Source organism: Oceanobacillus sp. FSL W8-0428 (genome assembly GCF_038004405.1).
GTDB classification, from domain to species: domain Bacteria; phylum Bacillota; class Bacilli; order Bacillales; family Amphibacillaceae; genus Oceanobacillus; species Oceanobacillus sojae.
On sequence record NZ_JBBORB010000001.1, the window covers coordinates 3287271 to 3344941 of the forward strand.

The 57671-nt window shown below is 36.8% G+C and carries 57 protein-coding genes (2 of these 57 cut by a window edge); 46 read left to right on the forward strand and 11 right to left on the reverse strand.

The genetic code is table 11. The annotated features are described in order from the left end of the window. Window positions 1-24, reverse strand: partial view of a hypothetical protein gene (locus tag MKY30_RS15635; RefSeq protein WP_198048580.1) — the start only. The gene continues 153 nt to the left of window position 1, outside the view; only the first 24 of its 177 coding nucleotides appear in the window; its start codon is at window positions 22-24; its stop codon lies beyond the left edge, outside the window. Between the two features lie 274 nt (window positions 25-298). Beyond that, window positions 299-637 (reverse strand): DUF4363 family protein, encoded by a 339-nt coding sequence (locus MKY30_RS15640; protein ID WP_147208507.1) that lies wholly within the window; start codon window positions 635-637, stop codon window positions 299-301. A gap of 91 nt (window positions 638-728) precedes the next feature. On the opposite strand from MKY30_RS15640, the gene MKY30_RS15645 reads away from it, so the two are divergent. Continuing rightward, complete coding sequence (locus MKY30_RS15645; RefSeq protein ID WP_341084673.1) at window positions 729-1589, forward strand: DUF421 domain-containing protein; 861 nt, start codon at window positions 729-731, stop codon at window positions 1587-1589. Window positions 1590-1967: 378 nt separating this feature from the next. On the opposite strand, the gene MKY30_RS15650 is transcribed toward MKY30_RS15645, so the two are convergent. Next, window positions 1968-2132 (reverse strand): hypothetical protein, encoded by a 165-nt coding sequence (locus tag MKY30_RS15650; protein WP_186813529.1) that lies wholly within the window; start codon window positions 2130-2132, stop codon window positions 1968-1970. 150 nt (window positions 2133-2282) lie between these two features. On the opposite strand from MKY30_RS15650, the gene MKY30_RS15655 reads away from it, so the two are divergent. Continuing rightward, window positions 2283-3281 carry an SDR family oxidoreductase gene (locus MKY30_RS15655; protein ID WP_341084675.1) on the forward strand — a complete coding sequence of 333 codons (999 nt, stop codon included), beginning with the start codon at window positions 2283-2285 and terminating at the stop codon, window positions 3279-3281. Window positions 3282-3666: 385 nt separating this feature from the next. Here the strand turns inward: MKY30_RS15655 and MKY30_RS15660 are convergent, their stop codons facing one another. Continuing rightward, complete coding sequence (locus MKY30_RS15660) at window positions 3667-3819, reverse strand: hypothetical protein (protein WP_186813528.1); 153 nt, start codon at window positions 3817-3819, stop codon at window positions 3667-3669. Between the two features lie 753 nt (window positions 3820-4572). On the opposite strand from MKY30_RS15660, the gene MKY30_RS15665 reads away from it, so the two are divergent. From MKY30_RS15665 to MKY30_RS15695, 7 genes are all read left to right on the forward strand, one after another. Then, window positions 4573-4968, forward strand: coding sequence for a DUF2642 domain-containing protein (locus MKY30_RS15665; protein ID WP_341084678.1), 396 nt, complete (start codon window positions 4573-4575; stop codon window positions 4966-4968). Between the two features lie 13 nt (window positions 4969-4981). Then, window positions 4982-5194 carry a hypothetical protein gene (locus MKY30_RS15670; protein WP_147208496.1) on the forward strand — a complete coding sequence of 71 codons (213 nt, stop codon included), beginning with the start codon at window positions 4982-4984 and terminating at the stop codon, window positions 5192-5194. Window positions 5195-5354: 160 nt separating this feature from the next. Beyond that, a complete protein-coding gene (sat, locus tag MKY30_RS15675) occupies window positions 5355-6506 on the forward strand; it encodes a sulfate adenylyltransferase (RefSeq protein WP_341084679.1) in 1152 nt (383 codons plus the stop codon). 68 nt (window positions 6507-6574) lie between these two features. Then, window positions 6575-8353: an SLC13 family permease gene (locus MKY30_RS15680; protein WP_341084682.1), complete on the forward strand. Its 1779-nt coding sequence runs from the start codon at window positions 6575-6577 to the stop codon at window positions 8351-8353. A 12-nt stretch (window positions 8354-8365) separates the two neighbouring features. After that, window positions 8366-8974: an adenylyl-sulfate kinase gene (gene cysC / locus MKY30_RS15685; RefSeq protein WP_341084684.1), complete on the forward strand. Its 609-nt coding sequence runs from the start codon at window positions 8366-8368 to the stop codon at window positions 8972-8974. Then, window positions 8967-9800: a 3'(2'),5'-bisphosphate nucleotidase CysQ gene (gene cysQ / locus MKY30_RS15690; RefSeq protein ID WP_341084685.1), complete on the forward strand. Its 834-nt coding sequence runs from the start codon at window positions 8967-8969 to the stop codon at window positions 9798-9800. The genes cysC and cysQ overlap by 8 nt, the downstream gene beginning before the upstream one ends. A gap of 449 nt (window positions 9801-10249) precedes the next feature. After that, window positions 10250-11242, forward strand: a complete 993-nt coding sequence (locus MKY30_RS15695; RefSeq protein ID WP_147208482.1) for a polysaccharide biosynthesis protein — start codon at window positions 10250-10252, stop codon at window positions 11240-11242. A 165-nt stretch (window positions 11243-11407) separates the two neighbouring features. On the opposite strand, the gene MKY30_RS15700 is transcribed toward MKY30_RS15695, so the two are convergent. The 3 genes from MKY30_RS15700 to MKY30_RS15710 all read right to left on the reverse strand — a co-directional run bounded on the left by MKY30_RS15700 (window position 11408) and on the right by MKY30_RS15710 (window position 14287). Continuing rightward, window positions 11408-12334 carry a glycosyltransferase family protein gene (locus tag MKY30_RS15700; RefSeq protein ID WP_147208479.1) on the reverse strand — a complete coding sequence of 309 codons (927 nt, stop codon included), beginning with the start codon at window positions 12332-12334 and terminating at the stop codon, window positions 11408-11410. 66 nt (window positions 12335-12400) lie between these two features. Next, window positions 12401-13138: a sulfotransferase domain-containing protein gene (locus MKY30_RS15705; protein ID WP_147208476.1), complete on the reverse strand. Its 738-nt coding sequence runs from the start codon at window positions 13136-13138 to the stop codon at window positions 12401-12403. 6 nt (window positions 13139-13144) lie between these two features. Then, window positions 13145-14287: a polysaccharide biosynthesis C-terminal domain-containing protein gene (locus MKY30_RS15710; protein ID WP_147208473.1), complete on the reverse strand. Its 1143-nt coding sequence runs from the start codon at window positions 14285-14287 to the stop codon at window positions 13145-13147. 163 nt (window positions 14288-14450) lie between these two features. Here MKY30_RS15710 and MKY30_RS15715 point away from each other — a divergent pair, with 163 nt between their 5' ends. Continuing rightward, on the forward strand, window positions 14451-15551 hold the full coding sequence (locus MKY30_RS15715; RefSeq protein WP_341084688.1) for a glycosyltransferase family 61 protein: 1101 nt from the start codon (window positions 14451-14453) through the stop codon (window positions 15549-15551). 81 nt (window positions 15552-15632) lie between these two features. Here MKY30_RS15715 and MKY30_RS15720 read toward each other — a convergent pair whose 3' ends face one another. Then, the gene (locus tag MKY30_RS15720) at window positions 15633-16916 is read right to left on the reverse strand and encodes a glycosyltransferase family 2 protein (RefSeq protein ID WP_341084689.1); all 1284 of its coding nucleotides are present in this window, start codon (window positions 16914-16916) and stop codon (window positions 15633-15635) included. Window positions 16917-17191: 275 nt separating this feature from the next. On the opposite strand from MKY30_RS15720, the gene MKY30_RS15725 reads away from it, so the two are divergent. The 26 genes from MKY30_RS15725 (at window position 17192) to MKY30_RS15850 (ending at window position 42721) form a co-directional block, all read left to right on the forward strand. Then, complete coding sequence (locus MKY30_RS15725; RefSeq protein WP_341084691.1) at window positions 17192-17569, forward strand: hypothetical protein; 378 nt, start codon at window positions 17192-17194, stop codon at window positions 17567-17569. A gap of 305 nt (window positions 17570-17874) precedes the next feature. Then, the gene (locus MKY30_RS15730) at window positions 17875-18945 is read left to right on the forward strand and encodes a C45 family peptidase (RefSeq protein WP_341084692.1); all 1071 of its coding nucleotides are present in this window, start codon (window positions 17875-17877) and stop codon (window positions 18943-18945) included. A 184-nt stretch (window positions 18946-19129) separates the two neighbouring features. Continuing rightward, entirely contained in the window at window positions 19130-20323 is a 1194-nt protein-coding gene (locus MKY30_RS15735; RefSeq protein ID WP_147208457.1) for a M20 metallopeptidase family protein, read from the forward strand. Window positions 20324-20381: 58 nt separating this feature from the next. Then, window positions 20382-21983: an ABC transporter substrate-binding protein gene (locus tag MKY30_RS15740; RefSeq protein ID WP_156985518.1), complete on the forward strand. Its 1602-nt coding sequence runs from the start codon at window positions 20382-20384 to the stop codon at window positions 21981-21983. 164 nt (window positions 21984-22147) lie between these two features. Continuing rightward, window positions 22148-23092, forward strand: a complete 945-nt coding sequence (locus MKY30_RS15745; RefSeq protein WP_341084695.1) for an ABC transporter permease — start codon at window positions 22148-22150, stop codon at window positions 23090-23092. Between the two features lie 62 nt (window positions 23093-23154). After that, window positions 23155-24006 (forward strand): ABC transporter permease, encoded by an 852-nt coding sequence (locus MKY30_RS15750; protein ID WP_147208447.1) that lies wholly within the window; start codon window positions 23155-23157, stop codon window positions 24004-24006. A 17-nt stretch (window positions 24007-24023) separates the two neighbouring features. Beyond that, complete coding sequence (locus MKY30_RS15755; protein WP_156985516.1) at window positions 24024-25043, forward strand: oligopeptide/dipeptide ABC transporter ATP-binding protein; 1020 nt, start codon at window positions 24024-24026, stop codon at window positions 25041-25043. Further along, window positions 25043-26047 (forward strand): ABC transporter ATP-binding protein, encoded by a 1005-nt coding sequence (locus MKY30_RS15760; RefSeq protein ID WP_341084697.1) that lies wholly within the window; start codon window positions 25043-25045, stop codon window positions 26045-26047. The genes MKY30_RS15755 and MKY30_RS15760 overlap by 1 nt, the downstream gene beginning before the upstream one ends. Window positions 26048-26079: 32 nt before the next feature. Further along, on the forward strand, window positions 26080-26514 hold the full coding sequence (locus tag MKY30_RS15765) for a hypothetical protein (RefSeq protein WP_341084700.1): 435 nt from the start codon (window positions 26080-26082) through the stop codon (window positions 26512-26514). Between the two features lie 795 nt (window positions 26515-27309). Further along, window positions 27310-28569 (forward strand): NAD(P)H-dependent oxidoreductase, encoded by a 1260-nt coding sequence (locus MKY30_RS15770; RefSeq protein WP_147208437.1) that lies wholly within the window; start codon window positions 27310-27312, stop codon window positions 28567-28569. A gap of 192 nt (window positions 28570-28761) precedes the next feature. Continuing rightward, a complete protein-coding gene (locus tag MKY30_RS15775) occupies window positions 28762-29118 on the forward strand; it encodes a PTS glucitol/sorbitol transporter subunit IIA (protein ID WP_147208434.1) in 357 nt (118 codons plus the stop codon). Between the two features lie 68 nt (window positions 29119-29186). Beyond that, window positions 29187-29729: a PTS glucitol/sorbitol transporter subunit IIC gene (srlA, locus tag MKY30_RS15780; RefSeq protein WP_341084702.1), complete on the forward strand. Its 543-nt coding sequence runs from the start codon at window positions 29187-29189 to the stop codon at window positions 29727-29729. 27 nt (window positions 29730-29756) lie between these two features. After that, window positions 29757-30773 carry a PTS glucitol/sorbitol transporter subunit IIB gene (srlE, locus tag MKY30_RS15785; protein WP_147208428.1) on the forward strand — a complete coding sequence of 339 codons (1017 nt, stop codon included), beginning with the start codon at window positions 29757-29759 and terminating at the stop codon, window positions 30771-30773. A 25-nt stretch (window positions 30774-30798) separates the two neighbouring features. Next, on the forward strand, window positions 30799-31857 hold the full coding sequence (locus MKY30_RS15790; RefSeq protein ID WP_341084703.1) for a zinc-dependent alcohol dehydrogenase: 1059 nt from the start codon (window positions 30799-30801) through the stop codon (window positions 31855-31857). A gap of 29 nt (window positions 31858-31886) precedes the next feature. Then, window positions 31887-32882: a 2-hydroxyacid dehydrogenase gene (locus MKY30_RS15795; protein ID WP_341084704.1), complete on the forward strand. Its 996-nt coding sequence runs from the start codon at window positions 31887-31889 to the stop codon at window positions 32880-32882. Between the two features lie 104 nt (window positions 32883-32986). Continuing rightward, complete coding sequence (locus MKY30_RS15800) at window positions 32987-33370, forward strand: transcriptional regulator GutM (RefSeq protein ID WP_147208420.1); 384 nt, start codon at window positions 32987-32989, stop codon at window positions 33368-33370. Window positions 33371-33675: 305 nt separating this feature from the next. Further along, complete coding sequence (locus tag MKY30_RS15805) at window positions 33676-34617, forward strand: sugar-binding transcriptional regulator (protein WP_147208418.1); 942 nt, start codon at window positions 33676-33678, stop codon at window positions 34615-34617. 539 nt (window positions 34618-35156) lie between these two features. Then, window positions 35157-37235 (forward strand): BglG family transcription antiterminator, encoded by a 2079-nt coding sequence (locus MKY30_RS15810; protein WP_147208415.1) that lies wholly within the window; start codon window positions 35157-35159, stop codon window positions 37233-37235. 29 nt (window positions 37236-37264) lie between these two features. Continuing rightward, on the forward strand, window positions 37265-37738 hold the full coding sequence (locus MKY30_RS15815) for a PTS sugar transporter subunit IIA (RefSeq protein ID WP_341084706.1): 474 nt from the start codon (window positions 37265-37267) through the stop codon (window positions 37736-37738). Between the two features lie 26 nt (window positions 37739-37764). Further along, the gene (locus MKY30_RS15820; RefSeq protein ID WP_147208409.1) at window positions 37765-39141 is read left to right on the forward strand and encodes a PTS galactitol transporter subunit IIC; all 1377 of its coding nucleotides are present in this window, start codon (window positions 37765-37767) and stop codon (window positions 39139-39141) included. A gap of 19 nt (window positions 39142-39160) precedes the next feature. Further along, entirely contained in the window at window positions 39161-39442 is a 282-nt protein-coding gene (locus MKY30_RS15825; protein ID WP_229720119.1) for a PTS sugar transporter subunit IIB, read from the forward strand. Window positions 39443-39509: 67 nt separating this feature from the next. Continuing rightward, window positions 39510-39956 (forward strand): hypothetical protein, encoded by a 447-nt coding sequence (locus tag MKY30_RS15830; protein WP_341084709.1) that lies wholly within the window; start codon window positions 39510-39512, stop codon window positions 39954-39956. Window positions 39957-39962: 6 nt separating this feature from the next. Further along, window positions 39963-41000, forward strand: a complete 1038-nt coding sequence (locus MKY30_RS15835; RefSeq protein WP_147208401.1) for an alcohol dehydrogenase catalytic domain-containing protein — start codon at window positions 39963-39965, stop codon at window positions 40998-41000. A gap of 4 nt (window positions 41001-41004) precedes the next feature. Continuing rightward, window positions 41005-41655, forward strand: a complete 651-nt coding sequence (locus MKY30_RS15840) for an SDR family NAD(P)-dependent oxidoreductase (protein ID WP_339285805.1) — start codon at window positions 41005-41007, stop codon at window positions 41653-41655. Window positions 41656-41678: 23 nt separating this feature from the next. After that, complete coding sequence (locus tag MKY30_RS15845) at window positions 41679-42428, forward strand: SDR family NAD(P)-dependent oxidoreductase (protein ID WP_147208395.1); 750 nt, start codon at window positions 41679-41681, stop codon at window positions 42426-42428. 17 nt (window positions 42429-42445) lie between these two features. Beyond that, window positions 42446-42721, forward strand: coding sequence for a hypothetical protein (locus tag MKY30_RS15850; protein WP_147208393.1), 276 nt, complete (start codon window positions 42446-42448; stop codon window positions 42719-42721). A gap of 76 nt (window positions 42722-42797) precedes the next feature. Here MKY30_RS15850 and MKY30_RS15855 read toward each other — a convergent pair whose 3' ends face one another. Then, window positions 42798-43748, reverse strand: coding sequence for a sugar-binding transcriptional regulator (locus tag MKY30_RS15855; RefSeq protein ID WP_341084711.1), 951 nt, complete (start codon window positions 43746-43748; stop codon window positions 42798-42800). Window positions 43749-43947: 199 nt separating this feature from the next. Between MKY30_RS15855 and MKY30_RS15860 the strand changes: the two genes are divergently transcribed. The 4 genes from MKY30_RS15860 to lpdA are packed head-to-tail and all read left to right on the forward strand — an operon-like array spanning window position 43948 to window position 48691. Continuing rightward, window positions 43948-44928: a thiamine pyrophosphate-dependent dehydrogenase E1 component subunit alpha gene (locus MKY30_RS15860; RefSeq protein WP_341084713.1), complete on the forward strand. Its 981-nt coding sequence runs from the start codon at window positions 43948-43950 to the stop codon at window positions 44926-44928. Between the two features lie 26 nt (window positions 44929-44954). Beyond that, entirely contained in the window at window positions 44955-45938 is a 984-nt protein-coding gene (locus MKY30_RS15865) for an alpha-ketoacid dehydrogenase subunit beta (RefSeq protein ID WP_341084714.1), read from the forward strand. A 14-nt stretch (window positions 45939-45952) separates the two neighbouring features. After that, window positions 45953-47305 (forward strand): dihydrolipoamide acetyltransferase family protein, encoded by a 1353-nt coding sequence (locus tag MKY30_RS15870; RefSeq protein ID WP_341084715.1) that lies wholly within the window; start codon window positions 45953-45955, stop codon window positions 47303-47305. 12 nt (window positions 47306-47317) lie between these two features. After that, entirely contained in the window at window positions 47318-48691 is a 1374-nt protein-coding gene (lpdA, locus tag MKY30_RS15875) for a dihydrolipoyl dehydrogenase (RefSeq protein ID WP_341084716.1), read from the forward strand. A 97-nt stretch (window positions 48692-48788) separates the two neighbouring features. Here lpdA and MKY30_RS15880 read toward each other — a convergent pair whose 3' ends face one another. Then, window positions 48789-50345, reverse strand: a complete 1557-nt coding sequence (locus tag MKY30_RS15880; protein WP_341084718.1) for a PTS sugar transporter — start codon at window positions 50343-50345, stop codon at window positions 48789-48791. Window positions 50346-50639: 294 nt separating this feature from the next. Here MKY30_RS15880 and MKY30_RS15885 point away from each other — a divergent pair, with 294 nt between their 5' ends. From MKY30_RS15885 to MKY30_RS15910, 6 genes are all read left to right on the forward strand, one after another. After that, on the forward strand, window positions 50640-51470 hold the full coding sequence (locus tag MKY30_RS15885) for a mechanosensitive ion channel family protein (protein WP_445667721.1): 831 nt from the start codon (window positions 50640-50642) through the stop codon (window positions 51468-51470). Between the two features lie 545 nt (window positions 51471-52015). Beyond that, window positions 52016-53305 carry a globin-coupled sensor protein gene (locus MKY30_RS15890; RefSeq protein WP_147208374.1) on the forward strand — a complete coding sequence of 430 codons (1290 nt, stop codon included), beginning with the start codon at window positions 52016-52018 and terminating at the stop codon, window positions 53303-53305. Between the two features lie 84 nt (window positions 53306-53389). Further along, a complete protein-coding gene (locus MKY30_RS15895; protein ID WP_156985493.1) occupies window positions 53390-54220 on the forward strand; it encodes an alpha/beta hydrolase-fold protein in 831 nt (276 codons plus the stop codon). Between the two features lie 211 nt (window positions 54221-54431). Beyond that, window positions 54432-55601, forward strand: a complete 1170-nt coding sequence (locus MKY30_RS15900; protein ID WP_341084721.1) for an ATP-grasp domain-containing protein — start codon at window positions 54432-54434, stop codon at window positions 55599-55601. 24 nt (window positions 55602-55625) lie between these two features. After that, window positions 55626-56366 carry an esterase family protein gene (locus MKY30_RS15905; protein WP_147208370.1) on the forward strand — a complete coding sequence of 247 codons (741 nt, stop codon included), beginning with the start codon at window positions 55626-55628 and terminating at the stop codon, window positions 56364-56366. Between the two features lie 151 nt (window positions 56367-56517). After that, a complete protein-coding gene (locus MKY30_RS15910) occupies window positions 56518-57366 on the forward strand; it encodes a metallophosphoesterase (RefSeq protein ID WP_156985492.1) in 849 nt (282 codons plus the stop codon). A gap of 137 nt (window positions 57367-57503) precedes the next feature. Here MKY30_RS15910 and MKY30_RS15915 read toward each other — a convergent pair whose 3' ends face one another. Further along, on the reverse strand, window positions 57504-57671 hold the 3' portion of the coding sequence (locus MKY30_RS15915) for a GntR family transcriptional regulator (protein WP_147208366.1). Its footprint extends 567 nt past the window's final position; only the last 168 of its 735 coding nucleotides appear in the window; its start codon lies beyond the right edge, outside the window; its stop codon occupies window positions 57504-57506.

The window sequence follows — 57671 nt, forward strand, 5'->3', positions numbered from 1 at the left end:
AAAATTACGTTTATTGTTATCCATTGAAAACCCTCCCAGTATTCTGTATGAGGAAAACATTCATTTTTGGAGCCTTGCTTTAAGCAGTTGCTTCCATCGTAAATGCCATCCTCGAATTATATTTTATCCCTTTATCAAAAAATCACTCACTTTTTGATAAGCCATATTTTGTTATTTGAAAAAGTGATTACTTTAAACTCTAATTTTGCTGAATTCATATGAAAATTATGTTGATGTAAAAGATAAAAAATAAAATTCACCAAATCGTATATATAACCGTTTGCAATCCAATATTAACTTACAATGAATAAATTCCTTCGAAAATAGACTTAACCGTTGCAAGCTCCAGCCTGGTATTTAGCGAATCTTCTTCCTTAGCTGCTGCAATCAGATTACTGATGCTCTCATCCAATCCTTCATATTCATCTTCGTCACCTACCAGCTGGATTTTCCACTTATCCTTCTTGTACATTTTCTTTAATTCTTCAGCCTGAGATGCAACTTTACTCCATTCAGGTTGATCGATAGCCTGTTCAAGCTTATCAATTTGTTGAAAGAAATGATCACCGCCAACTAGATTGGAGCATCCTGAAAGTGTGATAAAAATAAGTGTAAAAATGATTATTATCTTCTTCATTTTAATCCCTTTCTGTTTTATGAATGGTTATACATAGATTGCCCCATAATACGAATATATTACGTATCTTAGAAAGGTTGGGAATTGGATAATGCCTGAGATTGTATTAATTCTAATCCGTTCAATAACTGCATTCTTTTTATTATTTTTAATGGCACGGATTATGGGAAAGAAGCAAATTTCACAGCTCACTTTTTTTGATTATTGTGTCGGAATCACTATCGGTTCCATAGCGGCAACTTTGTCTGTTGATCAAAACGTTAAAATAGTTAATGGATTAGTTTCATTAACCATTTGGGGATTTTTTCCGATTATTTTGGCATATCTAGGTTTGAAATCAATGCTTTTTTCAAAAATTACAGACGGGAAAGCAACTATAGTCATTCGAAATGGAGAAGTATTAGATAAAAATTTGAAAAAGAATTTGCTGACAATTAATGAATTATTAATGCTGTTAAGGGAGAAAGGGACATTTAAAGTTTCTGATGTGGAAATGGCTGTTTTAGAAACAAATGGTGAACTGAGTATTATGTTGAAAACGGATCAACAGCCAGTTACCCCGCAAACATTAGGGATTCCGCTGGAACAGGAGCATGGTCCGGCTGTCTTAATTATGGACGGAAAAATAATGAAAAAAAGCCTGGAGAATCTTGGTTACTCAGAGGAATGGCTCACAGGGGAAATACAAAAACAAGGAGCTGAAGATATAAAGGATGTATTTCTGGCTCAAATTGATTCGCGCGGCAGCATTTATGTGGATTTGTACGAGGATCAATATACAAAAACTATGATAGAAGAAAGGCCATTGTTAGCAGCTTCTCTTAAAAAAATACAAGCAGATTTGGAGGGATATTCCTTTCAGACAGATAACCCGGAGGCTAAGAAATTATATTCAGAGCAAGCAATGAAGGTTCAAAAAATACTGGATGTTATTTTACCGTATTTAAAGTAATAGAAGCAGGATTTTATTCAGATTTTGTTGCCGGGATATTTGCTGATCTGGTTATGTTCTTCTAACCTCACTCCAATCAGCTTACTTTATGACAGCGGATTTTGGATAATTTATCCATGATGAAGAGACAAAGAATAAATGGTGTTACGCATAGTCAGAATTCAGATTTGTAACACCATTTTACTTTTGAATAAACTGTTTTTTCAAGCTGATCAGTTCATTCATTAAGCTCTTTATATAGCATGTTTTCATTGTTACCAAATTGAAACGGACACATAGCTTAATAAAGACAAATAAGCCCCGACGCACTGTTGATTGCAGCCCGGGTTTTTTCAATATATTAGGTCATTAACTCATTGCTTCTGACGGTATGAAAGGTTAATCTATATCCGGATAAAAAGGCTCATATACAGGATCAGAGTAATATGGCGGTCTAATCTTAATTGTTGGTGTATTCCAGCTGTAACTCAAATAATGCATTTCCAGCTCTTCTTCATTATTTTCTAATAAACGTCTAACCTGAGGATAAAATTCAAATTTCAATTTAGTACCTCCTTTCATTAAAACAGGGCTTCATTCAGGGAGAGGCCTATGGTAAATCAATCTTAAACCATTACAACGGCATTTATGATGCTTATGCTTCACATATACAAAAGCCTAATCATAGTCTATGAAAGGGGAGGGAGAATCGTTATGAAGAATCAAAATAATGATCATAATCCATCGTTATCTGAAGAAGTATTGGAACAAATTAGGGTATATCAAAAATGGTTTGAAGAAAATAAAATAGAAGATCCTTATCCATATTACCCGATATACGGCAAAATTACCCAGTATGAAGAGGTACCTCTTACGCAACCGGAGCAAAGACAGCTCGTTCAGCCGGGGCTCGAAAGATTAATGGTGCCAAAACCGATTATTGAGAACCGAAACTATAAAGGAAGTGGAAAATTAAAGGAGAAAGTTGCATTAATAACCGGTGGAGACAGCGGAATGGGAGCTGCTGCGGCAATTGCTTTTGCAAAAGAAGGAGCTAACGTTGCAATTGCTTATTTAAATGAACACGAAGATGCCAATCGGACAAAAAGAAGGATAGAGGAGCTTGGCCAGGAATGCTTACTATTGCCGGGAGATCTCCGTGAAAAAAAACAGTGTGAACAAATTGTTTTGGAAACAATTGATAAATTTAATAAATTGGATATTTTATGTAACCATGTTGGCATTCAATTCCAGCAAAATGACGTAACTGAAATTACAGATGAACAATTTGATCAAACCTTTAAATTGAATATATATTCACATTTCTATACAACGAGGGCAGCATTGCCTCATTTAAAAGCGGGAAGTTCTATTATCGGAACGTCCTCTGTTGTCACTTATGCAGGAGAGCCTTTATTAATGGATTATGCAGCTACAAAAGGAGCCATTGTCGGATGGACGCGCTCTTTAGCAAAGAACATTGCCAAACGCCAGATTCGTGTGAATGCCATTGCTCCCGGCCGAATTTGGACACCGCTTATTCCAGCAAGTTTTTCTTCAGATGAAAATGCTTTGACTGGAGGGAATTTATTTGATCGCATGGCTCAACCTTTTGAAGTTGCGCCGACTTTTGTTTATTTAGCATCAGATGATTCCAGACATGTTACTGGTCAAGTGCTCCATGTGGACGGGGGAGAATCAACTAATTCTTAAAAGTTGTTTACAGTGGAGGGCAAAAATAACTTTCCTTCTTTGAAGCACAGTTTTTCAGTAATTCCTCTTTTTATTGACTCAAATAACAGTATTTTAACATTAATAGACATCAGCAAAAAATTTAGAAAGTGTCAGTAAAATTGTTTTAATCATTAATTATACGGGAGCATTTTGCCAAAATATTTATCACGATGTAACGATCTTGAAGAAGTGAGCAATCGCTGTTTCAAATCTTTTAGATGAGGGAAGGAATCGTTGTATTAACATCACATGGACTATTACCGTCAGCTAATGAAAAAATCAATTCAGGCGAGAGAGTGCAAATAGATGAATTCTCTGATTTGTAAAGCTGTCATATCTAAAATGAAGGCTTCATGGAGGCTGGTTATTGATTTCCTTTTCCGCCCCAATCGTTTCGTTGAGGATTTTCAAATGGTTTGTCTTGCTCCTGCTCATCTTGTACTGCACCACATCCGAATAACAAACCCGCAGAAATAATTAAAGTAATTACACATAAAGTTAACTTTTTTAATTTCATTGCTATCACCTCACTTAAGGAATAGATATTCCACCTTAGTGATTTCCTTTTATTTAAATCTTATGCTTAAAGGAAAGTCTTACAAAAATATTTAAATATCATAAAAACAGTATCTTCCCGCTTAAAAATGTGCGAAGTCACTGTTTTTTATTTTTTTATGACTTTTGTCCAGCCCTTTGTTTTAAGAAAACGATATTTTAATGAATGTGTACAATCTTACTAATTAAAAAAGCATAAATTATTTTATATCTAAATGAAAGGAGTGTTAGTTATAACTTCAAGTTGACGTTTTTCTGATAATGTTTATTCCTCTAAACACGAATCTTATTATTAAGAAGGAAAAAGCTTTCATGACAATGCATCGAGATTTGAAAACATTACAAATGTGATAGTTATTATAGCAACCAGGACTCTAAATATTAGGACAAACACTGGGGTAATAACGTACAAAATGATGTCACTGCAGCACAATATCGAGGTGGGTCGATCTAATTTTCATAAGTTTCCTTGGAATGAATTATTATTAAATTTTCAGAATACGTCGAAATACCACGCGTGGATACGCAAATAACGGATTCCTTGCACAGCAGTACCTTGAAGGCGATTGCGCCAGTTCGGGTATGGGCTCTAAAAGGAATAAATGACAAGAGAATTAGCTGTTGATAAGGTACAGTTAATTTCTTAGTTGTTTTGTGGGTTTTCTAATTAAATAAAGAAGGCCTTAAAAAACATCATGGAAAGGAATGAACAAGCTTGGCTAATTTAACAGATCGTCAAAGAAAGCTATTGAATTTGTTAAACGAAATGTCACAAAACTTAGTTACGTCCAACAACGCCAATAGTGTGAATAATGACAGCACGCTAAGTCATAATTTTTCTCTGAATTTACCTGGATTCAGTTTAGATGGCGGTCAAAATTTAAATTTAAGTTTAGGTAAATGGGGAGGCGGAGGAGCTCCTGGTACACCAACGACCATTAGAGAGGTCCTGTTGAGTTTAGTAAACGAACAAGTGCAGGTCACTACTCCTTTTGACACAATATCCGGAACACTGCTTGCAGTACAGGACGACTATATTGTGATTATTGAAGCTTCTGGCTCACAAGTATTGGTTCGAATTGAAAAAATTGAATTTGTCAGTAATTCGTAAAGGAGGAGTTTAAATGTTTGCAGCAAAGTTTACTGCGGAGCTGGCTAACCGGATTGGTTCAAGAGTTGAAGTAGCAACAGATAATAATTTAATTGAAGGTATCCTCTCAACAGTTACTGCAGATCTGGCCCTGGTTATTGATGTATCAAGCGGTTACGGAGGCAATGTCAAAATATATATTTCAGTAGATGCTATCAACTTTGTCCGCTTTCCTGTAGCAGCGTAAAAAAGAAGGATAAAAGATACCCTGGCTTGATAGCCGGGGTATTCTATTATGAAACGCGTATAAAAATCATTTATGACATGAAATGGAATCATGCATGGTTCCTTCCTATGCAGCTGTCCAATATATCACTTCATGAAAACTGAAATCAGGAGGTTGTTTTATGGTTAATCAACCATATGGCGGAAAATTAATCTGCCGTGAACTAACTGGAAAGAAAAGAGAGGAAGCGATCAGGGATGCTGAAAAGCTTCCATCACTATCTGTGAATTCCTGGGTGCTCTCTGATTTGGAACTGATTGGAATAGGAGGATTTAGTCCGCTGACAGGATTTATGGGCCGGTCTGATTACGAATATGTTATTGAGCGTACACGCCTTGCGGATGGCACAATCTGGAGTATACCGATTACACTGCCGGTAACAGAAGAACAGGCTAAAAACCTTAATATTGGTGAACAAATTGCCCTTAGAGGAACAGACGGTATTATTTATGGGACAATCACCATGGAAGAAAAGTATGCTTACGATAAAAAGAAGGAAGCGGTAAATATCTATGGAACAAATGACGCAGCTCATCCTGGTGTGAAGAAAGTTTATGAGAAAGGAAATATATACCTTGGCGGACCTGTTACACTGCTTCGACGTCCTGATCATAATCCATTTGCAGCATACTATATGGATCCGGCTGAAACGCGGCAAATGTTTGCAGACTTAGACTGGAAAACCATCGTCGGTTTCCAGACCCGCAACCCTGTTCACCGTGCTCATGAACACATTCAAAAGACTGCTCTTGAGGCGGTGGATGGATTGCTGTTGAATCCACTTGTTGGTGAAACAAAGTCTGATGATATTCCTGCCGATGTCCGTATGGAAAGCTATGAAGTAATTTTGAAAAACTACTATGTGACAAATCGTGTTCGCCTCGTCATTTATCCCGCAGCAATGCGTTATGCAGGACCGAAAGAAGCTATACTGCATGCCATTGTACGCAAAAATTATGGCTGTACCCATTTCATCGTAGGGCGTGATCATGCTGGTGTCGGGGATTATTATGGCACGTACGATGCTCAAGAACTGATTGGACAATATGAAGAAGAACTCGGCATTCAAATTTTCAAATTTGAACATGCGTTTTACTGTAAATCCTGTGAAAATATGGCGACCGCAAAAACATGTCCGCATGGGGAGGAAAACCATGTCCATTTAAGCGGCACAAAGGTGCGTGAAATGCTTCGGAACGGTAAGCGTCCTCCAAAAGAATTTTCACGGCCGGAGGTTGCCGATGTACTGATAAAAGGAATGAAGAAAAAATAATAAATGCTGTTCGAAAAGAGTTGTACTTTTGCTTTTTGAACATGTACTAAAAGAGGATCTGATAACCTATGACGTTGGAAATGATATTTGTTTTGATTTTACTTCTGACTATGTTTGCTGTTCTGATTCTCGAAGCTGCCCGGCCAGACGTGGTTATTTTCTCAGTGCTGATTATTTTGATGCTCTCTGGCATATTGACAGTTGATGAAGCATTGAGTGGTTTTTCCAATGAAGGGATGCTGACAGTTGCGTTATTGTTTATCGTTGCAGGAGTTGTACAGAAGAGCGGTTTGATTAATCAAATGATGAACAAATGGCTGAAGAACAGCCGATCGCCCAGAGGTTCTATGATGCGATTCTTTGTGCCTACATCTGCAATTTCAGCTTTTTTGAATAATACACCGATTGTTGTGACTCTTACGCCAATTATTAAAAAATGGTGTGAAGATCGCGGAATTGCTCCTTCCAAATTCTTAATTCCATTATCTTATGCCACCATTTTAGGCGGAATGATCACGTTAATGGGGACATCCACGAACCTCGTTATTCATGGATTACTGCTGGACTTTGGGCTGGAGGGTTTTTCATTATTCACTTTAACTGCAGTTGGTATTCCTGTCACTTTAATCGGGCTCATTTATTTATTTACTATCGGATATAAATTGCTGCCGGATAATAAAGGCTTCAGTCAGAGAGTGGAAGAAGAGCCTAAAGAATATATTGCTGAAATACAGGTGACAGAAGAATTTGGGCAGCTTGGCAAAAGTGTTGAGCAAGCAGGTCTCCGTGATTTGAAAGGACTTTATTTGATTGAGATTATCCGTGGAAACGAGAGGATATCACCGGTCAGATCCACAACTGTTATTCAAAGTGGAGACCGCCTGATTTTTACCGGATTGATTTCAACCATTGCTGACTTGCAAAAGATGAAAGGTCTGAAATTGGAAACAGGAACAACTATTGGCCTTGATGATCTTAAGGATGGATCCATCAATCTGGTGGATGCTGTTGTATCAGATCAATCATCACTTTTATCTAAGTCAATTAAACAGTTGCGGTTTCGTTCACGATATGATGCGGGCGTCATTGCAGTACACCGGAATAACGAACGTATTAAGGGCAAGATTGGGGATATCGTTTTGAAGCCTGGAGATTCATTATTGCTTTTAGCAGGTACCGATTTTATTGGAAAATATGACCGGTCAAATGATTTTTTTGTCGTGTCACCATTGGATATCCCGCCATCGCTGAAGCAGAGTGTGAAGAAAGGCTGGTTTTCTATCATTATGCTGCTCGGCATGATTGGAACAGTTACTCTTGGATGGCTTAGTATGTTTAAAGCGATGGCACTCGCAATATTGGTATTTTTGGCTGTAAAAATTATTACACCTCAAGATGCCAAGAAATATATTCATTTTAACGTTTTATTGTTGATTGCCAGTTCATTTGGAATAGGCACAGCAATGAGAAAAACGGGACTGGCGGAATGGGGCGCAAATATGCTGTTGAATTTTGGTAAGCCGTTAGGATTGCTAGCCATTTTGTTTATGATTTATCTTTTGACAAATTTATTTACGGAGATTCTCAGCAATAGTACAGCAGCTGTTATAGTACTGCCGCTTGGAGTTGAAATAGCACAAACACTTCATGTCGATCCAATGGGAATAGCTGTCCTTATTGCAATAGCCGCTTCAGCAAGCTTTATTACACCAATTGGTTACCAGACAAACTTAATTGTATATGGACCTGGCGGCTACAGGTTTATAGATTATGTAAAAGTAGGTCTTCCGCTGAGTCTAATAGTAATGGTGACGGCTGTTTTGATTATCTATCATATATGGTTTTAGGAGGGGAAATTTATGGATGAGCCAGAAAATATTAAATGGCATCACTCGAAAGTAGCGAAAGAGCAGAGGAGGGATTTGAATAATCATAAGAGCGCTGTGGTGTGGTTTACCGGACTGTCTGGTTCGGGCAAATCTACTATTTCAGTTGAGCTGGAAAAAGAACTGCATCAGTTGGGAATCCGAACTTACCATTTGGATGGAGACAACGTCCGGCACGGCTTGAATAAAGATCTTGGCTTTGGTCCGGATGACCGTAAAGAAAATATCCGCCGTATCGGAGAAGTATCCAAGCTGATGGTAGAAGCCGGGCTGCTTACATTGGCAGCCTTCATCTCACCGTACTGTGCCGATCGTGATGAGATACGTAAAATGATGGAAAACGGTGAATTTATTGAGGTATTTGTAGATGCAAGTATAGAGACATGTAAATCACGTGATCCAAAAGGGCTCTATAAAAAAGTACGTGCTGGTGAGATTACAGGGTTTACTGGAATTGATGCACCATATGAAGCACCGGTGAACCCGGAAATTACAGTGAATACTGATCAAAAGAGCGTTGAGGAATCGGTCCAGACAATCATGTCCTATTTGAAAACGAAAGGGTACCTTATTAATGATTAATGTGAGTTTAAAAACGATGCTGGATATATCACTGGAAGCGGGTCGGGAGATTCTGGATATTTATGATAACGATTATTCAATTGAGACAAAATCAGACGGTTCATTACTGACTGAAGCTGATCGATGTTCACATCAAATCATTGTCGAACGGCTTCAAGGTGTGTATGAAGAGGTTCCGATTTTAAGTGAAGAAGGAAGTGAAATTCCGTATACCCAACGCCAACATTGGTCTAGGCTTTTCCTGGTGGATCCACTCGACGGCACAAAAGAATTCATCAGGAAAAACGGAGAATTTACAGTGAATATCGCATTGGTTGAAGAGGGCTATCCTGTAGTTGGTGTCATTTATGCACCAGCGCTTGATGTGTTTTATTTTGGACAGTCCGGTCTGGGAGCATTTAAATTAGATGCAGCATCATATGCAGATCCAGCTGATGATAAAGCACTGATTGAACAAAGTGTGCAGCTGCCGATTGCTGATGCGGGCAACAGTGTAAATGTAATTGCGAGCCGATCTCATATGTCAGAAGAAACGAAAGTTTTTATTGAAGAACTTCGCAATCACCATGCGGTCGATGTAATATCCACCGGAAGCTCTCTGAAGTTCTGTCTTGTGGCAGAAGGAAAAGCCGATTACTATCCGCGCTATGCTCCGACAATGGAATGGGACACAGCAGCAGGCCAGGCGATTGTTGAAGCTGCCGGCGGAACAATGTTGCGGTATAAGGATCATGAGCGCTTTTATTATAATCGGGAAAATTTGAAAAATGGCTGGTTTTTAGTGAAGCGTGAAACTGATTCGCAAATTTTATCGCGATGTGACTGATTGTAGGACTTCTACTTTAAGAAAAGAAAGCTGATTCATTATAAAATCTCTGAAGTTTGATAGTCTTGTTAATCTTACTAATTGATATTTGTTATGGTTTGGCATTTTTTAATGACTGGTCGTTTTGTGCAGTATTCACAGCTTCTTGTAATACTTCATCCAAAAAGACAACACATTTGGACTCGCAGCAATTGCCTCTTTTACCTTTATTTAAACGACTATCATGTACCGTCTATTAGTTTTTTCATAAATTGAGGTATAACCTATTTGAATGTAATGATGTCAGTCGCCAAACAGGTAGTAAACGAAGGAATTCGGGGATCTGTTTGAGGAGAGTTCCTGTCATCCAAGCCATCAGCTATGTTCGAATGCATCTATTAGAGGATGCACGCGAACTATTAGCCTGATGATATAAATAATAGGCATTATTCCTGGAGGAGTGTTTAAATGTGTTTCAAAATACCACAATATTAATTACTGGAGGAACAGGCTCCTGGGGCCATGAACTCGTTAAAAAACTGCTTTCCTTCCAGCCGAAGGAAATAAGAATTTTTTCCCGTAATGAATTCGCTCAGGTGAAAATGAAAAGAGAGTTTTCAAATCATCCTTGCTTGAAATTTGTGATTGGGGATGTAAGAGATTTTGAAGCAGTAAATGAAGCGGCAAAAAATGTTGATTATGTATTCCATCTTTCTGCACTGAAACATGTACCAATATGTGAAGAACAGCCATTAGAAGCGTTAAAAACCAATGTAAACGGAACAGAGAATATTATCAAAGCAAGTTTAAACCAAAAGGTGAAGAAAGTCATTGATGTTTCCACAGATAAAGCAGTTGAACCAATCAACTTTTATGGACTGACGAAAGCGATCGGAGAAAAACTAATCATTCAGGCTGATCAATTAAGCAATCATACACGTTTTGTCTGTATCCGTGGAGGTAATGTTATTGGGACAAATGGCAGTGTCATTCCGTTTTTTAAAGAACAGATTGCTGCTCATCATGCAGTCCCACTTACATCCAGAGAAATGACACGCTTTTTCCTGACGGTTTCTCAAGCCATTGATTTACTGATATATGCATCTGAAAAAGCAGTTGGCGGAGAAATATTTGTTATGAAAATGAAAGCATGCCGGATTGTCGATTTAATAGGTGTTTTGGAAAAGCATTTTGCTAAAAAAGCAATCAGTATAAATGAGATTGGCATCCGCCCAGGAGAGAAAATTCATGAGGTATTAGTGTCAAATGCCGAATCCCGGAATGCTTACAAATTTGATGAAAATTACTATGTTATTTTACCTGATAATGTTTCTGAAGAGGTAAAGAACAAGTATGAAAAGTTACCAAAGGTTGCTTTTACACGATACCAATCCGATGATGAATTAATGGCAGCCAATGACATTGAACAAATTCTTAAGAAAGCAGATATTATCACAAAGTAAGCCTTTTTAGCAGTAATCCGTAAAGAGGCCCAAAAAGGATTGAAAGTATCCAATAAAACACTGATTTTAGGAATAGGTCTGGGACAACCCCCAGAAAATCAAAAATAGTGAGTCTCCATTTGCAGGGGATTCACTATTTTTTTACTGAAATTTTTGAACATCCTCTTATATAACAATTGTTATCTGTTGTACTAATTCGTTTGCCCGATGCGCGGTTGAATGATGATTGTGAACAAAACGGCAGCCGGCTTCGGTAATTTTTTCCCGTTCTTTTGTATTTTTAAGATAGTACGCAGCTCTTTCTGGAAAATTATCTGCATTTATATCCACAAAATGCTCTCCCGGTATCAAACCAATCTCCTCAAGTTCCGGTAAGGCAGGGGCCATCAGTAATGTACGGCACGCCGGCACCTCAAAATATTTGAAAGTCACCACCTGGCGTATGGAGCCGCATGCAAAAAACAGTTTTGCCTGATTAATGGCCTGAGCATAGTTTTCTCCAATTAATGCTGTATTTGCGTCTTCACCTGCAAAATCTTGCCACCCGGGATGAGGATGGTTGAAAAATCCGGGAGTATTCTTATAATGCTGTAATATTTTTTCTCTCAATGGATAGATTTGCTGGAACGAAACTTCTCCAAGCATCATTAAATCTATCTTTTTTTCATTACCATAGTCTTTAAAGATAGAGGTATTAGCAAATTGAGGGAGGAAAAACACCTGATTATGTCTTTGCTGGGGATAATGATGGTAAAAATTATGCTGGCATATGACAAAGAATGTTTGAATCTTACTACGCATGATATATCTTCTTCTCTGCTCTACAAAGCGATGGGCGTCATTTACCATCAGGCCTGCAGGAATGCCAATATCAGCCAGACCGGTGACGACAGGGGCAAATGTTTTACCAACATCATTTATTATTAAAATGAAATCCGGTTTTTCAGGAAGTTTATACAATATTTTTTTGATAGGACCGGATTTACGGGAAATCATCAAATTTGTCACCTTTGCCAGTTCCTGCTCTAAGACAGCATAGTTACTGTTAGTAAAATGAGAAGTATCTGCTGCAATCAGTAGTAATTTTAGCATTGGATTTTCACACCTTTCTGAAATAAAAACGCCTTCTTGAAACAGAAGGCGTCTCCATAGAGCTTTTTAATTATATCCGAGCCTTGATAAAGTTTTAGCAAAAGTTTGATTGATTTGCTGCTGCTGGTCGTTGCTTAAAACAGATTTCCATTTATTTGCCTTGCCCTCTCTTACAAATGGAAGTGCAGGATTGACTAACTGCGAAGGACCATTTAAATGTTCCTTTTGCTTCTGCTCCAATGCTTTCATATTATCAAAAGAAGCCCAATGGACAGCTTCGTTAATTTCCTGCTCTGATCTATTTAAGTTTAAGAAGTTTATCAATCTTTTTGCTTCTGTTGCAGTGTCTGCAAGAAGATCTTCATATTTCACAAGCAGGAAACCATTTCTGACTTCATCCTGATTATCCAGCCAGCTTTCTACTTGAGCGTCCCACATACCGGGATCGATATCACCATTCATAAAGGCTGTAAAAAATGCATCGAATTGACGGCTTTCATTATAATATTTCTGGAAGTGATGATGATATGAAATAACGACATCCCTTGGATCCCTTACCAGGTAGATAACTTTGGGATAGGATGTGTCATAACCATTGTGGCTCCATACAAGATGCGGCGAAGGTAAGTTTTCAATTGGTTCGCTTGCCACATTTTGAATCATTTCGCCTTTTGTAGCCCAGTCCATTTTTTTTCGATATAACAGCGCAGTGACGAGAAATAATAAGAAGTTGTTACCGGATTTTGGATAGGCAACAAGACAAATATCGTCTTCCTGGCATGTATATGTTTTATTTGTTGACATGAGGTATCATCCTTTCTTTTCATCAGCTTCATTCGGCTGAACATCCAGATAGATGGTATCCGGGTTATCCGGATCAAACAATTCATTTGCCCAAAACATAACAATTATTTCACCGTCTGTTACGTTTTCAATCGAATGTGTGTATCCTGGAGGGATGTCTACTATTTCAATATTCTGATCTGAAACCTGATAGTTAATTAATTTTTCAGAATCAATTTCCCTTAATTTAATGGCTGCTTTTCCTTTGAGAACACAAAATTTCTCTACCTTTGTATGGTGATAATGGTTTCCTCTTACAACGCCCCCGCGTGATGTTGATATAAAAATCTGCCCTGCCTGATGCGATTTAATTAATTCCACTAAACTGCCTCTTTCGTCCTCATGAACAGGTAATTTATAAGAAAAGTTATTAGCATCTAAATAAGATAAATAGGTCGTATACAGATATTTTGTTAATTTATCGGACAGGTCAGGTATAATCAGTGATTCCCGTACTTTCTTTATTTCGTAAAGCTTTTGGGCCACCTCGCCTACTGTTGTATGGAAGGTCTGATTGATAGTATAATAGAAAGATTTTTCCTGCTTTTTCTGTTCAAGACAATTGATGAAACTATCTATTACATCATCAATATATACGAGCTCAAGCATTTTATCCGCATCATGGATTTCAATATCTTTATCATGGGAAATTTCCTGGCAAAAGGTAGCCACAACCGAATTATAATGTGGTCTGCACCACTTGCCGAAGACGCCTGGTAAACGGTAAATGCACACATCTGCACCGGTCTTCATATTATAAGCTTTAAGAACATCTTCCGCAGCTTTTTTACTCAAACCATAAGGATTATTATGCTCAGCCTGAGTGGATGAGGTGAAAACAATTTTTGGTGTTTTATGATGATCTATTAAATAGCTGACTATGGATTCCGTAAGTCCTCTATTAACACTTTCAAATTCATCCTTATTTTGTGGTCTGTTTACTCCCGCTAAATGGTAGATGATATCCGTATCGTTTAAATACTCATGCAGTAATGACAGGTCATCCCCATGACGATATTGTTTGAGCTTGACTCCTTTTTCTCTGAGCAGTCTATCAACCAGATTCTTGCCGATAAATCCGCCTGCACCGGTTACGGTTACGTTTATCATGTTATGAACCTCCAGTTTCTATTACCCATGTTTGTACGCAATCGGTGTGAATAGACGATTGTTCAACACCTTTGAATACTTTTCTACATATTATGGAGTATCCGGCGAAATGTGAAAAAATAGGGCATAGGCAAGGTTGTTAATTGAAAAAGGGGATGTATATATGTCAGATTTATATACTCATACAAAGGATTGGATTGAAAAAGAAACGCCAAAAGCGGGTATACATGATGCTTACAAAGAATTCTATACTGATGAAACAGTAACATATACACTTCCCAAAGGGGATCTGCCGGAATGGGTTGATTGGGTAAAACCGCCAAAGTTTGGAGAGACTCACAAGTTTGATAAATCCTATGTGGCGAAGATAGAAAAAGGGAGCATATGGATGTGCGATAAAGGGGAAGGTATGATTTATACACTGGCATCTGACCAGACTTACTTTCGCGATATGGTTTTTCATTTAAATTGGAATTATTTTGAGAAGATTGCAGTTAGAACTATTCCTTCTGCTTCCTCTTTTAAAGGAACACTGGGGGTTCTTGCCTGGGCGGGGCACACTAATTATTGGCATTGGCTCCATGATACATTGGGACGCTATCATTTACTGCAGCTCAGCGGATTTGAGATAGATAAATATGTTCTGCCTCCTTTAACATTGCCATTTCAGCGTGAAACGATTAACATGCTTGGAATCCCTGAGGATAAAATCTTACAACTCACGCCGGGAAAACATGTGAAAGCTGACCAATTGGTTTTGCCATCGGTGCCGTTTAATACAGGAACCTGTGTGAAATGGACAATTGAATTCCTGCGTAGCTCATTTTTGAAGGAAAATCGCAATGTAACCGCCAATCACTATGATCGAATCTATATCAGCCGTGAAGATGCTTCGTGGAGAAAAGTTGCCAATGAAGGAAAACTCATGGAGCTATTAACTAAGAAAGGATTTAAAAAAATTGTATTAAGTACCTTAACTGTGGAGGACCAAATTAATATTTTTGCTTCAGCAAAGGTAATTATAAGTACAAACGGTGCCGGGTTCGCCAATTTAATGTTCTGTCAGCCTGGAACAAAAATCATTCAGTTATTCACATCTACGTCGGACGAATTCGTAAAAATTGGACAATATCTGGATTTGGATTATCGTTTTTTGAAGTGCAGAAAGGCTAACCCTGTATCTACAAAGCATGAAGTCATCCAAAACCTTGTAGTGGATGTGAAAAAAATATCGGAGATCCTGGAGAAGGAAGGGATAGATTAGTCTGGATTATTTCAAAAATTCAGGTGCTCAAAGAAGCATCTGAATTTTTGAAAATGGGATAGTGTACAGCAGCATTATTATTTATGGTTCCTTAATTGATTTCAAGAATTCATTCCATTCCGGACGATTAGTTTTGGTGATACTCTCCTTATGTTCTCGTACATTATATACTGTAAAGTCATGATATTGGAAACGGCCATACTTGATTAGCTGATTTAACACACTGACATCTTCATAAAGCCTTCCATCTTTAAATGCAATCACGGGAAAGCCGCCGATTTTTTTTAAAGCAGAAGTAAGGTATATTCTTGGACCCAGGGGAAGGCGATAGGAGAGTATGTCCGCTTTACCATTGATAATTTTCCCTTTGGCTATGCCTTTAAAAAGAATATCCTCTTTTAATTGCTTCCACTTTCGAAGATTCCCGTATAGTACAGCTGTATGCAGAGGGAGGTCAGCCAAGAGTTCTTTGATAACAGAAACAGCATCAGGATCCAGCCAATCGTCAGCGTCAAGTTCTAAGATGAAATCAGATGTAACGTAAGGTAATAAATGATTTAAAGCGATTGCCTTTCCCTCGTTCTCTTTTTCAAAAATCCTCACCAGGTTTCCATCGCCCCACCGGTTAAGTCGATTTGAAGAGTTATCAGTTGATCCGTCATTTATAATTAGTACCTGTTCCGGCAGTTCATTCTGAAGCAGGCAAGATGCAATTGCTGTTTCTACATATTGCTCCATATTAAAGTTCGAAATGAGAATAGAGAGGCTGAGATTTGTCGTTTTGATTTTATTCAACTGATACTTCTGCATAAATTTTTGTTTTTCCAGTGTTGTGGCAGAGCTGTTCCTTCTTGACTGCAACACCAGACCTTCTTTACAGAGCTTCTCTGAACTTGATTTATCGGAAAGCCAGGCAGGAAGAAGAGCCTCCTTAAACGGGAGCTGGGAGTTTAACAGGAATTGCTGCTTTTTAAGAAAAGTGGCAGACACAAGCAATGGGCGTTGAACAGTAATGTTTCGATTATGAAAGGTGGTTGTTAAAAATGAATCTGATTGAATAAGGTGAAGGGAACGGGCTTGAATAGCAGGAGAAAGATAATCTGTATCATGAAGAAATAATACATAGGAACTGTTGATTTTTTGGATTATATCATTCAATGTTTTCCCGGGGTCATTTTCTTTTACTATAATCGATTGAATTTGTTTAAAATGAGTATAGTCAGAAGCTATTGTTAAAGACATATCCTTTCCATGGAGAACAATAACAGAATGTAATCTGGAGTCGATCCTTTTTAAAGATTCTAAAGCTTTATGAATTGCTGCCGCATCAGGATAAAGAATGAGAATCGCAGTAATATCCTTCAATAGAATGCCTCCGTTCTTTTATAATGTTTCTATTTATATATATGAAGTCATTCTATTTTTATCCGGAACGGTGAATCTTTCATTAAATATTTTTGATAATTGATCTGAAAAGGTTCATACAACCATTTTTCATTTCTTCGTTTCAGATAATACCGAGGTAACATATATTATTATATCTTGTGTATTGGTGGTGTAGATATGATAAAAGTAAGCCTTTGTATGATTGTAAAAAATGAAGAAAAGGGTCAGAAAAATTTAAAAAACTGAAAGGAGAGTTGGATGGTTCGATAGATTCTGTTTCGATGCTGTATCATATTGCTTTTGATGAATTTGGTAACCGGGCTTTCAGTTATCGGAGGAATTGTCTGGTAAAACGTGACAGGAACTTTAAATGGATTGGACCGGTTCATGAGTATTTAGAGGTGTCTGGAAATATTATTTCATCAGATATTTCTGTAACACACCGTCAGTCTGAGAAATCTGTTGTGAATACAGCAAATGACCGTAATTTAATAATTTATGAAAAAAGATCGGAGAGGGAAGAAGAATTCAGCCTCAGAGACTTATTTTATTATGCAAATGAATTAAAAGATCACGGATTGTATCAGAAGTCGGTTATTTATTATAGATATTGCAAACAGAAGCATTTGTGAAAAAACACAGTCTTCCAAACCAATATATTCTTTCACGCAGAGTCGGTGAAGCCCCATTACTATACTTTTTTTATTCGTGTGAAATGGGTTAAAAATATATAGCAGAACACGGAACAGACTGGAAGAAGGAATACGGAAATAGTATTAACATGTAGTAATTAGAAGCCAGGCTTTTTAATCGGCTGGGATGTTTTCGGAAGATAATAAAATAAGCAAAATCATTTCTTTTCCTGATTATGCTCTGTACACTTAATGTATATAGAAATGAGACTTATGAATGACTGAAGTGTGAGAGGGGAGTCAGATTGAAAAAAATATCAACAAATGTCATTCAATTTCGGGGAACACATTATGAATTCGGTTATCATCAAGGTACTTTAGTGAAAAATCAAATCTTATTAAAGAATCGCGCCAATCAATGGAAGGTAAGAAAACCTTTATTTTCTATTGATATCAATGAAACAAAACGGATTTCTCAAGAAATAGCTCCAGCAATATGGGAGGAGTTATCTGGTTTTGCAGAAGCGCTTGAATGGCCGATGGAGAGAGTTTTGCTGGAATTCGGAGGATATCGGGTTAAATTGAATCGTTCAGGGTGTTCGATTTTAACGGGAAAGGATTATTTGATCCGTAATTATGATTATCATCCTAAAACATATGATGGTTTTTATTCGGTGTTTCAGCCCACAGATTCAGGCTATGCAGTGACAGGCGTTACGCAGAAAGTAACGGGAAGATGTGACGGCATGAACGAAAAAGGCCTGGCGATGGGATATACTTTTATGCATCGTAAACGTCCGGGAGATGGATTTATTTGCAGCATGATTGGAAGAATAATTTTAGAAACATGTGCCGATATCAATGAGGCTGTTGCGTTACTAAAGAATATTCCGCATCGCGGTTCATTTAGTTATGTATTACTTGATAAAAATAATACGGAGTCAATCATTGTAGAAGCTTCACCCAGAAATGTTGGGGTAAGGAAGGGAGCTGCATGTACGAATCATTTTCAAATCATGAAGGAAGAAAATCGCCATTATCTGAAGGATTCTAAAAGACGATTGGAAATCATGGAAAGCAATCGAGCAAATTCACTTCATGGAGAGGAAGCATTTCAATTGTTAAATGGTACAGAAAATGGTGTGTTTTCTAATCTTTATGGACAATGGGCAGGAACGATACATACTTCTGGGTATTTTCCATCCAAACTCGAAGCATGGCTTGCTATCGGTGGGGACCAGCAGCCAGTGAAATTTAACTTTGCATCTTGGCTGAAAGAGAATAATTTTCCAATTTCAGAAGTTACAGGGGTAATTAATACAGAGATTCCATTCGCGCATATGGAAAAAGCTGATTGGTATAAGGGAAATAAATAGATTTTAAGAAGAAGTTTTGTCTTTTTAGGCACAACTTCTTCTTTTTTTCATATAATCTTTCTAAACCTAGTTGACAACTAGGAATAATGAGTTTAAACTAATATAAAATTTCACCAATTTAGTTATTTAAAAAAGTGAAGATAAACAGACATATAAAACTGGAAAGCAAGTGAGGGATGGGAGAATGAGTAATATTAAAGAAAAAACAATTGATTCCATTTTTGAGGAAATTGATCATTCATTTGAGGAAGTAAGAGGCTGGAGAAGATACATGCATCAGCATCCTGAATTATCTTTTCAGGAAGTACATACAGCAGCGTACATTGAAGAAAAATTAAAAAGCTTTGGACTAGAGGTTCAAAAAAACATTGGCGGTCATGGTTTAATTACTGTTTTGGAAGGTAAAGAGCCCGGAAAGAAAATTGCATTGCGAGCAGATTTTGATGCTCTGCCGATTGATGATGAAAAAGAAACTTCATATAAGTCTACCAATCCGGGGGTAATGCATGCTTGCGGGCATGATGGGCATACAGCTGCTCTCTTAGGTGTAGCGAAAGTAATCAGTAAATATAAAGAAAAATTAAGAGGTAGCATTGTATTCGTCTTTCAGCCAGCTGAGGAAACTCCGCCGGGCGGAGCTAAATTTATGATTGAAGAAGGAATTCTAGACGATGTGGATTATGTTTTTGGAGCACATCTGGCTTCAGATATTCCTGTTGGAAAAGTAGGCGTAGGAGAAGGCTATCAAATGGCAGCGGTAGATAAATTTGCTATCGATGTTAAAGGTCATGGCGGTCATGGGGCCCGCCCGCATCAGACTACGGACTCACTTGTGATTGGAACAAGTATTGTAGAAGCTTTACAAAAAATTGTCAGCCGTCAAATTGATCCATTGAAATCAGCAGTACTTACAATCGGTGTTTTTCAAGCAGGAAATGCGTTTAATGTAATTCCGGACACTGCCCATATTGAAGGAACTGTCCGTACTTTCGATCCTACGGTTCGGGATAAAGTAGAAACAGAAATTCGTTCCATTTTAGACGGGATTACAAGTGCATTTCACGCAACTTATCAACTGGATTACCTAAGAGGATATCCAGCGTTATTTAATCATAAGGAAGAAACAGATTTAGCCAGAGAGCTTTTTAAAGAAGCTTTTGAAGAAAAGAATGTCGTAGAATTTTCACCAACCATGGGAGCAGAAGACTTTTCTTATTTTCTGGAAGCAAAACCTGGAACTTACTTCCGTGTCGGATCACAAAACGAGGATGAAGCAACACATTATCCACACCATCATCCGAGATTTGATATTGATGAACGTTCGTTAGTTAATATTGAAAAATCGTTTGTGTCCATTATCAGCCATTATTTATTTTAAAATGAAACCCAATAGCCGAGTAGTAAAATAATTATTCAACAACGAGGAGAAATGCAGAATGAAGAAGCGGTTTACTTTATTATTAATTTTAATTTTTACAATATTCATTTTAGCTGCCTGTGGAAATCAAGAACAGTCAGCAGGTGGAGCAGGAGATAGTAATGAGCCGGCAGGGGATCCTGTGGAAGGTGGAACATTGACGATTGCATATCCTTCTGAACCGGATACACTTGATTGGATGTCGACAGGAGCAACACCTACCCGAGATATTGCCTGGCATATTTTTGAACCATTACTTGCCTTGGATAATGATTATCAGGTACAACCGATGATTGCAGAAGATTTTACAGTTAGCGATGATGAAACACTTTATACGATTACGTTAAGGGATGATGTGAAATTTCATGATGGTTCTGATGTAACAGTAGACGATGTGATTGCATCTTTAGATAGATGGAGAACTGTTTCATCGGTTGGAAAAGAGTCTGATAGATTCATTGAATCCGTTACAGCGGTAGATGATAAAACAATTGAAATTCAATTGACAGAAGTATATAACGCATTTTTATCTGATATGGCCGCACCGAAAAATGCTTTGATGATTATTCCTGAAGAAATTGCAGAAGAAGCTGGAGAACAGCCATTAACACCGGAACAATTAATAGGAACAGGTCCTTACCAATTTGATAATTGGAGTCGTGGCAGTGAAATTGTTCTAACTAAATTTGAAGATTATGCTGCGCGTGATGAAACCGATTTAGGAGGATTGACAGGGGAAAAGGTCGCTTATTTTGATAAGCTGGATTTTCAGATTGTAAAAGATCCACAGGTTGCAATTAACGGTATTAAAACAGACTTGTATGATTATGCTTTATCAATTCCAAATGATTTATATGACGTTGTAGAAACAGATCCTTCGATTGATCCAGTAAGCTATATCAATGGATATTCTACGATTACACCGGATAAATCGGAGCCGCCGTTTGATGATATTAAAGTGAGAGAAGCTTTAAATCTTGCATTAGACAAAGAAGCAATTGCAGAAGCAACTTATGGAAACAGTGATTTTTATTCCTTTGATGGGGCACTGTTTGATCCAGAGCAGACGAAGCTTTATTCTGAGGAAGGTACAGAGAATTATTTAAATTTTGATCCGGAACAGGCAAAGGAATTATTAGCGGAATCTGATTATAATGGAGAGTCACTTAAAATAATGCATTCTAATGACTCAGAGACTTATAAAAGAATTTCACAGATAATGAAGCAGCAGTTAGAGGAAGTAGGATTTACGATTGAAATTGTACCGCTAGAATGGGCGACATATTTAGAACAGTGGTCTGATCCGGCAAATTGGGATATTGTAGTTGTCGGCTGGTCAACACGATTCTCTCCAAATGAACTGGGTATGCTTGTCAATGACACCAATAGCAGCGGCTGGTATGACAGCGAGCGCTGGAGAGGATTAATTGATGACTGGGCTGTCGCTTCTGACGACGAAGCCAGATTAGATATTTTGTCAGAAATGAATGAAACTGTTTGGGAAGAGCTTCCGTTTATTAAAGTGGCTAATGAAACAAGGCTTGATATTAAAGGAGAACAGGTTCAATTAGAAGAAACATGGGTTGGACCAAGATTCTGGGGAGCCTGGAAGAATCAATAAATAAAAGGATTAAGAAGCCATGTTCATCCGTTATGCTGATATGGCTTCTTTTTCTATTAAATTTGAACACGTATTTAAACTGATAAAATATTACTATGCTGGCACCAGAAGCATCGGCTTATCAGGAGCCGCTATGGTAAAACAGCAAATGAGGTGAATGAGGTTTGTTACAATATACAATTCGTCGGCTTCTATCTATTATTCCAGTCATGCTAGTGGTGAGTATTATTGTTTTTATGATTGTCCATCTAACTCCCGGAAATCCGGCTTACTTGATTCTGGGAGAGGATAGCTCAGCAGAGGCTGTCCAACAGCTGGAGGAACAACTTGGGTTGAACCAGCCAATAGTTGTCCAATTTTTTGACTGGGTGACAAATGTTTTTAAGGGAGACCTGGGAGAGTCTGTTTATTCTTCCGAACCGGTTCTATCTATTATATTGGATCGAATTGGACCTACCTTCAGCGTGATGTTGATTTCTATGATTTTTACGTTAGTTATTGCTATACCAATTGCGATTTTTGTAGTCTGGAAAAGGCAGACTGTTTTAGATCCGCTATTTATCTCAGCGTCTTTATTAGGTGCATCTATTCCAGAATTCTGGTTTGCTATGTTATTAGTATTAGGACTGGGAGTCAGTATCCCGATTTTTCCGGTAGCAGGTTATATACCAATTGCAGAAGGATTTCTGCTTTGGCTGCATCATTTAATCCTGCCGGCTTTTGTTCTAGCAACAGTAGAAATAGGTTTAATATCGAGAATGCTGCGTGACGGAATGTTAGAGGCAGTAAATCAGGATTATACGAAAACAGCCCGGGCGAAGGGAATAAAAGAGAGTGTTGTACTGATGAAGCATGTTTTTGCTAATGCTTTAATCCCGACAACTACCGTTATTGGTGTAACGATTGCAGGATTGTTAGGCGGGACAGTTATTATTGAGACGATATTTACCATACCAGGAATTGGGCAGCTGCTCATTGATTCGATTCACCGGAGAGATTACCCGGTAATACAAGGCGTTGTTTTATTTATTGCTGTTATTTATGTCGTTATCAATTTACTGGTTGATTTGCTTTATGGTCTGCTTGACCCGAGAATCCGTTATGATTGAGGCGGAAGTGCAGCACCATTTATGAGATTGATTTACTCTATTGAGAAAAAGGAGATATCCCTATGCTGAAGAAAAAAAGAAATCTTGTTGCTCTTTCTATACTGTTATTATTGACAATTGCAACAATAACAGCTGATGTCTGGCTGCCTGTTTCTCCTGGTTTTATAGATGCTGCGCAGCGGCTGCTTCCTCCATCCGGGACATTCTGGTTTGGTACTGACCATTTTGGAAGAGATGTTTTTGCATTAACTGTGGTAGCAGCAAGAGTCTCTCTGACTGTCGGTTTTACAGTTGCAGTATTAGCAACCATTCTGGGAACAATCACAGGCTTAATCGCTGGTTATTATAAAAAAGCAGATTTTATTATTATGCGCGTTATTGACGGTATGCTTGCCTTTCCTTCTTTACTTCTTGCATTGGCGCTTGTTGCAGCATTGGGAGGAAGTGTAACAAATATTATTATTGCATTAACTTTTTCGTTTTGGCCGGTAATGACACGTATTGTACGGTCAGCTGTTCTGCAAATAAATTCGGTTCAGTATATTGAAGCGGCAAAAACTTCAGGAGTCAGTGATCCGGTAGTTATATCGAAATATGTTTTACCGAATGTTTTGTCTCCTATTATAGTTCAGGGAACGTTTATCTTTGCGAAAGCCATTCTTGCAGAAGCGGCGTTAAGCTTTTTAGGTGTTGGGGTAGACCCATCAACGCCAACCTGGGGAAATATGCTTCAGGAATCACAAATTTATATTTCCATCGCACCGTGGATTTCCATTTTTCCAGGATTGGCAATTGTTGTTACAGTACTTGCCTTAAATATGCTTGGCGACGGATTACGTGATTCTTTCGATCCACATGCAAGAAAAAACAAAAAAAGAAAGCAGCACTTTGTTAAAACGAAAATAGCATCTTAAGAGAAGGGGCGGTATTCATGCTTGAGATAAAGAATTTAAAAACCTACATTGATACAGAAAACGGAACGGTAAAAGCGGTCGATGATGTATCTTTTCAAATTAAAGCGGGAGAAACCATCTGTATTGTAGGTGAATCTGGGAGCGGGAAGAGTGTATTAGCACATTCCATTATGCAGTTAAACCCTTCTCCCCCAGTCTTTCATCCGGAAGGAGAAATACTTTTTGAAGGGAAAAATCTGCTGGATGTAAGTGAAAAAGAGCTTCGTAGAGTGAGAGGAAATGAAATCTCTATGATTTTTCAGGATCCTATGTCCAGTCTGAACCCCGTTTTTAGAGTTGGAGATCAGCTGATTGAAGCAATTCGTTCTCATGAGAAGGTATCGAAAAAAGCCGCAAAAAAAAGAGCTTTGGAGCTCTTAACAGATGTTGGCATTCCTGATCCTGAACGTAGACTGCATGACTATCCACATCAATTTTCCGGGGGAATGCGCCAGCGTGTTTTAATCGCGATTGCACTCGCTGGCCGCCCAAAAGTATTAATTGCTGATGAACCGACAACAGCACTTGATGTGACCATACAAGCGCAAATCCTTGAATTAATGCGTTCGATTCAGAAAAAGTATGGAACTGCGATTATTTTAATTACACATGATCTGGGAGTCGTTGCACAGATTGCTGATAGAGTGCTTGTCATGTATTCAGGCAGAATTGTTGAGAAAGGTAGTGTATCAGATATATTTTATCGTTCCACGATGCCTTATACCTGGTCCTTACTACGGTCACTTCCTCGTATTGATTCAGATGCATCGAATCGATTGATACCAATTCAAGGGCAGCCCAGCAATTTAATTGATCGTCCAAAAGGCTGTCATTTCCAGCCAAGATGTCCATTTGCTACAAAAGCATGTTTAGAAATTGATCCTTCGTTAACAGAACGTGGAGAAGGACACTGGGCTGCCTGTATATTGTCTGAAGAGGAATTTTTTAATAAGAAGCAAGAATTTGAAGTAAATGCTCAGAAGGGAGCTGTAAAATAATGTCTGAGCCGTTACTGGAGTTAAAGGATATAAAAATGTACTTTCCGATAAAAGAAAAAGTATTTAAAAAACCTGTGAACCATGTAAAAGCAGTAAACGGAGTCAGTCTGACTGTCCGGCAGGGAGAAACTTTGGGAATTGTGGGTGAATCCGGCTGCGGAAAAAGTACATTGGCCCGTACTATTGTCGGTCTTTTAGAACCGAGCTCTGGAGACATACTTTTTGAGGGCAAAAGTATTCTGGGGTACAATAAAAAGCAGATGCATGAATTACGCAGAGATATCCAAATGGTATATCAGGATCCGTACACCAGTCTGAATCCAAGAATGAAGGCTGGTGAGATTATTGCAGCACCGCTAAAGGCATTTAAAATGACAAGTAATTTAAATGAACGGGTTTATGAATTATTAGATCTAGTTGGTCTAAAGAGAGAGGATGCAGAAAAGTTTCCGCACCAGTTTTCTGGAGGACAGCGGCAGCGGATCGGCATTGCCAGAGCTCTTGCTCTGAATCCAAAGCTATTAATTCTGGATGAACCGGTAAGTGCATTGGATGTATCCGTACAGGCGCAGGTAATTAATCTGCTGGAAGATTTGCAAGAGGAACTGGGGCTGACTTATGTGTTTATTGCCCATGACTTATCGGTAATTAAACATATCGCTGACAAAGTTGCGGTAATGTATCTTGGTAAGGTGATGGAATTATCCGACAGTGATACATTGTATCATCATTCCAAGCATCCATATACAAATGCGCTCCTGTCAGCGATCCCGTTACCAGATCCTGAGAAAGAGAGACAACGGCAGCGGATTATGCTGAAAGGCGAGTTGCCGTCTCCTGCTAATCCGCCAACTGGATGTATTTTTCATACGAGATGCCCGATTGCCCAAGAATCATGCAAACAGCATATTCCTGTTTTAGAAGAAAAGGACGGGAGTAATCCTAATCATCAGGTTGCCTGTTTTTATCCGCAGGAGACCGAGGCAATTGTCAGTAGTAAATAAATAAACTTAAAGGAAGAAAGGAATGTATCCAGATGAATCGGCCAAAAATTTCTCAGATGGAAGCGTATATAATTGAAACATTACGTGTAAATGGAATAACGAATGAAGAAATAATACATGATGTAAAAGAAAAAGATGTGTCAAAATGGAAGCAAATTCATGAAAAGTATGATTATGAGCAGTTGATTACGTTAGCTGAGAAGGATTTTGAAGCCTTTGAACAAGTAATTAATGAAGGATATGCTGTTAAATTTGTCACGGTTGGCGGCTTGGAAAGGTTATTAAGACTGAAGTTCCAAAAAGAACCTGGAGAGGATTATCAGAAGCTCGAAACAGGTGCCAAGGCATTGAAATTGGATGCAGCTCCTCTTCATGAGTTAGAACAGATGCTTTCTCTTAATTGGAAAGTGGAGAAAGATGAGCAGGGGATATCGGTATTGTTGAAGGAGCAGAAGGAATTTATATAATATAATTTTAAAAAACGCTATGAACCTAATATTCATAGCGTTTTTTAATTTATATCAGCTAAAAGTAATTTAATTGAAAGCTTCTGGAGTATTTCATGTTATCACCGGGTTCTGTATGTAGAATATTAATTAAACTTAAGAAGTTACAATCCAAGAATTAAATATTAATTTTATTGTTTCTTCTAAATAATATCAGTAATGGTCACCTTCTCAGTTTCTAGTATAACTTTGAAATGTTTAACAATAATAACCTTTTCTTACTCCCTTTTTGTTGCAGAAATTTCTATGTAAGCACCGCTTTTTAAAAAGGTAAAGACAATGTCTATAACGTTTACTTTTAATTTTGGGAAAAGAAATTTATTTTATAAAGTAAAATTTTATTAGCTGGGGTTTTCTTTTTGCTCTCCTATATCTAAAAAATGCGAAGTTCACGATGTTGTAGGACTGGGACAGCGATTACTCGCCCCACCGAAAAGCGTTGTAGTAACCCCTTTTATGACCTTCATCCAGTCACACAACGATAAATTTTTTAAGAATATTAATTAAGCATCAAAAATGGTAGCGTCCTTATATTTGATTAAGAAATTATTGAGTTAATATTCGAAAAAATAATTCTACTTGTTGACAAGAAAAATATATCAGCATATAATAAAAGCGAATTATAACATATGTTATATCTTATAACATATGTGAAAAAAGAGATCATAAGTGATGATTTATAACATATGTTATTTAATGTTGTTTTATGTTATGAATATAATGTATGCGCTTTAAAAATTGTGAGGAGGAGTTAATATGTCTATTTATCAAGAATTACAAACAAGACAGAAAGAAAATAACCCTATCAAAGTAGGCGTTATCGGAGCAGGACAAATGGGTTTCGGTCTTATCTCACAGATATCCCGTATTCCTGGAATGATTGTTGGAGGCGTATCTGATATTGATCAAACCAGGGCACAAAAGGCTGTTGAATTTTATAAGTCCGAGGAAATTTTAAAAGTTAACACACTTGCATCATCTGATTATAGAGAAGTAATCCAGTCTTCCAATGTAGAGGTAGTAGTTGATGCAACTGGAGTACCTGAAGTCGGAGCAAATATTTCTTTAGAAGCATTAAATTCAAGAAAGCATTTGGTTCTATTAAACGTAGAAGTGGATATAACAATTGGTTCTTATATGAATTCATTATTTCAATCTTCTGGACTTGTTTATTCTGGTTCAGCAGGAGACGAGCCGGCAGCTATCGTAGAATTATATGAATTTGCTAAGACAATGGGCATGAAAGTTGTTGTTGCAGGTAAAGGTAAAAATAATGCGTTGAAGCCAACAGCTAACCCAGATACAGCAGCTGCTGAAGCAAAATCTAAAAATATGAGTGCGCATATGCTGGCTGCATTTCAAGATGGAACAAAAACAATGGCAGAGATGAACTTATTAAGTAACGCAATAGGCTTAGTTCCGGATAAAGTTGGAATGCACGGTTTAGACGCTAATTTAGATGATGTTGCAAAAAAATTAAACTTAAAAGAAAATGGTGGAGTTTTAGATCGTTTAGGAGTCGTCGAATATGTAAACGGATTAGCTCCGGGAGTTTTTGTCATTGTTAAAAGTGATTTAGATCCTGTTAATGAAGAATTGCGTTATTTATTAAAGGTAGATGAAAGTCATGGAGATCACTATACATTATTCCGTCCATATCATTTAGCCAGTTTAGAGACTCCGATTACTATTGCTAAGGCTGTTTTACAGCAAGATACGTCAATTCATCCATTAGGGGCACCGATTTCAGAAACGGTAACCGTTGCAAAAAAAGATATAAAAGAAGGAGAAAAATTAGACGGGATCGGTGGTTTTTCTATTAGAGGAGTATTGGAAACGCATAAAGAAATGGAAAAGAATGGACATATCCCTATCGGTTTAATTAGTGGAGAAGTCGTTGCTAAGAAAGATATAAGAGAAGGTCAATTTTTAACACATGATGATGTGGAACTTGACCCTTCAACAACTGTTTGGAAGTTAAGATCCTTACAAGACCATATGTTTCGCAATAAATAATATTGATAATTATAAAATCTGAAATAGATTTATTTCCTTTTTACATGCTTGTTTAAAGGATTTGAGATATTTGAAGGAATTTTATTAAGAGAGAGCTATTTCTAAGAGAAGATTTATCTAAGCAGTTGATGTTGAATATTGGATTAAAGATAGGAAAAAAATTCTGTCATCAAACAGTAGGAGGAGAAGGATATGATAAAAATGAATATTCTTGAAATTGGTGCCCTAGTACCAGATTTTGAAGAAGAAAATTTATTAGTACTTTTTAATGAAACCGTTCCGCCTGAGTTAAGAGATATTTCGGTAATTCATCGCTTTGAAGAACAGCCTAAAGATGCCTTAGAATTTGGAAAAATAATTGTGATTGGTGGTAGAGAATATACCATTCAAAAAGTTGGAGAAGAAGCCAATTCTAACTTTGAAAGTCTCGGTCACCTTTCCATTTATTTTAAAGATGATAAGGAAGAAGAAATTTTACCAGGTGCAGTTTTAGTAACGCCAAGTGATTTTCCAATATTAAAAGAGGGAGATTCGATTCAAGTTAAATAATGTGAATAGTTTATTTCATAGAGTAGCTGTTTCTAAATAGATTACTATTACGAGAGGATGGGTGTTAAATGGATTTTATGATAATGATTGCTGAAGGCTTCATGGGAATGTTTGAAGCTGGAGCTGAAGTATTTATGGGTTATATGACGGGGATTATACCTTTATTAGTTACATTGATCACAGCTGTTAATGCGATAACAAAAATGATTGGAGAAGAAAAGATAAATGGGTTTATTCAAAAAATCACGAAATATGCTGTACTCCGTTATACGCTTGTACCTTTTATAGCAGTTTTTTTCTTCACGAACCCAATGTGTTATACAGTTGGTCGATTTTTACCAGAGAAATATAAACCGGCATTCTATGATTCTGCGGTTTCTTTTGTGCATCCTATAACCGGTCTTTTTCCCCATGCCAATTCTGCAGAATTATTTGTATGGCTGGGAGTGGCAACAGGATATACAGCTGCAGGTGGTAGTCAAGCACAATTAGGTCTTATGTTTTTACTAACCGGTTTAATTGTTATTTTAATGAGAGGTTTGGTTACTGAACGAATTAGTGCTTATATGTTTAAAAAACAAGGTCATGAAAAGATTCTTAAGGAAAATTAAAATCTAAACATAAAGGGAGGAAATCTCATGAGTGCTTATAAAAAAGTCAAAGTATCTAAAGGAAGAAATGGGTGGGGCGGTCCCCTAGAATTTACACCAACAGATGAAAAAAAATATGTCATTAGTGTTACAGGGGGAGGCATCCACCCGGTAGCTGAAAAAATTGCAAAACTTTCCGGAGCAGAAGTAGTAGATGCATTTAAAAATCCGGTAGATAAAAATGAAACATTAGCAGCGGTCATTGATTGTGGTGGAACAGCAAGGGGAGGAACATACCCAAAATTAAGAATACCGACAATTAACGTTAAAGTAATGAGTCCATCGGGCCCATTAGCAAAATTTATTACAGATGATATTTTTGTTTCTGGTGTATCTGTAGAGAATATTGAGCTTGCTGATGAAAAAACACCTTATGTAGAATTAGAATCTGAAAAAATTGATTATTCAGAACAAAATGAAGAAGCAGCTGCTCCAACTGCTGATGATCAGCCAGAAACCAATAGTGCACAAAATGCTGGCTTCATAGGATTAATTAATAAAATTGCCAGAGTCGCAGGGGCTTTCATGAATATTTTGTACCAGGCAGGTCGTGATACTGTCGACTCTATCATTAAAAATATAATTCCATTTATGGCGTTTGTTGCAACTTTAATCGGAATTATCAACTATACAGGTATTGGAGAAATATTAGCAAATGTATTTGTCCCACTAGCAAATAATATCGGCGGACTTATTATTTTAGGTGTAATTACAGCGCTTCCATTTTTATCACCTCTACTTGCTCCAGGGGCTGTTATAGGTGCGATTATCGGAACACTAGTTGGAAATGAAATTGCAAACGGTAACATTGAAATGAGTATTGCACTTCCAGCGTTATTTGCAATAAATGCACAAGTTGGAACGGACTTTATTCCAGTTGGTATGGCGTTAGGAGAAGCAAAATCTGAAACAGCTAGCGTTGGAGCACCAGCAATTCTATTTTCGAGGGTAGTCACAGGACCTGCAGCAGTAATCATTGCATATTTTATGTCATTTATGTTGTAGAAAATCGTTTGATAGGAGGAATAGGATGCTACCAGATTCATTTAGATTTGGAGTTATGGAAGGAAAAGGAAACGTTAAAGTGCGAGAAGAGAAGTTACCCAATTTAAAAGATGATGAAGTGCTAATTAAGCAGGAAGCATGTAATATTTGTACAACAGATTATCAACAATGGCAAGGAAAACGTGAACATCAAGGATACCCAATGGCAGGTGGACATGAAAGTTCAGGAATAATTATAGCTAAAGGAGAAAAAGTAAGTAATTCTTTAACAGTTGGAGATCGGGTTTGTATTTTATATGATTTTTGTGGGGACTGTGATAAATGTAAAAAAGGGGAAATTACTTCTTGTAGAAACATTAAACAATTTGGAAAAAATTATTCTGACAAATATTACGGTATTTTTGGGTTTGCGAATTACTTTATTAGAAAATCAAAAAGTGTCGTGAAAATTAGTAATGAGTTGTCTGCTTCGGAAGCAGGCTTTGTGGAACCTTTATCCTCCGTACTAAAAGGAATGCGCAAACTCCGGATTAATTCTGGATTTGATACGGTTGTTGTTATTGGTGGGGGCACAATGGGATTACTAAATGCAGCAGTTGCTCAAGCAATGGGAGCAAGGGTAATTGTATCTGAACGGAATCCCCAAAAAGTAAAAAAAATTAAACAAATGAAATTAGAATTAATTGATGCTGGCAATGAGGATCCGGTAGAACAAGTTAGAAAAAGAACAAATGGTAATGGTGCAGATATCGTCATTATTGCAGTTGGAACTTCTTCAGCAAATGAGCAAGCTTTAGAGATGATAAAAAATGATGAGGGGAAGATTCTTTTATTTGCTGCGGGTTACCCAGCACCAGAATTAAATATAGATTCTAATACCATTCATTACAAACAATGTGAACTTATTGGTACGTATGGATCGAATCTGGATGATTTTAATAATGCAGCAAAAATGCTAAGTGAACATCGAATTAATGTAAGCCCTTTAATTGAAGAGAAGATTCCATTAACTAGAATTCAAGAAGCTTTTGAAAAAGCAAGTACACGTGGGAATTATCGTATTTCCGTTTTATTACAGTCGTAAATATAAAGAAAAGATGAGAAGGTGAAAAAATGAAATGTTTAGCAATCGCTGATTTATTTATTGATAAACAAATGATGAAAGAAGGCCTTGCTAGTTTAGAAGATTTTGGGATAGAGACAATTGTAAAAGAATGGAAACATGAAAATTTAGAAGCATTACAAAATGATAATATAACATTGGAATCCAAAGGTAGCGAGGCAATTGCCCTTCCTGAAGAATTAATAGAAGGATTAGAAGACTATGATATGATCATTACCCAATTTGCACCTATCGGGAAAAAGGTAATCGATCAATGCGAGAATTTGAAGTTATTAGGAGTACTTCGAGCAGGTATTGAAAATGTGAATCAAGAATATGCTAAATCGAAAGGAATCATAGTTTTAAATACACCAGGACGTAGCATTACAAGTGTCTCAGAGTTTACAGTAGGGATGATTCTATCCGAAATTCGAAATATAGCTAGAGGTAACCATAAACTAAAAAATGGGGAATGGGAAAAATATTTTCCAAATGGTGTACTAGCACCAGAATTGAAGGAATCAACCATTGGTTTAATTGGGTATGGTGCTATTGGTCAACGAGTTGCAGAATTACTTCGACCTTTTGGCGGTAAAATTTTATTCTTCGATGACTATTATCAAGGCGATACACATGACACACAAGTTAACACCTTAGAAGAACTAGTAAAACAAGCTGATATTCTTTCCATGCATTACCGTCTAACAGAACAAACGAAAAATATGATTAACAAAGAGCATTTTAACGTAATGAAAAAAAATACAGTTTTAATAAATACTGCACGTTCCGGGTTAATTAATGAGCAGGATTTGGCAGAGGCATTACGAGAGAGAAAAATTGCCGGAGCAGCAGTAGATGTGTTTGATATTGAACCATTACCAAGAGACCACCCTTATAATAATTTGGATAATATTACGATCACACCACATATTGCGGGGTCAACAGTTGGTAATTTTGCTAATTCACCAGTAATATTGAGTAAACGAATTATTGAAGCATTAGAGTGAAATTATATTAATTTAAACAATGGGTGAATTGTTTATTTTTCATCCATTGTTCTTTATTCTTAGTATGATTTTGTAAAAAAAACACCAAAGTAGGAGGTTAAAAAATGGACCCCTTATTATTTCTATCATTTTTAGTTATTATTCTTATTATTCAAGCATTAACAGGAATTATCCATGTGAAATATTATCAGAAAAAAGTTAAAAAACTCACACAACAATATAGTGAAGGTTATCTTGGTGTTGGAATGACTAAAAAAATGTTTCGGATCGGAAAAGTAGCTATTGTTGTTACGGATAATGAAGGAATCATTCAAGAATGTAATATTTTATCAGGATTAACGGTACTTTCTAGATTTGCAAAGTATAAAGAATATGTTGGAGAAAATATAGAAATTGTTGATTGGAGAAAGAAAAAACATAAATTAGTTGTCCAAGACGCTATTAAACGTATAGAAGAACAAATGAAAAGAAAAGCTAAAGTAATGTAAATTTGTCACGGAGAATCGTCTAAAAAACTCCTGCCTCCCAAATAAAGAATAAAAATAAATTTATTTAGGCGGAAAATTCAGATGAGCTAACTCCTTAAATCACTTAGGCTAACTCAATGGGAGAAGAATAAAACTCCCGCTAAGTGAAGCTTTGACTTATATTAGAAAAAAAGAAAAAATTCAATATATACAAATTTTTAATCCCCGTTATATTTATCAAGTGGATAAAATGATATAATAAGATTTAATTAATTTGAATTTAAATTTAAATTTATATAATTTTAACAAGAACAGGGTGTAAAGGAATGTCCTATTTAGATGATCGCAGATTAATGATTAAGATTGCGAATATGTATTATGAAGCAGGAGAAACGCAATCAACTATTGCACAAAAAATTGGAGTTAGCCGATCATTAATATCGAAATATTTATCAAAATCTAAGGAATTGGGTATTGTCGAAATCATTATTCATGATGAGGAGTATCATACGGTATCAAGCTTGGAGACAAAGCTGGAAAAAAAATATGGATTACGTGAAGTGGTTTGTTTACCTGAAACGGAGCAGGGAAATATTAAAGCTCAGTTGGGAGCGGCAGCAAGTAAATATTTGTTAAGAATGATAAGAAATAATCAAGTTATCGGAGTATCTTCTGGAACGACCCTATATGAAGTTGCAACAGCCATGACATCCAGTCAGTATTTTTCAAATGTATGCTTTGTTCCTATTGTTGGAGGGATGGGGGACGAGCGTTTAGACATACATGCAAATCATATTGTTGCAAAGCTAGCAGAAGCATTAAAAGCAAATTATCATCTTTTGCATGCTCCTGTTGTTGTTGATTCTAAAGAGACAAAAGAAATTATATTAAAACAATCGTCTATAAAAAATACTCTTGAAATGGGTAATCAGGCGGATGTCGCTCTTGTAGGTATTGGAGGATCTCCAAAGCATTCAACGATGGTCAAATCTTATAAAGATTATGGTATTATTGATGATTTAAACGAGAAAGAAATTGCAGGAGATATTTGTTATAACTTTATCAATGATGAAGGAAATTTAATAGAAAATGAATGGAATGAAAAAACGATTTCCGCTGATATCAATAAGCTGAAAAATATTCCATTAGTAATTGGCGTTGCAGCCGGTGAAGAAAAAGTAAGAGGAATTAAAGCTGCTCTCTGTGGGGAACTGATTCATGTATTAATAACCGATGAGATTACAGCAAAACTATTACTAGAGAATTGAGTTCATATTTGATTAATGAGCAGTATTTCGTATAAAAAACGTCCAAAGTAAAAATAGTGATTTTCCTTTATAAGTGGAAATTCACTATTTTTTTATGCTTGAATAATGTTGTTTATTGCACAGTGATTGGTATTAAAACTACCACTTCTAGAACTGGTAGAACCCAAAAAAATTTAGTTTAGAAGAGAATACAAAGTGCAATCATTTATCACCGTACTCCACAAGTAGTATGCTTTTCATTTTTTTAATTACGGTAGAAGAAATTCTTGAAAATAGAATAATTAATGAAAAATAGTATGTAAACATCTTTTGTTCATTTATGTTACTTTTGTAAATATAATACTGAAAAAATATAATTTTATTTATTATATTAAAAAAATATATTCTAATTGCTTGTTATAAACGTATAAGTGATTTATTTTTAGTATTGACAACCAATCACAATCATGTACAATGATGTTACAATTTTTTTGTTTATAAATGTGTTAATAAAGAACAAATGATATGATACAGTATTAATAAGCAAAGGGGATTATTTTATGGGGTTAGATACAAAAAGTCGTCTTATTATGGAAGTGCTATTGAGAAATCCTTTTATTACGAGTAAAGAATTGGTGGAAGATCAGCAAATAAGTAAGAGACAATTAACTTATTTATTATCTAAAATTAATGAATATTTAAAAATGAAAGGGCTTCCAAAAATATCAAGAAATAAAACTGGTCTTTTTATCATTCCGGATGAACTGTTTGTTCAACAGCAACATAAATCACAATCAATAGAAAGTCATCAAGATTTTTTTACTGAAGAACAAAGAATCTTAGTTATTATTTTAATGACTTTAACTTCAGACGAAGAATTATCTTTAGTACATTTTGCTTCATCACTACAAGTAAGTAAAAATACTATTTTAAGCGATTTAAAAAAAGTAAAAGAATATGTACAAAATTTTGAAGTTAACTTTGTGTACAACAGGACAAGTGGTTACTTAATAACAGGGGATGAATACGCTATTCGCAAACTATTAATCTCAATCATCCGAGAATGTATGGATATGAGCAATGGAGAGAAATTTGCACAGCGATATGGACGAATAAAGGAGGAGGATATTAAGGATATTGCTGATAGAATGATGGAAATTGAGAACAGGCTACAGTTAAAGTTCACTGATGACAGAATGGCAATTATGCCTTATGTTATTGCTTCTATTCTAAGAAGGGTCAGGTTAGGGTATTCTATAGAACATTTTCAATTACGTTATGAAGAAATTGCAAATACGAAAGAGTATCTTGCAACTGAAGAGCTATTTTCAGATTATAAATATGTTTCAACAAATGAACGCGTATATATAGCTCTTCATCTGCTTTCAACTACTTTGCATTCTTCAAAGTTTGCAGAGGAAAGTGTAATGCCGCAGATTAGAGAAGCAATTGAATTATTTTTAATTGATTTTGAGCGGCAGGCATGTGTGATTTTAAAGGATAAGGAGCAGTTAATAAGCCAATTATTGTTACATGCAACACCTGCTTATTACCGAATTAAGTATCGTTTGAGTGAATTAAACCAAGTTGATATATCATTTACAAAGGATTTTAAGGAGTTACATTATTTGGTGAAGAAGACACTTACTCCCTTTGCGAAGTTGTTTGATCAACCAATTCCAGAGAATGAAATTATTTATTTTAGCATTTTAATAGGCGGATGGTTATCTAAGCAGGGTGACAACGTAGCAGAAAAAATTAGGGCCATTGTTGTCTGCCCCCATGGTACATCTATTTCCAAAATGCTGATGAATACTTTAAAACGGGTTTTTCCAGACTTTATATTTCTAGGTTCTATGTCTTTGAGGGAGTTCCAAGAGTACAAACAGGATTATCATATTGTTTTTTCTAATGTCCCTTTAAAAACAATTAAACGTCAATATTGCATTAATAAGTTTCCGACAAATACAGAATGGAAAAAGTTACAAAAACTTGTTGTTAATGATTTATACGGATATAAACCGCAAACTCCGGAGTTAGATGTCATCATGCAAATTGTTGCGGAAAGTTCAACTATTCAAGATAAAGCAAAATTAAGAAGGGAATTAGCTGCTTACTTACATGGACCAAGCGAAATTTCGAAGTTTGATTTAAATGTTACTAAGCGAAATTTATTACAAATGATGGAAACTGATTATGTTCAATTTATAGATTGCGTTAAGGATTGGAAAGAAGCTATTTATATAGCAGCACAACCGCTGATTAGAAATAATATTATTAAACCGGAATATAGAGATGCGGTTATACAAGGTTATAATTACGACAGTGATTACTTGTTTTTAGGAGATAAAACCGTTATACCGCATACAGATCCTGAATATGGAGCTTTAAAAGTAGGGATGAGCTTTTTGATTGTGAAACAGGGAATTAATTTTTCGAAAAATAAGAAAGCTAACTTTGTTGTATTGTTATCTGCGATTGATCGTGAACAACACTTGCGGGCATTGTTAGAATTAACTGACATTGCTCAGAACGATCAAAAAATTAACCAAGTAATAGCATCTGTTTCATATCAACAAATACATGAATTGATAAAGCAATTTATTGAAAAGGAAAAAGAGGAATACAGTGACGTTTAGTTTAATAGCAGGATGGAGGAATACAGGTTATGAATTTTGATGCTTTTTTTAGTGAAGATCTTGTCTTTTTTCTTAATGCATCGTCTCAGGAAGATGTGTTTAAGCAAATGTTTCATCGTATGTATGAGCAGGGGTATGTAAAAGAGTCTTATTTAAACGCTTTAAGTGAGCGGGAAAAAGTATATCCTACAGGCATACAAACTGAACATATTGGGGTAGCCATTCCTCATACTGATTCTATTCATGTAAATAAAGAATCCATTGGTGTAGCAGTGTTAGAGAAACCTGTTTCTTTTATTCATATGGGGATGGAGGAGCATACAGTAGAAGCAGAAATCATTTTTATGTTAGCTATCCAAAAGCCGGAACGACAATTAGGAGTTTTACAAGTAATTACAGGATTAATTCAAAATAAGGTATTGCTGCAAAGTATTCAAATGGCTGAAAATGAAGCTGCAGTAATAGCTATTATCCAGGAATATAGTCAAAAATTAAATGTATAGATAAAAAATAGAAAAGGGTGATATAAATGTTTCAATCGACAATTGATTTTATTTTAGATTTAGGTCCATCGGTTATGCTGCCTATTATTATGACCATTTTCGGTCTTCTTCTAAAACAGGGTTTTAATAAGTCTTTTCGAGCTGGTATTACAATCGGTATCGGTTTTGTTGGTATTAACTTGGTCATTGGTTTATTGACGACATCTTTAAGTCCGGCAACAGAAGCGATGGTAGAGCGATTTAATTTAAATCTATCAATCTTAGATGTTGGCTGGCCAGTTGGGGCAGCAATATCATTTGGTACTACATTAGCACCAGTTATGATACCTATAATCATTGTCTTTAATCTTATTCTTGTTGCTTTAAACTGGACAAAGACAATCAATGTTGATATTTGGAATTTTTGGCACTTAATATTTTCTACATCTTTAGTGTACATTGCTACAGATAATGCATTTCTGTCGATTGCAATAGGACTTATTGTAACAGGGATTACGCTTAAGCTTGCTGACTGGACAGCGCCAGTGGTAGAGCATCATTTTGGTTTGAAAGGTGTTTCGCTTGCGCATTCAGAGTCAGTAAACTTTGCGCCAATCACATATGCGTTAAATAAAATACAAGATATGATTCCTGGATTAAATAAATTACATGCTGATCCCGAAACCTTGCGTAAACGTTTCGGTGTGTTTGGGGAACCGCTGGTAATGGGGCTGCTTCTTGGACTTTTAATTGGAATATTGGGTGAATATAATATACAAGGCATTTTAACATTGGGAATCCAAATGGCAGCAGTACTGATTCTATTACCTAGAATGGTTGCTTTGCTGATGGAAGGGCTTATCCCAATTTCAGAAGGAACTAGAGATTTTGTTACAAAGAGGTTTCCAGGAAAAGAAGTATACATTGGTTTGGACGCAGCTGTTGTTATTGGTAACCCTGCAAATATGGCGGTAGCGTTATTGATGGTACCGATAACATTGGTTTTAGCTGTTATATTACCGTGGAATGAAATGCTTCCATTCGCTGATTTAGCAGTATTGCCTTTTACGGTGATTTGGGCAGTAGCAGCTTCCAGAGGGAACATTATTCGTGGTTTAATTAACTCAATTGTAACAGTGATGATTGTGTTATTTATTGCAACTAATATTGCAGAATTGACTACAAAAATGGGAGATGCAGTTGGATTTGCAATGCCGGAATCATCCAGTTTAATCTCTGGTATCGATGTAGGCTCACATATCCTTGTATTCATTCTATATAACTTATTAGATCCGACCAGTCCATTATTTATTACTGCAATTATCTTTGGTGTTATATATGCATTGTTATGGTATTGGGTACGTAATGATATCAAGAAACAGTACGCAAAAGAGTTAGGTATTGATAAAAAAACATTAAAATAAGAAAAGGTGGCGTTTCATTATGAAAAGAATTTTAGTAGCATGTGGCACTGCGATTGCAACATCAACAGTAGTGGCAAAGAAGATCGAAGAAGTATTAGGAAATAAAGGTTATCAAGTCTATGTTGATCAATGTAAAGCTGCAGAGGCTCCTTCAAAGGCGGCAAATTTTGATCTGATTGTTACTACCACGCCAGTTAGTGGAATTGGCGATGTGCCAGTCATTCAAACTGTTTCCTTTCTATCTGGAGTAGGAATGGATCAAGATATTCAAAAAATAATGGATATTTTAGGATTAGAGTAAAAAAGAAAGCCTGTCAATTTATACAATTGTCAGGCTTTCTATTAAAAGGCCAAGGAAGGTGTTCACGTTGAAACATTATCAATATACAACTTCGAAATTTGTGACAACTGTATTACTACCTTTAATTATCATGAAAGGGTTATTGATTTGGGGCATATTATTATTACTTTCAGGAGAACAAACACCATTTGCTCAGCTATTAATATATGGGAGCGCTATTCTATTATTTTTTAGTATTATAGGTATTCATACACCTGGGTGGATTAAATTAGATGATGAGAAAATTATCTTACATGCTTTTTTTGTTACACATGAGTTCTACTGGAAAGAACTATCTTTTGTTCAATTACGAGTATACCAACAAACAGGTAAATTATATATCAGGCTTGGGACAAATAAATTCATCAAAGGGCGCTACTGGATAACCAGTGATATCAAAGGATATGATAATTTATTTGAAGAGTTAAAGACTAAAAGCTTTGTAGAGAAAAAAATTTCAAGTGTCAAGAGGTGATTGTGAATGCAAAAAAGTGTCTATTACGATAAAAATCATTTTGAGATGCAGCCAATTGGTAATCTCGATATCAACAGCGATGAAGTATTGATCAAGATGAAAGTATGTGGTCTTTGCGGTACAGATATTCATAAAGCCGTGGATAAAACAGTAGAACCGCCGATTACTTTGGGACATGAAATAGCTGGGGAAGTGATAGCGGCGGGGGATGATGTAATGGATTTTAACGTAGGTGACCGAGTGTTTGTAGCTCATCATGTCCCTTGTTTTACATGCACTTACTGTAAAAGAGGGCATTATTCATTATGTCCTCAATTTAAAATGACAAATGTAGACCCAGGTGGTTTTTCAGAATATATTCGTGTGCCCGCATTGCATGTTAAGCATACAATGGGGAAATTGCCTGACGAATTAAGCGATGAAGCAGGAGCAATGGTCGAACCATTAGCCTGCTGCTTGCATGGATTTGAACAAATTTCTATAAACCCAGGTGATCAAGTATTAATTCTTGGAGCAGGGCAAATTGGCTGTTTACAAATACAATTAGCTAACCATTTCTTAGCAGAGCAAGTAATAGTTAGTGATGTGAATCCTTATCGATTAGAAAAAGCAAAAGAGGTTGGCGCTACCCATGTTATAAGAGCGGATGAAGAAGCGGTACAGGAACAAGTAAATCGTTTAACGGATGGTCATGGGGCGGATATTGTTATAATTTCTGCCGGCATCAGCTTTTTATTAGAACAGGCAATGCATTGTGTGGCCCGGGGAGGAACAGTCTTAGTGTTTGCTCCATTTACTAAAAATGATATTCCTATCCCTGCTTATCGTTTTTTTGAGGATGAAATCTCTATTGTAGGCGCTTATTCCTCTACACCTTATAATTATACTCCTGCACTGGAACTTTTGAAAAAAGGAGTTATTGATGTTGATAAGATGGTGACGCACCGTTTCCCGTTGTCTAAACTGAATGAAGCAATAACGCTGGCTCATGATACAACCAAAGAGGTTTTAAAAGTATTAATTGTTCCTGATGGAAGCAGGTGAGTAAATGAATATTTTATTGTTTGATGCTTCACATCGCATTTCCGGAATGATGACTGCATATTACCAAAAGGTATATGCACTTGATTTTACTGATAAGTTAAATGGGAAAGGCAGTTTATATCAATATATAAATGGTCAAGATCCAGTTCAATTAATAACCTTTGATTTATTAGATGATCAAGATATATCAATGGAATCCTGGTTAAATAAAAATAATATACAATTTGATACAGTAATTAACAATTTAGAACATCTGATTGGCAATACACTCACAGAAACATCGATAGACGAATGGCGGAAGTCCTTGTTTATCAATCTCCACCTTCCTTTTTTAATAATTAAAGCATTCATTTCGTATGTTCCTGATGACGGCCAAATTATTCATATATCCTCTACCGCAGCGGTGAGCGGGGAAGCAGGAGATGTAAGTTATGCCAGCCATAAAAGCGGTCTGGAGTCTTTTAGCAAAAGTCTGTCAAAAGAACTTTCAAAACGAAATATTCGCTCAAATGTAATTAGTATATCTCCAAAATGCTGGAGGAAGCCAGATGGAGCCAGACAAATCATTCAGTTGTTAAAAGAGACTTGTAATGAGCATATGAGTTTCTTAAATGGTCAGGTTATAACTTTAGATAATGGAGAAACGTTATCATAAATATAAAACGGGGAGGAGACGTGATGAGGCAGACATCGGTAGTACTGATTATCGGCGGAGCTGCGGGGATAGGTCAAGCAGTAGCTGAAAGCCGTCTGAAAAATGATGATAAAGTAGTCTTCACGGATATAAATGCAGAAAAGGGCCATCAATTAATGACAGAGTGGAGGGATCAAGGATACGAAGCAACCTTTATCCAACAGGATGTTACTTCATGGAAAGATACGGAAAAAGTAGTAAGCGAAACGATAGAATTGTATGGGAGAATGGATGTGCTCATTATTTCAGCAGGAGTTACATCGCAAAAAAGGTTGGAAGATATTACTGTTAAAGAATGGCGTTTTACTTTAGATGTAAACCTGACTGGTCTGTTTTATATCTTGAAAGCTGCTCTTCCAGAGATGGTCAAGTCTAAGGGAGGAAGCATCGTTATTGTTGGTTCCGGATCTGCTATAACCGGATCAGGCGGCGGGGCACATTATGCTGTTTCCAAGGGAGGGGCATTCGGCTTAATGCGTGCTATTGCTAATGAATATAGTGATCAAGGTATTCATATTAATCTTGTAGCTCCACGGGTAATAGAAACCGAGATGCTAGATATACTTTATCCGACAGAAGAAGCTAAGGAAGCGCTTCGTCAAAAGATTCCTATCAAAAATTTTGGTACATTAGCAGATACTACAAACGCCATCAATTTTCTGGCAAGCGGGGAATCCCGGTATATCCAAGCACAGGTTTTATTAATGGATGGCGGAAGAACATATTTAACATGATTAAAGGAGAGATTAAGTTGGCAAAAGTTTTGGTTGCAACAGGAACTTCACAAAACAAAATGAACAAAGTAGTGGAATTATTACAGGCGGGTCTTAATGACAAAAACGTTGAGGCTGAGATTGTGGCAGGAAATATTTACGAAACCAATGTGGAAGACATTAATCCAGATGTTATTGTACTTGTAGGAGTCAATAAGCTGGATACAGAAATTCCTACTATCGACGGCGTTCCATTTATAACTGGTATAGGAATAGATAATGTAATTAATGATGTGGTAGCACATATTTCCTAGTTGAAAAACTCTTTGGTTAGACCAGGTTGTCTGCCAAAGAGTTTTTTAGAAGGTGATTAAACAATCTATAGATGAATTATTCACTGGCATATAATAATTCTGTTGCTATTTGTTCATCAAGAACCAATACATTAATATAATTGCCTTTTAAAGATGCTAATACGCTTTCCGCTTTATGTGCTCCTGAGACAACACCTATTACTTTTTTGATATTACGCAATTGTTCCAGAGATATTCCAATTACTTTTTTATTAAACAAACTATTGACAGGGTTTCCGTTTAAATCGAAGAAGCGAAAACCCATATCGCCAACTACACCTAATTGACGAAGCTGTTCTAAATCATTTTGGTTAAGATAACCAATATCTTCTAAAGTTGATTGTACATATGGGTTAGACAAACCAACTAATGCTATATCAACTGTTGCTGCTTCCTGAAGAACTGCATTAATGTCATCCATCTTCATTAAGCGCTCACGTAATTCACTGGATTCAGCCATGGCTGGTGCATAGAGATAAGAGCATGTACCACCTAATCTTTTAGCGAGCTCGTATGCTAATTGATTAGAATGAATTTCCACCTTCTTTCGTCCCAAGCCGCCTTCTAAGGGAAAGATTGTGATATTCTTTTTCATCTCATAAGGATATTCTTGGACTAACGCTTCTAAAGTCGTTCCCCATGATATCCCAATTTTTTTTGCCTTTTTGATATTTTTAGATAAGTAATAAGCTCCTGCTTGTGCAACAGAAAGCTTTACTACATCAGGTGTTTGACCAGAAATAGGAACAACAATGGCATCTTCTAACCCAAAGTGTTCTTCTAATTTTTTCTCCAAATTTACTGTATGTACTGTTTCATCTTTAATAAAAATCTCAATGATTTTATGTTCGCGGGCCTTTTGTAATGATTTAGATATGACAGGTCGCGAAACACCAAGTTTCTTAGCAATCTGCTCCTGTGTCCAACCGTCGTTATAATATAAATTAGCTATTTTTACTAATGAACGTCTTTCTTCCCAGCTAAGCACATGCTCACATCCTTTCAAATTAACATATCTATTACAATTGATTGTAAAAATAATCCTTTAAAATAAAGTTTACTATAAATCGAAAAATAATCAATAAATTCAATATTTATAAGATAATTATCTTGACCTTTCCTGAAAAAAAACATACACTTATTACAAAGGTAACTATATAGAACATATGTAAAAAGGAGGCAAAAAAATGAAGGATTTAAAGGTTCCAGAAAGAATAACAGAAGAAAATTTAGTAGAACTCTACAAACAAATGTGGACTATCCGTTATTTCGAAGAGAAAGTAGACCAATTTTTTGCGAAAGGTAAAATTCACGGTACCACACACTTAGCTGTTGGACAGGAAGCAAGTGCGGCGGGCGTATGCGCTTTACTGGATAAAGAAGATAAAATTACCAGCACACATCGTGGTCACGGACATTGTATCGCAAAGGGAGCAACTCCAGATAAAATGATGGCAGAGCTATTCGGCAGAACAACAGGCTATTGCAAAGGTAAAGGCGGTTCGATGCATATTGCTGATGTAGAAATGGGTAATCTTGGCGCGAATGGAATTGTTGGCGGAGGAATCCCATTAGCAGTGGGGTCAGCTTTAACAGCACAGATGAAAAAGTTAAATTATGTAACCGTTTGTTTTTTTGGAGATGGTGCCACAAATGAAGGAAGCTTTCATGAAGCAGTTAACCTTGCTGCTGTTTGGAATTTACCGGTTATCTTTGTTTGCGAAAACAATCAATATGGCATGTCAGGATCAGTCAAAGAAATGGTGAAGATAGAAGATATTGCGACAAGAGCAAAATCCTATGGCATCCCTGGGGTTGTTGCAGATGGAAATGACATTATCGAAATGATGAATGTAACAAATGAAGCGGTGGAACGTGCTAAAAATGGAGAAGGCCCAACATTGATTGAAGCAAAAACATATCGCTGGAAAGGTCATTCGAAAAGTGATGCTAAAAAATATCGTACCCGTGATGAGGAAAATGAATGGAGAGAGAAAGATCCGATTAAACGCTTCAAGGAGTCTTTGATCAGTGAATCTATTATCACAGAAGAGCAGGCAGAATCAATACGAAAAGAAGCTTTAAAAGGAATTGAAGATGCAGTGGCATTTGCTGAAGAAGGCCCGATGCCTACCAAAGATGATTTATTAACAGATGTATTTGCTTAAAGTGGTTGTACAAAGGAGGAGCGAAAATGAGAGAGATAACATATTTAGAAGCTGTTCGTGAAGCAATGAGTCAGGAGATGCGTGAAAATGAAGATGTTTTTATCCTTGGTGAAGATATAGGCGTATATGGGGGAGCTTTTGGAGTTACCCGCGGAATGATTGAGGAGTTTGGCCCTGAACGTGTGCGTAATACACCAATCAGTGAGTCAGGTATCGCCGGCGCTGCAATCGGTTCTGCTTTGACAGGAATGCGTCCGATATTGGAGCTGCAATTCTCTGATTTTATTACGATTGCCATGGACCAGATGGTGAATCAGGCAGCTAAAATTCGTTATATGTATGGAGGAAAAGGTAAAGTTCCAATGGTTTTACGTACGCCAAGTGGATCGGGAACCGGAGCTGCAGCGCAGCATTCGCAGAGTTTGGAGGCGTGGGTAGCTCATATTCCTGGACTAAAAGTGGTTCAGCCTTCTACAGCACATGATGTAAAGGGTCTATTAAAAGCAGCTATAGACGATGATAATCCGGTGATTTTTTATGAGCATAAATTGCTTTATAAAACGAAGGGAGATGTACCGGAAGAACAATACAGCATCCCTTTAGGAAAAGCAGATGTGAAACGGGAAGGAACAGATGTAACGATTGTAGCTACTGCTATTATGGTACATCGTGCTTTAGAGGCGGCGGAAGAACTGAAGAAGGAAGGTATCAGTGCAGAAGTAGTTGATCCGCGTACTTTGGTTCCATTAGATACAGAGACAATTATTAAATCTGTATCTAAAACTTCCCGTTTGGTAGTTGTTCATGAAGCGGTAAAAAGAGGCGGATATGGAGCGGAGATTGCAAGTATGATTGCTGAAAGTGAAGCATTCGATTATTTAGATGCACCAATTAAACGATTGGGCGGTGCACCATCACCAATTCCATATAATCCGGAATTAGAAAAGCTGCACGTTCCGCAGGTTCCAGATATTATTCAGGCAGTTAAAGAAACATTAAATAAAGCATAGAAAGGAGGATTCCAGTGGCTAAAGAAATATTTATGCCTAAACTAAGCAGCACGATGGAAGTGGGTACCTTACTTCAATGGTTTAAGGAAGAGGGAGATTCTGTTGAAATGGGAGAGCCTCTATTTGAAATTATGACGGATAAAATCAATATTGAAGTAGAGTCGTATGAAGAAGGGATATTGCTAAAAAAGTATTTTAATGTGGATGATGAGGTCGAAGTGAATGCTTGTATCGGCTATATTGGGGAAGCGGGGGAGAAAGTCCCTGATTCACCTCCGGCGCCTGCAGCAGAGACAGAGTCAGAAGAAAAAGGTCAAGGCAATTCTTCTGTTGAGACTGCCGGGAAAACGGTAAGTGCCAATGCGGATTCGAATGAAAATAATGATGGAAAAATCAGAGCCACTCCTGCTGCCCGTCGTGTATCCCGGGAAAATGATATTTCCTTATCTGCTATTTCTGGATCTGGTCCAAATGGAAGGGTGCATCAGCATGATGTAGAGCAGGCGATTGCAGAAGGAAGGTTAGCCGTAACGCCGCTGGCAGAAAAGATTGCAGCTGATCATGGGGTAGATTTAAGTCAAATAACCGGAACGGGGGCCCGTGGGAAAATTGAAAAGCAAGATGTACTTTCTTATCTTGAATCTGTCAATGTGTCAGATCAAGAACCAGTCGCATCTCCAGCGAAGCGGATCAAATTGAAAGGACTTCGTAAAGCAGTAGCTGATAAAATGGTTGAAAGTGTACAAACCATCCCGCACGTAACCTTAACGAGCGATGTGGATATGACAAATGTGATTGCGTTACGTAAATCATTGCTCCCTGTAGTCGAAAAAGACACGGGATATCATTTGTCCTTTACAGAGGTCATTATAAAAGCTGTTGCCAGCGCACTTTGCAAGCATCCTGAATTAAACGCTTCTTTAATCGGAGACGAGATTGTGATGAATAAGGAAGTGAATATCGGACTTGCAGTTGCGGTGGAAAATGGGTTAATTGTTCCTTCTATTAAGGATGTAAATCAAAAAGGACTTGCGGAATTAACGCAGATTAGTAAAGAATTAGGCAGAAAAGCAAGAGAAAATAAACTAAAGCCTGATGAAATGCAGGGAAGTACATTTACGATCAGTAATTTAGGAATGTACGCCATTGATGCTTTTACACCAATTATTAATGGACCAGAAACAGCCATTCTCGGTGTAGGAAGAATTACAGAAAAAGCCGTTGCAGTTGATGGAGAGTTAGCAGTACGTCCAATGATGGTTCTTAGCTTATCCTTTGATCACCGGGCAATTGATGGCGCACCGGCTGCTGCATTTTTAACCAATTTAAAAACAAATCTTGAAAATCCTTATAGTTTATTAGTTTAAGGAGCTGAGTAAATGACGAAATTTGATGTAGCAATAGTTGGCGGGGGCCCCGGAGGATATGTTTCAGCAATCCGTGCTGCAAAGCTGGGCCTGTCAGTGGCACTGGTAGAAGGTAGAGAATTAGGAGGAACCTGTTTAAACCGTGGTTGTATCCCTTCTAAAACATTATTGAAAAATGCTGAAGTAATTAATCAAGTAAAAGATGCGAAAAAGTTCGGTATTCAAATCGATTCATTTTCATTTGATTTAAATACGATGATTGAAAGAAAGAATCAGGTTATCGGTCAGCTTCGTAACGGAATCAACAGCTTGTTAAAAGCAAATAAAATTAAGTTATATAATGGTTATGGAACAGTCGATAATCAAAAAATAATTTCTGTGGATATGGAAGAAAAAACAGAAAAGCTGGAAGCAGAATCAATTATTTTGGCAAATGGCTCAAAACCCTTTGTTCCAAACCTTCCCGGGCTTTCAGATATACCTTACCATACAAGTGATACCATTTTTGATATAGACCAAGTACCCGGTCATTTAACGATTGTCGGGGGCGGTGTAATTGGGCTGGAAATTGCCTGTATTTTTCATAGCCTGGGTACAAAAGTTGAAATTATTGAAATGGCAGATCGTATTATTCCGGCAGAGGATAAGGAAGCATCTAATTTTCTGGAAAAAGAGCTGAAAGGTAAAGGGATACTCATTCATACAAGTACTAAGGTACATTCGTTTAAAAAGAATGAAAAGACCAAGGTGCAAATAGAAAAGAACGGGAAGGAAACAAGTCTGGAAACAGATGGCGTGCTGGTCTCTGTTGGTCGAGAGCCTAATTTGATCGGTTTAGATAATCTTTCTGTTGATTATGATGGTAAGTTTGTAAAAGTGGATGATAACATGCAGACCTCTATAGAAGGAATTTATGCTATCGGGGACTTAATCGGGGGATATCAGCTTGCTCATGCAGCAAGTGAAGAAGGTATCCGGGCAGTTAATCATATTCTGGGAGAAAATAATAAAAAGGATTTCATCATGCCGCGCTGTATTTATACTTTTCCTGAAATCGCAAGTGTCGGTATGACTGAGGAGCAGGCTAAGGCCCAAGGTTACCAGGTGAAGTCTCAAAAAATAGACTTAGCTGCCAATGGAAAAGGAATTGCTTCCTCAGAAAACAATGGATTTATGAAGATAATTTCCGAGAAAAAATACGGAGAAATTCTCGGTGTCGTGATGGCGGGAGCACATGTAACTGAAATGATCAGTCAGGCAACCTCCTTTATGTACTTAGAAGGAACCATGGAAGAGCTGGAGGATATGGTATTTCCGCATCCAACTTTATCAGAGGCTATGTTTGAGGCAGCTGCAAAATGGCTGGGTAAAGGAATACATTATTAATAGAAAAGATAGCAGCTGTTAACTAGAAAATTTGGTTTCTTGTTTTACAAGAAGGATAGAAAAAAATAGCAAAATAAGTTAAGAGAAGAGGGATAATTCATATTTCTCTTCTCTTTTTCTTATTTGCAATCAATGTAATGGCGAAGGATAATATAAATGCTGCGAGCATGGCAATCACAAATCCCAGAGGATTATCAGATAAAAAAGGTGTGGTGAATGTCGGAACGTAGGCTGTTCCGCGTACATCGAATAAACCGACTAGTGCACCACCGACTCCGGCAGATAGAATTGCACCGGCAAAGACAATTTTATTAGAGAACATGAACGGATATGCCGCTTCCACAAATGTTCCGAATCCCATATTGATTAAGAAACCTGGAGTTGCAGCAGCCGCTTCCCCTTTCTCTCTTGGAGCAATGATATTTGCTAGATTAATTCCAGCCGATACCATAACCAGACCAATCATATCAATAGCACCCAGGAAACTTACTCCTGTTTTTTCCATTTCAAGTAATACGATTGGCAGAATAGCAGCATGGTATATTCCTCCTAAAATAGCTGGCCAAATAAGCAAACCGCCTAATAGACCTGCTAGAATCGGGTTAAATGCAATTGTTGATTCGATAGCAATTTTAATTCCATCGCCGATAAACAATGCGATTGGTGCGAATAAAAAGTAGACTAATAGACCTGCCAGTAAACCTGCTATTCCTCCAGTAACGATATTGACGGTTGTCATCGGAAATTTCCAGCTAATACATTTTAGAAAGAAATAATGCACGAAAACACCGGCTAAAATACCACCAATGATACCACCGATAATTCCGCCGTCTACAGATAACACGCCAGCAACAACCCCGGCCACAATGGACACTTCATCTAAATTAGACACTTGTTTTGCTGCAATCGCTGCTATAATAATTGGCAGTGCTCCAATCATAATATCAAAAATATCTTGCAGACCGCTAAATAGAGGGACCTTACTTAGTGCAAGAACTAGAGCCATCGCAATAAAACCTGGCAATGCAGAAACCATGATGCCGCGAATATTAATGTTTTTCCAGATGCTCCCGCTGTTTTCCGCATTCGCTTTATTTGCATCACCGATGGTTGGTTTATATTTTACATCCCAATATTTAGCCAAAGCCGCCACGAAAGAGATAGCTCTAGTTCGATTTGTAGTACCAGTTGTTCCAGATTGAGCTATAACGTTCGCACCTTTTGCACTGATTATCGCCATGGATGTTCCGCCTGTGCCAACGATTGGAATATTCATCTTGACTGCTGTGTCAATGACTTGTTGATTAGCATTTTCTGCGTCAGCACTCATGACGATTAACCCATCTACTGTTTTATTAAGAATAAGAGCAGCTATCTGTTCGTCTGCCTTTTTTGCTTGTTCATTTATTTTTTCTAATGTATTTGCAGGGCTTTGAGTCATTTGTCCATTTTCATCTATACTAAAAAGGGATGTTTTCGAGTCTGCTTTTGCTTGATCCATAGACACTTCTGAAGCGATAAATTGAATAGCAGCAATGTTGAAATCTGCAGCATGACATTGATTTTTAATTTCATCTAATAATTTTCTTGGATTTTTTCCGCCTAAATTGTACAGGTTGCCGCCCGAGCTACCTATAATAGCAATATTTTTCAAGAGAATTCCCCCAGGTAAATAGTTTCAATGTGATAATTATTTAATGAATTAATATTTTATCACAATAAAGTAATAAAGTCTTTAGGGGTTTAAAAGAAAATAATTTGATTACCCATGTAAGATTAGGAAAAACTCTTTTTATACCTTGAATTTATAGTAATGAATTTTATTTAAAAGACAGCAGATTTTATTTTGAGAATTACTAGTACTGAATCTTTTCTTATTTTACATTGGATTCTTCATTTGATATAATCATCAATCATTGAGAGCAGTAGTAAAGAGGAGATGATGGAATTGGATTGGATAGAAAATATAAATTGGGAGCAGCTTCTATTAAATGCGGGTTTAATAATTTTAAAATTGATAGTAACACTTATTGTATTTTATATTGCACGGGCTATTGGAAAGAGATTTATTCGAAATTCATTTTCCAAAGCACAGGTTAAGAAGAAAATGTCGGCTGGCAGAACAAAAACCTTACAGTCTTTAACAATTAGTGCTTTTTCGTATGTTTTATTTTTCGTAACATTAGTAGTTGTACTCGGTATTTTTGATATTAACGCTACAGGATTGATTGCCGGGGCTGGTGTTGTTGGTCTGGCTATCGGGTTTGGGGCTCAAGGGCTGGTTAGTGATATTGTTACAGGCTTTTTCCTGTTGTTAGAGAAGCAGGTTGATGTCGGTGATTATGTTACAGCTGCCGGATATGATGGTGTTGTCGAAGAAGTTGGTCTGCGTACCATGCAAATACGGAGCTTTGATGGTACTTTAAACTATGTACCGAACAGAGAGGTCAGCTCTTTAAGCAATCACTCCCGTGGAAATATGCAGGCTCTAGTAGATATAGCAATTCCATATAGCGACAATATTGATAATGCGGTTAGTATATTGCAAACAGTGTGCGATGAAATGAAAGAAAAGAACTCTAAGATTGTAGAGGGGCCGGATGTACTTGGTGTGCAAACATTTGGTTCAGCGGAAATAACTTTACGGATTATTGCAAAAACAGAATCCATGGAGCAATGGGCTGTAGAACGTGATTTACGTAAAGCGATTAAAGAAGCGCTTGACGCGAATAATGAAAATCCTGAAATAACCTATGCTGAAAAACCGCAGGAAGAATAGTTAGAACCTGTAAATGAAATTTGGACAGGCAAATTAAATAAATTTGTAAGAGGGTCACCGTTTTGAAATTCGGTGCCCTTTTTTTGTATAAAAGGATTTTATCGATAGTAAGAAACTATCATACAAAAAATGTTTACAAGCATCTATGAAATTATTCATTTTCTTTAATAAGGAAATAAAAAAGGATTAACTGTAGTTCTTTCGGTTTATTTTCTTTTAAGAAATATTTATTTTAGATAATGAAGCGCATTTTTTCACTTAAATCCTGTATAATAGCATTTAAATAAAGGGATAAAGGTTTTACTTAAATAAAGGGAATATTAATGAATAAATTAGCAGGAACTAAAACATATACGTATGGTGAATTTTTCCTTTAAAGAGAAATAAAGAATTCTGGTAATAAAAGTGCATATTAACAGCTTGTAATTATTTTTGTAAGCATGATTAATCACTCTGTAAGATTACCGGTGTATTGACGTTTTCTCAAGGATTTACAGCATGGAAGGCAATGTTAGTTTGTAGAATAAACATCGGGAGTGGTTTGGATGAGGAGTATTTTTCGGAAAGATGTGACAGAGGGAAATTTATTGGAAAGCAGTAAAGAGGTGAATGTAGTTTTAGATGAGCTGCAGCAAATGGATTTAACCTTACAATTGCAAATATCAAAAATAACAGAACAGGATCTGGCTGTTGCGAAGTTACTGCAGCCTATTATCAAAGAAAATATAGAAACAATTATAGATGCTTTCTACGATAATTTATCTTTAGTCCCTGAATTAATAGGAATTATTGAAACAAATAGTTCGATCAGCCGTTTAAAACAAACACTGACAAGGCATGTTATCGAGATGTTTTCAGGGGAAATAAATCAAGATTTTATTGATAAACGCCGCAGAATTGCTAAAGTTCACGTTCATATTGGGTTGAAGCCAAAATGGTATATTGCTTCATTTCAAGAGATTTTCTTTCAAATTTCTATACTGTTAGCTGATACATATAAGGATAAGGAAAACTTTCTCCATGCTGTTCAAGTGACAAATAAGCTGTTAAATTTCGAACAGCAGATCGTTCTGGAAGCTTTTGAGATAGATACAGAAGAAAAAAGAGCAATTATGGATGAAAAGAACCAGAATTTAATAAGCTCAATGAAAGAAACAGCAGAAAGATTAAGCTATTTATCAACAGAGACTAACCAATCTGTGATGAAAATGGTCAGTCAGGCAAACCGGATAAATCAGATTTCCAGACAAGGGGAAGAAATCGCTGCTGCAACAAGCCAGTCAGCGCAGCTTGGAATGGAGCAAACGAAGACAACGAATACAGGAATGTCCAATTTAGATAATCAGATGGTGCTTGTTGTGGAGAGGCTGGAGCAGTTAACAAACAGTGCTGAGAAAATTAAATCTGTTATTTCTATCGTTGAATCTATCGCCGGACAGACAAATCTGTTAGCATTAAACGCGTCCATTGAGGCTGCCAGAGTAGGAGAACAGGGTAAAGGGTTTGCAGTAGTGGCAGAAGAGGTCCGTAAGCTGGCTGTACAATCGGCAGCAGCTGTGGCAGAAGTAAGTGATTTAATCCTTGAAACGAATGAACAAGTTGCAAATAGTCGAGAAGCAATTAAGGAAACACAGGAGGAAGTAAGAGCAGTCCGTGAACAAACGGCGAAAACAGAAGATATTTTAAGCCGGGTTTCTGAATCAATGACACTTATTTCAGAGAACAGCAGTCATATACAGCAATCCTTAGAAGAAAATCAGCTGAGTATTACTGAAATTGAATCCTCTATGGGGGAGATTGAGAACTATTCGCAGAAATTTAATGAAATGGAATAGCAGCATTTGATTATTCATCTCATCAAAATTATGCGGGATAAAGAAATGAGATTCAAAGAATCTTGATGGAATGAGGAATTTGAAATGAGACACTCCTATTTTTATTTGAAATTGGAAACACACGAGCTGGCTATGAATTATAAAAATGACAAGCGCCGGATACGCGTGCTATTGCCAAAGAATTATGGTAAAGAAAAGAATAGGCACTATCCCGTTGTTTATATGCATGATGGACAAAATGTTTTTTACAGCAGTGAAGCCTATAGCGGTTATTCATGGAAGGTTATCCCTGCAATAAAACGAAATCCTGATTTGCCAAAGATGATTATTGTCGGCATAGACAACGGTGAGCAGGATCGCATAAATGAATATACACCCTGGAAAATTACAGAAAGTCCTCTCCCTGAGGATATTGAATTGGGGGGAAGAGGTGCTGAATTTGCTGAGTTTATCATGACAGTTGTGAAGCCTTTTATTGATCAACATTACCGGACTAAGTCTGATAAATATCATACAGCGATGATTGGCAGTTCTCTAGGTGGAAATATTTCTGCTTTTATGGGGATTGAATATAAAGACCAAATTGGCTGTCTTGGTATTTTTTCACTGGCAAATTGGATTACAAGCACAGCTTTTGATCACTATATTGATAGAGAGCCTTTGGACCATGAACAACGTGTGTATATTCAAGTCGGCACGCAAGAGGGTGATGATGCGGACCGGCAGTTAATGTATGGGAATATGAAGCAGGCGTATATTGATTGTTCACTGAAATATTATAAGCAGCTGGTTAAAGGCAATATTCCCATTGATAATATTCATTTAAATATTTTTGCGGATGAAGAGCATAATGAAGAAGCCTGGTCAAGGCATTTGCCGGAATGTTTCCGATTCCTCAGTGAGAAATGGTCTTAAGAAATATGTGTATAAAATATTGATAAAAAACATCTGCCATCCAATATTTAGCTGGTCTTGGACGGCAGATAATATACAAATGTAATGTATAACTACATTTATTCATCTATTTTGACAATTTTCGAAAAATTAGATTGATTTTAAATTGAAAAAATGGTATTTTAACAATTAAACTACTGATTATTGCGGGAATCAGGAAAGGAGTTTTACGATGAATTATATTTTAATATCACCATATTATCCCAATAATTTTCAGCCCTTTGCCCACCGTTTAAACGATGCAGGTGTCAACGTGTTAGGAATTGGTGAAGAGCCGTATGATCAATTAGGCTCTGAATTACAAAAATCACTGACAGAGTATTATCGTGTCAATGATTTGGAAGATGTTGACGAAGTGAAACGCGCTGTTGCATTTTTATTTTATAAACATGGTCCCATTGACCGGATTGAATCGAATAATGAACACTGGTTAGAGCTTGATGCCAAACTTCGTGAGCAATTTAATGTATTTGGAAATAAATTAAAAGACCTAAAAAAAGTAAAATTTAAATCAGAAATGAAGAAACTGTTCAAAAAAGCTGGTGTACCAGTGGTAGAGGGGCGCGTTGTCAAAAACAAAAAGGATTTAGCGAAAGCCGTTGAAAAATTGGGTCTGCCAGTTATTGCGAAACCGGATAATGGAGTTGGTTCTGCCGCTACATTTAAACTGAGTTCGAAAGATGATGTACATCGTTTTGAAGAAGAATGGAAGGAAGCAACAGCTTATTTTCTGGAGCCTTATGTTGAAGGGGGAAAGCTTTGCACATTTGATGGGTTAACTGATCAAAAAGGAAATATTGTTTTTCAGACAAGCTTTACATATAATGTACCAACGCTGGAGCTTGTCCAAGGTCAGCTGGATTTATTTTATGTGATTCAAAAAGAAATTGATCCGAAGCTTGAAGAATATGGACGGGCAATTGTAAAAACCTTTGGAATGAAGGAACGTTTTTTCCATATTGAGTTTTTTCAATTGGAAAATGGAGATTATGTAGCACTTGAATATAATAATCGTCTGGCTGGAGGTTATACAATTGATATGTATAACTATGCCTACTCCATCGATTTATTTGCGCAGTATGCTTCATTGGTAACTGGAGGAGAGTTTAAGGAACCGGATGTTCCAAACCAATATTGTATTGGAGTTACACAGCGTGATGCCTATCAATACCAAAATGATACAAAAACAATCCGTGATAAATTTGGGGACAGGGTAAAGTTTGCCGAGCGTATACCAGAAGCATTCGCTCATCTTCAAGGAAATCAATTTTATGCCATCAATGCGGATACAGAGACAGAAGTGGATGAAATCACCCGCTTTGTGCATGAACGAAAAAAATAAAGAACATAGACAGGGGATTTGACTATGCATATGGAACAGTTAAGTCATTGGAGCGGAGAGTTAGGGCGTGAGATGCCGTTAAACAGATATGGACACAGTGGTATGCCGATTATTGTTTTTCCATCATCTGGCGGAACGCATTTTGAATATTATGATTTCGGGATGATTGATGCATGCCAGGAATTTATTGAAGCAGGTAAAGTGCAATTTTTTGCACTAGCCAGTGTAGACAGTGAAAGCTGGCTGCATGATTCAAAGTCTCCGCATGATCGTGCACTTGCACATGAGGCATATGAGCGTTATGTGATTTCAGAAGCAGTTCCATTTATTAAACATAAAACAAACTGGTTTGATCCAATGATGACAACAGGATGCAGTATGGGTGCTTATCATGCGCTGAACTTTTTCCTGAGACATCCGGATGTATTTCAAACAATGGTTGCGCTTAGCGGCGTATATGATGCACGTTTCTTTTTTGGAGATTATGGAAATGATCCGCTCGTATATGAAAATTCACCAAGTGATTATATCTGGAATCAAAATGATGGCTGGTTTATCGACCGTTACCGCTCTGCCAATATTATAATGTGTACAGGATTAGGTGACTGGGAGCAGGATGGTCTGCCTTCTTACCGTTCGTTAAAAGAAGCTTTTGAAGAAAAGCAAATTCCAGCCTGGTTTGATGAGTGGGGCGAAGATGTTTCTCATGATTGGATCTGGTGGAGAAAGCAAATGCCATATTATTTAAAAAAATTATTTTCCTAAAAATATTAAAACATCAGTATAATAAAGATACTGGTGTTTTTTATTGGAGAAAGCTAACATTATAAACTTTCTCTTTCTATATACATAGATAATTTGATGTATAATTGTGGGAGTAATCTAAAAGATAGATGGATAAAGAGGTTAAGAGTTGATGAAGAAAAAAACAAAAATCAAAAGCGGTTTAAGAAAGTGGATTATTTTTATTGTTCTGCTGCTGGCAATGCTGTTAGTAACTATTAAAATATATTTTGATACTGCTACATTTAAGATAAATAAAGAGCAGTTTCAAAGTGACAAGCTGGAGGAAGGCACAGAGCTGAAGATACTGCAAATAACAGATGTACATAGCCGTGTATTTGGGGCAGAGAACAGTGCAGTACTTGAAAAAGTGAAGGAACTTGATGCTGATATCATTGTTTTAACAGGTGATTTAATTGACCGGAAAACAGAAAATCTGGAGATAGCTTATCAGCTTGCAGAAGAATTAGTGCGGATAAACCCGGATACGTATTTTGTCACTGGTAATCACGAGCATGAAAATCTTGAAAAAGAAGCATTTTTAGCTGGATTAAAGGACAGAGGGATTATCACTCTAAGTAATGAAAATACGCAATTTGAAAAAAACGGCCAGCTATTTAATATAGTTGGTGTGAGTGATGTATCCACAGAGCATGAAGATATGACCTTGGCCTTTGCTGATTTAGATACAGATAAATATACTATCTTACTTTCCCACGCTCCAATCGTTGTTCAAAAATATCCTGATGTTGATGCTGATATCGTACTAAGCGGTCATACACATGGAGGGCAGGTAAGATTGCCATTTATAGGAGCGCTTGTTGCTCCGGATGAGGGACTATTGCCGGAATTGCAGAAGGGGATATATCCATTAGGCGATGAGCGTTATTTATATATTGACAGCGGATTGGGAACTTCTGCGTTACCGATAAGATTTCTTAATCAGAGTCAGATCAGTTTGATTACTATCCAATCAGATTGATAAAAATAGTGATATAAAATAAGCAATGGTTTTACTGAAAATTTTAACTAACCATTGCTTATTTTACTGATCAAACTTTACCATATTGATAGCTCCTGCCTTATAAACAAAATAATTTGGCATTTCTAAGCTGTAGACTAAGGTAAGTTATTTTCAATTCTTAATTTGACAGCATCTGAGATAAGGTAGTACTCGGAGTAATGCACAGGTTGATGATGTTCGTTATAAATAATTTTTTCTACTAATATAAGTGGCGTTAATCTACTGATGTTAAGATGTTTTTGCAATTCTTCCGTAGCCGGAAC

What these genes read in the sequence shown, in the direction of transcription:
- MKY30_RS15640 (WP_147208507.1), bottom strand. Translation starts at nt 637, where the DNA reads ATGAAGAAGATAATAATCATTTTTACACTTATTTTTATCACACTTTCA.
- MKY30_RS15645 (WP_341084673.1), top strand. Translation starts at nt 729, where the DNA reads ATGCCTGAGATTGTATTAATTCTAATCCGTTCAATAACTGCATTCTTT.
- MKY30_RS15655 (WP_341084675.1), top strand. Translation starts at nt 2,283, where the DNA reads ATGAAGAATCAAAATAATGATCATAATCCATCGTTATCTGAAGAAGTA.
- MKY30_RS15660 (WP_186813528.1), bottom strand. Translation starts at nt 3,819, where the DNA reads ATGAAATTAAAAAAGTTAACTTTATGTGTAATTACTTTAATTATTTCT.
- MKY30_RS15670 (WP_147208496.1), top strand. Translation starts at nt 4,982, where the DNA reads ATGTTTGCAGCAAAGTTTACTGCGGAGCTGGCTAACCGGATTGGTTCA.
- sat (WP_341084679.1), top strand. Translation starts at nt 5,355, where the DNA reads ATGGTTAATCAACCATATGGCGGAAAATTAATCTGCCGTGAACTAACT.
- MKY30_RS15680 (WP_341084682.1), top strand. Translation starts at nt 6,575, where the DNA reads ATGACGTTGGAAATGATATTTGTTTTGATTTTACTTCTGACTATGTTT.
- cysC (WP_341084684.1), top strand. Translation starts at nt 8,366, where the DNA reads ATGGATGAGCCAGAAAATATTAAATGGCATCACTCGAAAGTAGCGAAA.
- cysQ (WP_341084685.1), top strand. Translation starts at nt 8,967, where the DNA reads ATGATTAATGTGAGTTTAAAAACGATGCTGGATATATCACTGGAAGCG.
- MKY30_RS15700 (WP_147208479.1), bottom strand. Translation starts at nt 12,334, where the DNA reads ATGCTAAAATTACTACTGATTGCAGCAGATACTTCTCATTTTACTAAC.
- MKY30_RS15705 (WP_147208476.1), bottom strand. Translation starts at nt 13,138, where the DNA reads ATGTCAACAAATAAAACATATACATGCCAGGAAGACGATATTTGTCTT.
- MKY30_RS15710 (WP_147208473.1), bottom strand. Translation starts at nt 14,287, where the DNA reads ATGATAAACGTAACCGTAACCGGTGCAGGCGGATTTATCGGCAAGAAT.
- MKY30_RS15715 (WP_341084688.1), top strand. Translation starts at nt 14,451, where the DNA reads ATGTCAGATTTATATACTCATACAAAGGATTGGATTGAAAAAGAAACG.
- MKY30_RS15735 (WP_147208457.1), top strand. Translation starts at nt 19,130, where the DNA reads ATGAGTAATATTAAAGAAAAAACAATTGATTCCATTTTTGAGGAAATT.
- MKY30_RS15740 (WP_156985518.1), top strand. Translation starts at nt 20,382, where the DNA reads ATGAAGAAGCGGTTTACTTTATTATTAATTTTAATTTTTACAATATTC.
- MKY30_RS15750 (WP_147208447.1), top strand. Translation starts at nt 23,155, where the DNA reads ATGCTGAAGAAAAAAAGAAATCTTGTTGCTCTTTCTATACTGTTATTA.
- MKY30_RS15755 (WP_156985516.1), top strand. Translation starts at nt 24,024, where the DNA reads ATGCTTGAGATAAAGAATTTAAAAACCTACATTGATACAGAAAACGGA.
- MKY30_RS15760 (WP_341084697.1), top strand. Translation starts at nt 25,043, where the DNA reads ATGTCTGAGCCGTTACTGGAGTTAAAGGATATAAAAATGTACTTTCCG.
- MKY30_RS15765 (WP_341084700.1), top strand. Translation starts at nt 26,080, where the DNA reads ATGAATCGGCCAAAAATTTCTCAGATGGAAGCGTATATAATTGAAACA.
- MKY30_RS15770 (WP_147208437.1), top strand. Translation starts at nt 27,310, where the DNA reads ATGTCTATTTATCAAGAATTACAAACAAGACAGAAAGAAAATAACCCT.
- MKY30_RS15775 (WP_147208434.1), top strand. Translation starts at nt 28,762, where the DNA reads ATGATAAAAATGAATATTCTTGAAATTGGTGCCCTAGTACCAGATTTT.
- srlA (WP_341084702.1), top strand. Translation starts at nt 29,187, where the DNA reads ATGGATTTTATGATAATGATTGCTGAAGGCTTCATGGGAATGTTTGAA.
- srlE (WP_147208428.1), top strand. Translation starts at nt 29,757, where the DNA reads ATGAGTGCTTATAAAAAAGTCAAAGTATCTAAAGGAAGAAATGGGTGG.
- MKY30_RS15790 (WP_341084703.1), top strand. Translation starts at nt 30,799, where the DNA reads ATGCTACCAGATTCATTTAGATTTGGAGTTATGGAAGGAAAAGGAAAC.
- MKY30_RS15795 (WP_341084704.1), top strand. Translation starts at nt 31,887, where the DNA reads ATGAAATGTTTAGCAATCGCTGATTTATTTATTGATAAACAAATGATG.
- MKY30_RS15800 (WP_147208420.1), top strand. Translation starts at nt 32,987, where the DNA reads ATGGACCCCTTATTATTTCTATCATTTTTAGTTATTATTCTTATTATT.
- MKY30_RS15805 (WP_147208418.1), top strand. Translation starts at nt 33,676, where the DNA reads ATGTCCTATTTAGATGATCGCAGATTAATGATTAAGATTGCGAATATG.
- MKY30_RS15810 (WP_147208415.1), top strand. Translation starts at nt 35,157, where the DNA reads ATGGGGTTAGATACAAAAAGTCGTCTTATTATGGAAGTGCTATTGAGA.
- MKY30_RS15815 (WP_341084706.1), top strand. Translation starts at nt 37,265, where the DNA reads ATGAATTTTGATGCTTTTTTTAGTGAAGATCTTGTCTTTTTTCTTAAT.
- MKY30_RS15820 (WP_147208409.1), top strand. Translation starts at nt 37,765, where the DNA reads ATGTTTCAATCGACAATTGATTTTATTTTAGATTTAGGTCCATCGGTT.
- MKY30_RS15825 (WP_229720119.1), top strand. Translation starts at nt 39,161, where the DNA reads ATGAAAAGAATTTTAGTAGCATGTGGCACTGCGATTGCAACATCAACA.
- MKY30_RS15835 (WP_147208401.1), top strand. Translation starts at nt 39,963, where the DNA reads ATGCAAAAAAGTGTCTATTACGATAAAAATCATTTTGAGATGCAGCCA.
- MKY30_RS15840 (WP_339285805.1), top strand. Translation starts at nt 41,005, where the DNA reads ATGAATATTTTATTGTTTGATGCTTCACATCGCATTTCCGGAATGATG.
- MKY30_RS15845 (WP_147208395.1), top strand. Translation starts at nt 41,679, where the DNA reads ATGAGGCAGACATCGGTAGTACTGATTATCGGCGGAGCTGCGGGGATA.
- MKY30_RS15860 (WP_341084713.1), top strand. Translation starts at nt 43,948, where the DNA reads ATGAAGGATTTAAAGGTTCCAGAAAGAATAACAGAAGAAAATTTAGTA.
- MKY30_RS15865 (WP_341084714.1), top strand. Translation starts at nt 44,955, where the DNA reads ATGAGAGAGATAACATATTTAGAAGCTGTTCGTGAAGCAATGAGTCAG.
- lpdA (WP_341084716.1), top strand. Translation starts at nt 47,318, where the DNA reads ATGACGAAATTTGATGTAGCAATAGTTGGCGGGGGCCCCGGAGGATAT.
- MKY30_RS15890 (WP_147208374.1), top strand. Translation starts at nt 52,016, where the DNA reads ATGAGGAGTATTTTTCGGAAAGATGTGACAGAGGGAAATTTATTGGAA.
- MKY30_RS15895 (WP_156985493.1), top strand. Translation starts at nt 53,390, where the DNA reads ATGAGACACTCCTATTTTTATTTGAAATTGGAAACACACGAGCTGGCT.
- MKY30_RS15900 (WP_341084721.1), top strand. Translation starts at nt 54,432, where the DNA reads ATGAATTATATTTTAATATCACCATATTATCCCAATAATTTTCAGCCC.
- MKY30_RS15905 (WP_147208370.1), top strand. Translation starts at nt 55,626, where the DNA reads ATGCATATGGAACAGTTAAGTCATTGGAGCGGAGAGTTAGGGCGTGAG.
- MKY30_RS15910 (WP_156985492.1), top strand. Translation starts at nt 56,518, where the DNA reads ATGAAGAAAAAAACAAAAATCAAAAGCGGTTTAAGAAAGTGGATTATT.